Here is a 43,293-nt window from a genome sequence, read left to right on the forward strand (position 1 = left end):
CGCTGAACCCAGCTGACCGTGAAGGTGGCGTTCACAGGCCGTTCGGTTTTCCGCGCCCGCGATGAGCGGCCTCGATCAAGTTGGGTGGGGCCGGAGCCGAGTCAGCGGGCGGAAGCGGCCGGCTTAGGGAAAGTAGTGGGGCGGCGGCACCGAAAGGCTCCGGTCAACATCATCACGCCCACGGGGTGCAGTAGATTCCTGTAGCTCGGGCAGAACGCGGGGTCGTCCGCGCTCGCGCTCGAGGACAGCGACACCCGCATGGGCCGACTCGGCCGCGCCGAACTGGGTCTCGGCGAGATCTACACCCTCGACGCGTCGCTCGCGCGCTTCGAGGCGGTGACCGCCGACCAGATCTGCGAGGCCGCAGACCGTCGTCGCGGTCGGCGACGTCGAGAAGAGCGCGCTCCGGGCGAGTTGACGATGTGCGGTGTGAGCCCGGCCGGGGAGCTGCGTCACCCCGCAACGCTCCCCGGCCACCTGATCGCCAAGACATGCTTTCCCAAGCTGCTATCCGAGCGGCGATGCGCCAAGGTAGCCGATACGGCGCGATACTATGAGGGATCGCCGGGGATCGGCACGCTCGCAAGCGGCTGCAGGGGAAGCGCGGCCCGGTCGACGACCTCTCCGGCCTTCACCACGGTGGTGACGTCGAGCAGCGCAGTGATGTCGTCCAGCGGGTCGGATCCCAGCACCAGTACGTCTCCGAACTTGCCGACCTCGAGCGTGCCGATATCGGCGCTCTTGCCGTATGCCTCTGCCGGGATTCGGGTGGAGGACTCGATCACCTGGAGGTGGGACATGCCCTTCTCGATGAGTGCCTGGCCCCACGCGACGTGGTCGGTTCCCAGCGTCCAGGGACGGTTGAGGTCTCCGTGCCCGTGCTGATCGGTCAGCACGTCGTGGGAGGTGCATCCGGCGTCGGTGCCGAGCATGATCGAGGCTCCGGCCGCGATAAGACGCTGCTCATTCTCGATATGCACGCCGCCGCCGTACAGGGTAAAGGGGTGCTGGATTTGCTCGAGAAGCGACTGATAGGCGGCGTTCACGGACTGCACTCCGCAGTAGATACCCTTCTCGAGGATCTTGTCGATCGTGGCCTGGGGAATCGCCACCTGCCCGGTCAAAGTGGAGTGAATGATCACGTCGAAGCCGAGCTCGACTGAGATCTCTAGCGCCTCAACCGACTGGATGTGGGCCAGCGTCGGTACGCCGGCGGCGCGTCCCTCCTCGAGCATGACCTTGAGTGCCCGCTCCGAGAACGTCAGGTAGCCGCGGGTGGCTCCAAGCGTTGGAAGGAGGTGGTCGCTCACCGCGATCTTCAGCATGTCGACACCGCGAGCAAGGTAGTTGCGAATGATGGGTCGGATGTCTTCCGCTGCAAGCATGCTCAGGTCTTCCGCCCCGACTCCGGTAGAGAACAGCTCGTCCAAGCGGTTCGCGAATGTCGTGCTGATCACCTGTCGTGCGCGCAAGTTGAAGTCGGCGCTGAAGGGGCCTCCCATGCCCACGATGTTGCCGGCCGCGAAGATTCGGGCTCCCGGCACTTCGCCCGACGCGATGCGATCCCGGGAGGCGAGCACGGGTCCGGTCGCGTTCCAAGTGTCGAACACGGTGGTCTGTCCCGCTGCGAGCGCGATCTGCGCCGCCTCCTCGATCACGCTGGTGAGGTTGCCCTCATAACGCGCAAGATACTCGACCCCGCCGACGCCCATCATCATGATGCCGTCGAGCAGGTGAATGTTGCCATTCACAATGCCGGGGAGCACCCACTGCCCTTCGGCGTCGATCACCTGAACGCCGGCGGGAATCTCCGCGGCGTCGACCGATGTGATGCGCCCGTTCTCGATCAGTATCGTGCCGTTGAGCCGCGGGCCCGACCCCGTGCCATCGATCAGGGTTCCGTTGGTAATAGCTATGGTTGCTGTCATCGCCGCCTCCTCGCGGATTCTCCCGGGCGCGTTACCCGCGGTGCATCCGAGAGTAGGAGGCTGGTCATACTGCGGCCTAGATTCGGGATGACCCATTCAGGGGCTCGCGATGGACACTTTGCACAACGCGGTGGCTCATGTCTCGCCGTGCGCCGACCTGTCTCGCCGTCCGTCTCCTCCCGGGCGATCAGGGTGAAGATCTCAGCCGTCGAGGTATTGCTTCAGTCGTAGTGCGACGTGTACCTCGAAGGGGCGGTGTGCGAGGTGGTCGGCCAGCAAAGCGCGGGCGCGGTCCAGCCGGTGGTAAATGGTGTTCCGGTGCACGTCGAGATTGCGCGATGCGTCCGCAATGCTCCCGTTGACTGCCAGATACGCGAGGAGGGTCTGCCGCAGCTCCTCGTGTTCCGGCCTCGCGAGGGCCTTGAGGTGGAAGTCGACGAACCGCGTGGCGAGGCGGCGATCGCTCAGCAGCAGGGCCGGAAGCGCAACATCGTCGAAGGATGCGACCGCGCGTCGCATATCGTGTTGCCCGGCGAAGCGTCGCACCACCTCGGCGTCGCGGAACACCTCGCGAAACCCCTCTCGGCCGGCTTCGCCTTCGCTGAGTGCGGCGGCGAGTTCGGACTCCTGCGCGAGGCACAATTCGATTTCGTCCTTCAGGGTTGTCGCCGTCCGTGGATCGGGCGCGGCGGCCCATATCGTCAGCCGTTCCTTGTCCGGCCGGAACGTGAGCGAGTGATATCCGTGAGTGATCGAGGTGATCATTGCTGAGATGCGATCGTACTCCTCTTGAGTGAGGTCCCCGCCCTTCAGCTTCCACACGGCGACGAGGAGGTGCCACGCCTGCAGTGGGTATGCACCGATCCTCTCGGCAGTCGAGTCGCCGTCGAGCACCGCGAGGATCTCGCGCTCTATCTCAACCGCACGAGTGCCGATCTCGCGCGTCCGTTGCTTGTACGAGTGGATGGATGCTTCCACCTGTTCCAGGTAGGCGGCCATCAGTTGATACGCCGCCGTGGATCGCTCGACCTGCTGGTCCTGTGCCAGGCAGGTTTGCAGGATGAGGGGTTGAATGTGCTGACCCCAGAGGATCGATTGGCCCACGTAATACACCAGGGTGATGGCGCGATCCGGTAGGTGGGCTTCGGCGATGGCGTTGACCACCCGGAGCGCTGCAAGCGGCGTGCCCACTGCATGCCCGATTTCGAATGTGTCGGCGATGCCGAGCAGATTCGCTCGGAGGCTCTCAAATCCGAGTTCGCCCATTGCTGTGGGGATCAGTCTTCGGTCATCGAGCGCGATGCTGACGCTCGCGGCAATCTCGTCCGCTTCGCGCCGGATCGCGGCGGCGACCTCCGCGAGCCAGTACACGCTGCCCCCAGCTGCAGTCGATTCCAGATCAGGGATCGAGACCATTGGGCAGCTCCTCATTCATCCTTGCCGAAGCATCCGCGGCAAGATGCACTGCAGTTCATCCGCTCTTGGTCGCAGGTGTCTTTCAGGTAGGTTATCCGATCGGCTGCTCGAAGCATTTGCTCCGGGTACGCTGGAGAGATGAGTGTGACAGATACAGTGGTGGGAGCGAGGGGGGGGGCTCGGCTCGGCTCGCTCGTCTGCGAGGTTGTCGAGGCCCATCACGCGGCCAAGCTGGGGGCCCAGCTCTCGAGCTCCTCCGATCCCGAAGCAGGCGCGGAGGATGCGATCCTGGTCGACGTCAGCCATCCCGAGGCGTCGCAGGCCATCGTGGAGCGCGCGGTCCGACGAGGCCAGCGCGTGGTGGTGTGCACGAGCGGCTGGTCGGCCGAGCGGATCGAGCGCCTGCGCGGTCTCGACGAGGTGACCCCCGGAGCGGCCGTGCTCATCGTGCCCAACTTCTCGCTCGGTTCGGTGCTCGGCACCGTGCTGGCGCAGATCGCGGCCCCCTGCTTCGACAGCGTCGAGATCGTCGAGGCCCATCACGCGGCCAAGGTCGATTCGCCGAGTGGAACCGCGGTGCGCACCGCCGAGCTGATCGCGGCGGCCCGCGAGGCCGAGGGCCGGCCGTCCATCGATGCGCCGTTCGTCGAGCAGAGCGCTCGCGGGCAGCTCGTCGCGGGAGTCCCGGTGCACAGCCTGCGGCTGCAGGGCGTCATCGCCCGGCAGGAGGTCCGCTTCGGCGGCGCCGGCGAGGTGCTCACGGTCACGCACGACACGCATTCCCAGGATTCCTACCGGGCCGGCATCCGGGCGGCGCTCGAGGCGATCGCCGCCGACGGCCTCGAGGGGGTCATGGTCGGGCTCGACCGCATCCTGGGCATCCGGTGATGGGGTCGGCGCGGACGCGGACCCTCGTCGGCGTGGTCGTCATGGCCGCGCTGCTGATCCTCTATTTCGTCTTCGCGGGCGTGGATGCGCCTCGGCATCATCTACAATGTCTGCGGCGACCACACACGGGCTCGGGCTGCAATTCAATCAGCAACTTCGCTTGAACGCAACGAATTTCGTCGTGATTCTCCTAAATATTAGGTTATTTGTCCACTATTTGGCCCACTAGATTCCTAACGGCACCCTGATCGGGCAGTTCACGAGCACCGTTGCGACAGGGGTTCGGGCCCGGTTTCGGCTCCGGCCGGAGGTCACCAGAAACGAGAGAAGCCCTGACAAGAAATGGCTTCTCATCAGGGCTTTTTCGTCGGGATGACAGGATTTGAACCTGCGACCCCCTGACCCCCAGGCAAGAAGCTGACCCATTTACCCCATTTGACCGGGGTCTTTCCCGTTCTCACGTTGCAGAGCGTGTCATAGATTTCATGCTTTGCAGGAAGTTGACCACTAGATTGGCCCACTAACTTCGCGACCCAAGGGACTGCAATAACGAGGTTTCTGGTGAGTTTATGGCAGCTAACTGGAGTTGCCTTCAGTCTCCTCTGCCTACCCGCGCAGGCAGACGATCGAGCACCCGGGCCCCGTTCGACCTGCGCCTCGGGGCCGCATGCGTTGCACAACGCGTCAAAGATTCCACCTGCTGTAGGGTGTTGGCAACTAGATCGACCCAATTGATTCAGGTGCCTCAGACCAGCTGCGAATCGATCGGCTCGGCGCCTGAGTCTTCTGGAGATGCCACATCGTCCGGCAGCATTTCGGCGTACTCGGCGCGGATGAAGTCGAGGCCTTCTGCCAGCGAGGGGTCGAACTCAAGCGATTCGGTCACGAAGTCGAGGCGTCGTTTGTTCTCATCGATGAGATCTCGCCAGCGACGAACGTAGGCCCGCACCGTCGGTCGCCCGGGTTTCGTGTCCGGCTCGAATACGAGCCCTCGCTCTCGATCGTCACTCTTGAAAGAGTTCTCGATCACTTCGTCATAGTCCGTGACGACGAGGACAAAGTCCCAGCTTGCCCGCTCGCTCGCAAATGCTGGAGCCGTGACCACGACGTTCACGTAGTCCTCGATCTGGTCGCGCTCTGTTCGTCCAGCCACGATGTCGGGCGCTTTGAGTTCGACGACGAGGTGCCGCACACGGTCATGCTGTTGGGACTTCGCGGCTACGTGCAGATCCACGCGTCCGCTCTTCCCGTCCCAGCGTTTAACTGGTTCGACCTTACTTGCGGGAAGCCCTTCGAGCTTGAGATGGGTTCGTAGCATCTGGGTGAGTCCACGTTCGCTGTTCATGAAGTGGTACTCCTCGCCGAAGATCCATAACTCGTGTTCGAGCATCTTGTGAAGGTGGTCTCGTTCTCCCACCTTCTGGGAGTCTTCGGGGTCAAACAGCAGATGCTCCAGTCCCGCGAGGAACTTGCTTCGGCTGGTTACGAGGTTGGCACTCCGGATCACACCCGCGAGCGTCGTTTCGCTGAGAAGCTTCGTGAGCGCATGGCGATCTTGTTCGCTGAGGGCAACGAACTCGCTAACCAGCACGGCCAGGTTCTCCGGGTCGGTCTTCAGCGCATCGCGCAGAAGGTTGAGTGTGAGTTGCGCCCCATCCTTGCGCTTCGGGATCTGTGGCACGAGAGCGCTCGAGACAATGTCGAAGACTGCGCGCTCCGCTTTCTCCGCCTCGGTACTAGGAGCTTTCTCGTATGGGTACACACCCTTCGATTTCCAGTCCTCGATCTGGTCACGTCGACGCGCGCGACGACGAGACGCGAAGTGGTCTTTCACCGCCGAGCGCGTAGCGCGCCAGACGGCTCCCGCTGGGTCCGGGGCCATGTCGGTGAGTCCGAGCACAGCGAGCGAATCAGGGTCGAACCCAGGCCAGGTGACGTAGGCGGAAAACGCAGCCTGTGGCTCAAGCTCAGCACCGGAAGTCTCTACGACGAAACGTTCGGAGTCTTCTCCGAAGTACACAGCACGATGTTTCCCAGTTCTCCACTCGATGATCCGGATCAACACAGTCGTGTCGGGGATCGTGTCTAGGGGCACCACCAGTGTCGTGTCGTCAAGGATCTCATCAGCCGGATTCAGCTTGACGCCATCGAATACGATCGTGACCGCATCATCGTTAAGAAGAATCGGCGCGAAGTGCGAGGTGAGAGTGGATACCGTGGCATCGCTCATCAGCGAGTTCAAGCTTCGATCCTGCTCGTTGACTGCAGTAACGAGTGTTCCAGTCTTCGTTGCGTTAGACGGAGAAGCCTCCCAACTGAACGGTTCGGAACGTTCTTTCGCGCCCTCGATGACAACATGCTCACGCTCGCCAGCAGCGTTGACGCTCTCGCTAGCCCAGGTCACACGTGAACCCAGCGCAAAGGCTCGCAGGCGGCCCTCGCCAAGCTTGCCGTGCAGCCCACGCTTGTCATTCTTCGTCTTGGTGGCTAGCGCCTTCCACGAGCCACCAATCCGACCAAATGTTGAGGCGACTTCGTCCGAGGTAATCCCATGCCCGTCGTCCTCAACGGAAACGCTCTCGACTGCGTCCATCGCGGAGCATTCGAGAACCACACGGACGTTATCTGCTTCAGCATCGAGCGCATTCCAGATCAGCTCGACAACGGCGCGCACCGGGTCACGCTCTCGCGCGAGACGCGTTACCAGATCGACTCCGGCAGAAAGTGGAAGGTCCCTCACGAGACTCACTGTAGTAGTCATATCAGTTTCACCCGCTCGCCTCGTCAGTGAATCTCAATGCAACGCCCCGACCGTGGTGCGCAACTCCGCCACACACAGATGGTGCTCTCCACCACTGACATTCCTGTCCCAAGGCAGCCGGAATCGGAATCAGACCCCATCTGGCCGGAGCTTTCTCTGCTCAAACGTTCCTGTCTGCGCCTCGCATCGCTGCTCTGACGTTGGCCGCTCTTGTGGTCTATTTTGTTCTCGGGAGCGCCGACCTTTCACTCCCATTGTGGTGAGCGCAAGGATGGTGACCTCACCTCTGGGAAGCTCGGCTCGTTTCCTGCACTGTCATCGCGGTCGATTTGCATGCACTCGCTGTCCTCGCAGAAGGGGGCTGCCGGTAAGTTGGAACCGTGGTGATTCGTTGGAATGAGATCAACCCGAGCAAGGGTGCCAAACTTACGCGACCTCGCGAGATCTACGCCTCTCTTCAGGGGCGCAAATGGCCTCGCCTTCGACCAGAGCAGAATGAAGTTCTCGAGAAATGGTACGAACGGCGCCACCATTCTGATCTTGTCCTAAAGCAGAACACTGGCGGCGGGAAGACGCTCACTGGGCTTCTGATCGCCCAATCCAGCCTGCATGAAGGTGTTGGTCCCGCAGTATTCCTGGTTCCTGACAGCTTCCTCATCCGACAGGTCGTGAGCGAGGCAAACGAGGCACAGATCCCGGTCACGACCGATATGGATGACGAGTCGTTCCGGTCCTCGCAGTCAATACTCGTAACCACCTTCCATAAGCTCCTCAACGGTCGAAGCGCGTTCGGGGTTCGTGGGGTCAAGCTTGTCATCCCCTTGGGCATTGTCGTCATTGATGACGCTCATGCGGCCCTGGCCGCCACAACTGACTTGTTCACCGCATTCATCCCACGATCAAGCGGAGCATTCGATCAGTTGCTCAAGTTATTCGCAGCAGACCTGCGTGAGCAAAGCCCAAAGTCGTTCGCCGAAATCGAGGCGAATGACTTTGGTGCCCCGATGCGAGTCCCACCGAAGGCCGTGGCCGATCGCGCCGACGAAATGATGAGGATCGTTCAACCGATTGCCAACGACTCCGAAATCCCCTCGCTATTCTTCTCGTGGCCATACGTGGCCGATCTTCTCAAGCTCGCAATCGTCACTGTGGCCAACAAAGGCATCGAGATCAAGACCCCATGCCCTGATGTGTCGATAATCCCAGCCTTCAGCCAGGCGCAGCGCCGCGTATATCTGACCGCGACCCTCGCAGACGAGGGGGTGCTCGTCACTGAACTCGATGCCAATCCGAAGACAGTCCGCGAGCCAATCACACCGAATCAAGCCTCCGACCTCGGCGACAGGCTGATTCTTGCGCCGTTGTCGATCAATCCTCGTTTGTCGGTTGATGCCATACGTGACCTTGCAAGGAACTTCGCCGATGGTGATCGCGATGGAGATGGCGTTGCGGAATGCGAAGCCGTGAATGTCGTCGTACTTGTACCGAGCGACTACGCGGCGAAGCAGTGGTCCGGTATCGCCGACCTAATCCTCCATGTGAAAAACATGCGGCCTTACATCGAAAGAATGAAGAGTGGTGAGCAGCTGGGTGTTGTCGTGCTGGTCAACAAGTATGACGGCGTCGATCTCCCTGGGGATGCCTGCCGGCTCTTGATCATCGATGGCGTCCCCACGCCATTGTCTCCCCACGAGCAGAGGGCTGCAGCGGCCTTGACTGGCTCCATGTCGTTCAAATCTCGGGAGGTGCAGCGGGTCGAACAAGGCATGGGCAGAGGAATCCGTGATGTCGAGGACTACTGCGCAGTATTGGTCTTGACCCGTGAAGTCGCTCTCACGCTGCGCGACACCAGTCTGCGCCAGTTCTACTCTCCGGCGACACGCGCTCAGATTGAACTCAGCCTCCAGATTGCTGACCAGATTCAGGGTGAGGGAATCACGGTGATGACCGATCTGCTGAACATGTTCCTTGGACGTGATCCGCAATGGGTCGCTAAGAGCCTCGAAGCGACTGCGGATGTGACCTACGAACCTGGCGGCAAGGTGACTGAACTCGCAATCGGGCGCCGTACAGCCTTCAACCTGGCGATTTCAGGAGATACCGCGGCAGGAGTCAAGATGCTCCGAGACGCAATCGATTCTGTCGATGATGATTTCGAGAAGGGGTGGTATCTGGAAGAGCTCGCTGGCTATCAACATTTCGTCAACCCCACGGAGTCACAACGTACGCTCTCAGCAGCAAAGAAGCTCAACTGGGGTGTGCTCAAGCCTGCTGTCCCTCCCAAGTATAAGCAGCTGACGCCCCCTGTGGTCCAGGGTAGATCCGCCACTTCACATCTGAGCAGGTACACCGATGCACGACAAATGGAGCTGTCGGTATCTGCGATCTTCGACAACATCATCTGGGGTGTCGAACAAGCAGCAGATCGCGCCGAGGAACAGTTCAGGCTCTTGGGTCTCCACCTGGGGTTCGGATCAAGCCGGCCTGAGAAGGAAATGAATGATGGAGGACCGGACAATCTTTGGGCCCTAACCCCTGGTCACTACGCGGTAATCGAACTTAAGACCGGCACCAGTCGTCCCGATCCGAAAATCATCAAGGACGACGCCGAACAGATCACGCACTCCTCTATGACCTGGTTCCAAGACCGTTACATGGATGAGAACAAAGCGACTCCCGTACTGGTGCATCCATCAATGGAGCTTGATCCCCAAGCCCACGTTCCCTCGGGGACGCGCGTCATCACAGAGAGTCATCTCTCCTCTCTACGCAACGACGTGGAGGCCTTCATACGGGAGCTCAGCGATACTGCTTCGTGGAGAGACGAGGACGCGGTGACCTCGGCACTCTCCCGCCATCGCCTCACTGCGGAACAGGTGATTGCGAGCCATAGCAAGTTGATCCGCAAGTAGCCCTTACGGATTTCAACCAGAGCCTCTCGCGGGCACTGACCCCTCTAGCAGCGGTGTGGTTCATCAGCTGATCTGGACCGCTCGCTCTACGTTTCTAGCAACGAACTCTCTGGCTTGAACCTGCTGATCCGCGTCTAGTGCGTCCCAGACGCGGTCATTCTTCTTACCGACGTATTCAGCGATCTCGCGAACCCGCGCAAGTAGTTCGTCGACGTCGAATCCGATTCTCTGAGCCAGTATTCTCCAGTGGGCTGGGGTCACCTCCTGAGACCGGCGCGCACCTCCAATCTTCATCGCGAGTTCTTGCTCGACCTCCGGGTAGAGGAATAGTGGCACGACATCGTAGATCGGGGCAAACGAGATGGCGTCGGGCCGCAGGAGCAATGAGTAGTTCTTGGCATGCGCATCGGCATTGCCGACGAGCACATTGAGGATCAGCTGACTCAGAAACACACGTTGGAGCTTTCCCGAAGGATCGATCGGCTTTAGGAGAGAGATAACCTTGCCCGCCGACACGTCATATTTCTTCTCCGGCGGCAGACCGAGACTCTGCGCAATGTCCTCCGCATGCAGTCGTCGCGCAAGCTGATCTGGCTCCTCTGTACGGTCGAATCGGGTCACGACATAGGCGGTCTGGTCCCCAAAGCTCATAACCTCGGATTCTGGCGCGAGGATGTCGGCATAGTAGGCGAGATCGATCGCAGCTACTTCGGCCGCCTCGATGCCGCGGTACTTCGGGTTGCCGGGCTTCACGATATGAGTGGATGGCACTGTCTCATTCGACCAGTACCAATCGCCATCCACCCAGGCAAGCGCGAACTTGCCCTGGGCACCGGCAAGCGAAAAGCGAGCCGCTACATCTCTCGGCGTTGTGTCCGAAGAGTCACGTTTGATTGCCGAGATTCGGTCCGCGATGTCGCGTTTGAGCGCCGGGCTCAACTCGGATAGGCGATCCTGCAGTGATTCTCCTTCTGGCAGAAGTACCAATCCTCCGGCAAGATCACCACCGGCTGCATTCAGGAGGTCAAACGCTCCGGCGCTCTTCGCTCCATATGCATTCGCCATTCGTGCTCTGGTCTGCTCATGCTCGGGCAACAGATTCTCGAGAAAGTTCCTCGCCGCTTTCCGCACTGCCGGCCGATCCCGCGGCAAGGAGAGAGAAATCGGAGTTGGAGGTGCGTCCTCGTCGTAGACGAAGGTCACGTCTCCCTCGTCGAACACGAACTGCCCGACATGGCGTCCTTCTAGCCATACCTCAATGCGTTCGCTCATTTCAGCGCCATGCTGGGAAGCGCCGTCGGTTTGACCTCGAGGGTGCGCAAAACTCGTCGCACTTGCCCAGGAGAAGCCAGTGGCCGGCCCGACTCAATGTCACGCACCAGACCCTCAGATACTCCTGCTGCTGCCGCTAGCCTCCGTCGACTCTCGCCGCGAATGGCGCGCTCGGACGACACAATCTGCGCCAACTCTTGGCTGCTGCGCAGGTACTCGGCAGGCCTGCCTAGTGCGCGTTTCAGATAGGAATCATCGTTGCGCTCGGCATGTGCCACGAGACTGTCCAGGAACACGTCGCGAGGCGCGTTTGAAGGTTGCCAGTCGGTCAACAGCCTCGAAGGGTGGTCAGAAGTACGCAGTTGTTTGATGCGGGCCGCTGTCCGTGCTCGTTCCTGACCAGAGAGCCCTTCGAGACTGCGCTGTTTCAACGCCTTCGCGAGGTGCTGCCAGGAACGCGCAGAGAGCGCTCGGCGCCCCTTCGGAGAGGCGAGACCTTCGATCACCCATGCCGAGCCTTCTCTGCGCGCGGGGATACGCCCTTCGGCGGCCATCGCGCGCACCCTGCGTGGCGAAACGCCCATCTGGGTGGCAGCTTCCGTGACCTTCATGACACAACTATACCGCAGGGCATACGATGACCATAGTCCTTACCAACTGGAGTCCTTCGGAGCAGTCGCCAGAGCCGCGCCTTCACCTGTGAACGCGATGGGAGTTGAGCCTCGTGGAAGCTGGTGCTGGACGGCCACCGTGTGGCTCGCGGGGCCGTCACCGCCCGAATCGGTTCTCGAGCATCGATGCGGTGGCTGGATCGACAAGATCATCGCGGACTATGTAGTGCTGCTCGGTGATCCTCGAATCTGTGTGCCCGAGTAGACCGGCAGCGAGGTCGATTCCGCCTGCTTCATAGATCGCTGTCGCGCCTGTCCGGCGAAAACGGTGCGGTGTGACCTTCTTGAGTCCGGCCTTGTCCATGATCGTGCGGAGCTGTCTGCGGACGTTGTTCGTGGTGAGCGGGCCGCCCTTGCGGTTGCAGAAGAGCAGTGCGTTGGGGTCGATGGAGAGCCGATTCCGCAGTCGTTCTCGGATGGCTCGCACCGCAAACAGTGGGAGGACGATGGTGCGGACCGAGCGTGAGGTCTTGGGGTGGTTCTGTCGGTGCGTGGGTTCGCCTTTTCTGCTGATGATGGTGCCGCAGATGTGCAGGGTGGGCTGTGCGCCGCGAAGATCGATGTCTCGGATTCGGATGGCGAGCACTTCCCCGATGCGCACGGAGGTTCCGAGGAGCACTTCGACGATCTGGCCGAGCTGCCCGTCTGGTCTCGGGCCGCTCGCCATGGGTCGTTCTTCCCATTCGCGGATGGCGTCTCGGATCTGCCAGATTTCGGAGTCCTCGAAGACGTCGGGGCATCTGGCGGGGCGTTGCAGCCGAGAGATGTGATCCATCGGATTGCGCGGGATGATCTCGTGGCGGACGGCGAGTCCTAGTGCGAGGCGGAGTACGACTCGGGCTTGCCGGGCGCGACTGTAGCTCTGCCTGGCGAGCTGCTTGATGAAGTAGTCGCAGCGGGCGACCCCGATCTCTCTGAGCGTGAGCTCGGCGAACGCGGACGCGACGAGGGTTCGCATGTTTCGTTCGTAGAGAAGCCGGGTCGTGCGAGAGAGCCGGTCTTCGATCTCCATGTCTTCGAGCCAGTAGTGGACGAGCGCGGAGAAGCTGCTGTCGGCGGTGATTCCGATGAACGTGGGTTGGAAGAGGGATCGTTCGGAGAGCTTTCGTTTGAGCGCGAGTTCGGCTGCGGCGGAGGTCGGCCCGGTGCATTGAACCGCTCGGAGCTTACCGTCCCAGTCGCGGTACCGAGTTCGCGCTTGGCAGGTCCCTGGGCCGAGCCGTCTGTGGCTGATCTTTCCGAAGGTGCCGATCGGTGTCCTGGGTCTAGCCATGTCGGGACCCCGTCCGTGCGGAGAGTCTTGCGGTGTGCCGCCAAGGCGGGGTGTTCGGATGCTGTGCGTGGCGTGTAGGCATCAGATCAGTTTGGCGTGTGATCCGACGCTCTGTTCGCACGGAGCAGCGGCTCCGTGCCGAGCCGGGTGTCGGGGGTTGCTGGAAGAATGGAGACACCTTCAATCACGAGGAGCGGGAATGGGCGTCAGCGTTACCACACGGAAGACTCTGTGGGGTCGCGCTCACAATGAGTGTGCATTCCCCACCTGCTTGCAGGAACTCACGTTTGATAGCGAGACATCCGATACGGCCGCCGCGGGAGTGAGGATCATTGGCGAGGAAGCGCATATCCGCGCACAGCGGGCAGGCGGCCCTCGCTACGATGCCGGCTATGCCGATGTTGACGGGTACGACAACCTGATGCTGATGTGTCCGACGCATCATGCAATGATCGACGCAAACAATGGCGCCGATTACTCGGTCAAGTCGCTTGAGAAGATGAAGGCCGAACATGAGCGTAAGCAGAAGCGACGGGGTGAGCTGCAGGGGGCGCTGCGCGCGTATCTCGGCGACCGATTTGCTGCGGAGAACACGGTGCAGTTCCAGCAGGCTGAGCTGCGGGGGCCTTCAGTGGAGGCGATGTTCGTAGATGTCCCCGTCGGAGGGCGGCGAGATGGCTCGGCGCTTGCGGATCTCCTTGCACATATTTCCGCAGAGGCGCCCGGTGATACGGAGGAACTTGAACGATCTTCGGGTCTTCTGATCACCGGTGCGACGCAGGCGCTTCTTCATCCGAATTGGACGGGCAACGCGATTCTGGTGGGTGGACCTGGTCAGGGCAAGTCCACCGTATTGCAGTATGTGTGTCAGTTCCATCGTGCTCGTCGACTCGGTGAAGAAGGGTACAGTGCTGGGCAGTCTGAGCTGACTCGTGCGGAATCGCCGGCGCGCTTCCCTATCCGGATTGATCTTCGTCGGTATGCGCAGTGGGCCGAGCAGCCTCGGTTGAAATCGGGGAAACGTCAGAAGAAGCAGCGACAGTCGCCTCAGGAAGAGGACCGCTGGTCGAGTCTTGAGGAGTACGTGGTCGACCACATTCGTCGCAACATCGGCATGCACAAGTTCGCTCCGGAGGACCTTGCGCTGCTCCTCGCGACCGAGCCGGTGCTCTTCGCTCTGGATGGCCTGGACGAGGTTGCGAACCTCGCGACACGATCCCGCGTGGTCGAGGAGATCAGTCGCATGCGCGGACGCCTGAGAGCAGATGCTGCTGATCTGGTGATCTTGGTAGCGACTCGCCCGGGTGCTGCTCTCCGCCCGCTGACTGCTTCGGGAGCGTTCCCGGTTCTCCATTTGCAGCGTCTGACACAAGGACTCCGGCTGCAGTATCTGAGGCAGTGGGTGGAGGTACTGCAGCTCTCCGAAGAGTCCGCCGAGAAGCTGCAGTCCACATTCATGGATAGTCAGCATGTGCCGCATGTGAGCGAACTCGCCTCGTATCCGATGCAGCTGGCGATCCTTCTGCATTTGCTTCATCGTCGCCAGTTGTTGCCGCAGCAGCGCACGGAGCTCTATGCGGAGTATCTCAAGACGTTCCTGGATCGTGAGCAGACCGAGGACAAGGAGCCCCTGCTCAAAGACCAGCGGCGCGTGGTCGAGGATACGCACGCCTATTTGGGATGGTATCTCCAGACCAAGGCGGAAGAAGAGGGAAGCGCGGGGTCGATCACTCGAGATGAGCTTCGTGCCCTTCTGCGGGCCTATCTTGCCGGGCAGCCGGAAGAACAGCAGCTGGCGGACGACCTATACTCTGCGATTACCGACCGGGTGCTGTGTCTGGTTGAGCGCGAGGATGCATTCGAGTTCGAGGTGCAGTCTCTGCGCGAGTATTTCGCGGCGTTGCATCTCTATGAGAACCTGACGCCGAAGGGCATCGGTAACTCTCGTGATGACGGGCTGAACGCGCTACTGGAGCGCCCCTACTGGGCGAACACGTGCCGATTCTTCATCGGGATGCTCGCCAAGGGGGAACTTCGCGCCCTGATCGGGAACTTCTTCACGGTCGAGAAGAAGGTCACGCCCCGGCCCCTGGTGCGATCGATGGCAGTTACGCTGCTGAACGATCGCGTCTACGACGGTCTGACTAGCGACGAGATCCAGGGTGTCGTCGACTTCGTTCTCTCTGGCCCTGGGCTGCTTCTTGCTGAGGACGGCGTGCTGGACGCCGCGGGCAACCCTCTCCGATTCGGGGAACGTGCAGGCCGCGCCCAGGCGATTGCCCATCTCAAGACGCGCCTTGAGCAGGACCCCGATGCTGAGGCACGTCAGGCCGCAGCGACAAGCCTTCTCGCCCACTCTCTGCCTACCGACGATCTCGCCGCCTGGTGGTGGGAGCAGTTCACTCCGACCCCCCTTTGGGTGGAGACTGCCGCGCGTCTCAGAGTGTTTGCTCCGCTCAGTGTGCAGCAAGAGGCTCGGTTGCATACGGTGCTCTCGTCGTACAACGAGCCAGGCCAGTGGCGTGCAGATCTGCTGCGGCAGGGCGGGTATTCAGGGCACAGCACAGACGCGGTCCAGTTGGTGTGGGAAGACCTCAACGCCGGATGCGACACCGACCCAGACGGCCCGAGTCGCGATCTGAATGCTCTCATCGCGTGCGCGAGTTCAATCCTGGCCGGGAGCCAGACTGTTCCCTTGATTGCTTCCGAGGAGAACTCGCAGGCGCAGTCCCCGCTTGCGGTTCGCGTATGCGAAGCCGCCCGTTCCCTGCGACCGGTGTCGACGGCCTCCGCTGCGGTGGAGTGGGATCAGTACTTGTCCGTCGTCGCGGAGGCTTGGGGTCCGGGATGGGTGCTTGGTCGGGCCGTTGCTCGGGTTCCAGAAACGATCGATGTCTCGCTCATGTCAGCTCGGGCCGGATCTCCTGCGCTCACGGCCGCGGCCAGGATCGAGGCTGACTATCGTGGGCATCGATCAGACCCTGATTGGTGGCGAGATCGACTCTCGTCGGTTGGGGACGGGTATGACCTCATGCTGGCGGTGATCGCGCTTGTGGAGCAGGCGCGGACCGCGACGATTGTTGCGGTGGCGGCCGAGCTTGACGCGGCCGTGCGGAGGCTCGATCTCAAGCAGTTCCGTGCTGTGGAGCGCGCTCTTCAGCAGGATGCCGCTTCATATCGGGTGCAGCCCCTCGACCTGCACGAGCCGTTGCGTCTGCACCGTGTGAGCCTCTCGGGTCGGGTGCTCTGGCTGATCTGGCAGCTTGCGACAGAGTCCACTCGCGAGAGAATCCCAACCTACCTCGAGAAGGAGTTGGCCGACGTGTTCCTTGCGGGGCCGACAGATGGACGTCCAGTGGTGGCGGCGGCCCGGACATCTCGGAAGGTGAAGCTCGACTGCTTCCGGCATGCGCGGCCTTCGCTTCCGGGCGGTGGGTGGGCCGATCCCACGCAGTTGGCGACGATAACGATCGGGCTTGCGAAGGAAGTCCTTGAGACGCCGGGGGCTTGGCCCATGGAGTTGGTGCAGATCGCGATCGATCGCCTGAACGCGCAAGCTGCTTCGCGCGTGACACCGCTGTCCGATGTCGCGTCGGCAAATCACTGGTTTGGCAGCCCATGATCCGTTCCCCGGGGAACTCGGGGTGCAGCCGTTCTGGCGGTGAGGCAGCTACTCGGATGTGGGCGGGGCGAAGCTCACGTGGATGCGGTTCCGGTTGAAAACATCCCAGTCGACGTGCAGGACAAAAGACTGCTGGGGATGCGCCCGCTCGATGTCGATTGAGGTGGAGAAGTCCCCTTCGTCGGTGAGTACTTTGACGGCGCTGCGCACATCCTCCGGGTCACTCTCAAGTTCCTTCGCGAGCTGATCAAGGCTCACCAGGATGTGATCGACTTCCTGCTCGTCGGTGCGGAAGAACCGAATAATCGCCTGCGCGGTGCGCTCGTGAAGCCTCTCCCAGCGGATCTTGTCTTGCCGCGCTGCTTCTCGCGCATCGAGCGGGAGCACCTCCGCAGGAAGTGGTGCGTGCGGATTGAGGAAGAGCCCGCCTGCCTCGTTCGCGCTGAGGACGTTGCAGGAGACGAGGAGGTCGACCAAGGCCCCGAAAGTGTGCGAGACAGGGAGGTTCTTCGAGGCGAGGTAGCGTGCAAAATCTGCTTGGTCTAGTTCTCGTTGGGCCTTGTCCTGGGCGTTCAGTTCGTCCGCGGTGCGGGACTCATCGGGTTCGCCGAAGTCCTCATCGAGCTCGGCGAGCTTCTCCTCTGTCCACGGCTCCAGGGGTTCCCAAACTGAGGAGTCGAGACCATCCGGAGTGTGTGGGTTCTCTGCGCGGAGCATGGAGTCGAGCGCGGTCCGCGTGATGGGGCCGGCGCTGGCGAGTTCACCGAAAAGGATTACGACGGCGGGCGGCAGAGTACTGCTCCACCCTCTGCCGAACAAGATGTCGGTGACCGTCTGCATCGGGTGTGGCTCTTCGCTCATGCATCGATTATCTCGTGTGCGGATGCGGTGGAGAATCTATGCTTCGCGATGCCCTGAGCAGCAGGCTGTTCGGTCCCATGAGCATGAAGGCTCCGCGAAGGATTCACGTCTTACTTCCTTCGGGCAACGACCTCCCGAGTGCGCGCGATTGCCAGAAGAACAAGACTGGCAGGCCCCATCGCCAGGAAGACGAGACCCATGACGAGGCACCAGAGCATCGGGATGCTGAGCCACGGTTCGCCGCCGCCCTCGATGAGTTCCTTGAAGATGTTCGCCACGAGGAAGTAGGGAGCCGCGATGAGCATGGCGGGCACGCCCCACTTGTGGCTGTCGCGGCGGTGGATGATCCGCATGATGAGCCGGAGGCTCGGCAGGTACCTGGCCAGGAAGCCGAAGGCTTTGATCACTCCCGCGGTGATACCGCTGAACATGGTGAGTTCCTCTCGTTAGCGCAGAGCTATTCAGAAGCGGCGCTAGGAGAGTTGCCCGAAGGCCTGCCCGGAGGCGGAAATGTTGATCACAGGGGTGACCGCTCTGCTTCTACTGTACGTCGAGGCGGCGCGACCGGGAACCCTCGCGTCAGAGAGTGCGTCCTCGTTCCCTCGCGGACGCTCGCCCACCCGCCTGCGGCCGAGCACGTTCAGCCGCGAGCGCATGGGCGCGCTGGATCGCCTGCGCAGCGCGGGCGTGGTCGATCTTCTGCGCCACCCCGTCCGGCTCCGGGCCGAGCGCGTCGGCGCTGGTGATCGTGTAGCGGTCGCGGTAGGCGGCGACCGTGCACGCGTATCGTGACCACGCCTCCCGCTTGCGCGGTTCGTCGGGGCGACTCCCTAGCGCCTGAGCCCACGCGGTGCCATCGGCGATCGCCTGTTCGGCGAGGGTGGCGGCTCGGTTCTCGATGAGCTGGTGCCGCTCTGCGAGCGCCTGCTTCATATCGGGGTCGGTGATCCCGACCGCGACGGGGATGAGGCCGGCGATGAGTTGCGATGCCCGGCGGGTGCGTCCGGTGCTGGCCGGTTGGGCGGTGGCGTTTGCGACGCGCCAGTGCAGCACGGAGGCGATGTCACCGGCGTCATCGAAGCCGCGCGCTTTGACGAGGCGCGGGAAGATCCGGTCAACGTCGTGGTGGTTCGCCTCGGCACGGCGAAGCTCCGCAGCGAGGGCACCGAAAGCGTCGGAATCGAGCACCGCATCCGCTTGTACGGGGCTGAGGCCGGATGCATGGATGAGGGTGGCCCAGCGGTCGTGTTGTGCTTCGGTGGCGATGGTCTCGTACTCGGCGGCGAGCTGCAGGATCGATCCCCACCGTTCCTGCTCCGCCTGGATCGTCTCGTGCACGGAAAGCTCAGCCCCGGAATGATGCAGCACCCCGTAGAGCACCCGCCGGGCTGCCTCTTCCATGTCTTCGACCTCGTGCGAGTGCGCGTGCGCGTCGTCCGGGGTGTCGGTGGCGACGTACGCGAGGTTCGCATCCTTGCCACGGGTCAAGGCGACGTACAGGTTCTCGCGGGTCATCGACGGGTCGACCAGCACATGCGAGGTGTCCACCGTCACGCCTTGCGCGCGGTACGCGGTCACGGCGTAACCCAGGTCGAGGTGCTGGGCGACGTAGTCGGCGGGGAGCACGATCGACTCGCCACGGCCTGGGCTGGCGGGGCGCACGGTCACTGATCCGTCGCGGCGCACGTTCGTGATCGTCCACCTGTTCCCGTTCTGCACCCACGAGAACCGGGTGCGCAGCTTCCGCTCGTTCTTCCGCGTGATCACCGTGTCACCGACAGACGCTTGGACGCCGCCGTCCAGGGTGACCTCGCCTCGGAGCGGGTTCACGACATCGGCGAGGATGAGCTCGGTGCGGGCGCGCAGGTTCAGCGCCGTAACCGCGTCGTCGGAGTCGGAGACGAGGATCGACGCGATCCCGGCGGCTCGGTCTGCGCGCCATGCTTCGTAGGCTCGTGCGGTCATGTCGTCGGTGGTGCCGCCGATGATCCGGTCGGCGTCCTCGTAGACTCCGATCACGTCGGGTTCCCCGAGCCGAAGCCGGAGCGATGCTCGTTTCTCCCACTCGTGCGTGAAGCGGTGGATCGTGGAGAGTTCCGGGGTGTCGTGGCGGTCGCCGGCGAGGAGCCCGAACGCGCCGGCCGCTGCTGGGGATTGGAGTTGTCCGTAGTCGCCGACGAGGAGAATCTTTGCGCCGGCTTTCGCGGCGGCCCCGGTGATGCGGTCGAGGGCGAGGGTGCCGGCGAGGCTCGCCTCGTCAACGATCACGAGCTGACCGGCTTGGAAGGTTCTGCCGGTCGTCATGTGCAGCGTCCACCATCTCGCGGTGTTCTCGGTCTTGATCCTGAGATCCCCGGCGAGCACTTCCGCAGCGACCGCCGATGGGGCCAGCCCGACCACGGACCCGGCGCCGTGTTGCTGTTCCCAGGCGGTGCGGAGCGCGAGCATCGCGGTCGTCTTCCCAGTGCCAGCCGGGCCGACGAGGAGATCAAGCTGACGGCCAGAGACCGCGATCCGGGTGAGTGCGTCGGCCTGGTCGGGGCCGAGCATCCGCCCCTCCCGATCCGGCCGCCTCGTGACCCTCTCGATGAGGGCGAGCGGGAGCTCGGGCCCGGTCAGGGTGCGCGAGCGTTCGAGGAGCCGCTTCTCCGCATCGAGCAGCGCCTCGGACGAGTACAAGGTGCCGTGGCGGGGGCGGAACGCGCTCGACCCATCCGGCCGCTGAAACCTGGCCGGCGTGGACGCGAGCTCCGGCGGCGTCAGTCGCAGCGAGGCGCGCTCGGCGGCATCGACGACCATGCCGGTGACGGCCTCCCGATCCCGCGCCGTCGCGAAACGGTACTCCATCGTCTGCCGTGCGGCCTCGGCGGTCAGGTTCCAGCGATGCCAGGTCGACCGCTTCTCACCCACCGTCTCCATGACCTTGCGGCCGATCTTCTCGATCTCCTCCAAAGGAAGGTCATCGGCACGCAACACCCGCACGGGTGCTACCGGGATCGCCTCTCGCACCCATTCCGACGCCTCCCGCCCCAGCCGCGCTGTGGCGCGCTTGCGCCATTCGGTGGTGAGGTCGGCAAGGGAGCGCACCTGCTTCTCAGGCCGGGTAGACAAGGTGGCTTGAGCGCGGAGCTTGATGATCGTCGCCGCGGACGGTTGCCGGCCGTGCTTCTGAACATACTCGGCGATGAGGCGGTCTTTCTCGGCATCGATCAGGCGGGCGCGAGTGGAGAACTCGAGCACGAGCTCTTCCGGCACCGTCCTGACAGCCCAGGCGGGGTTACGGTCACGGCCACGATCCCGCGCCTCCCATGCCACGCTGAGTAGCCGGGTGAGGTGGTCGGCGATGATCGCCTCGTGCAGTTCGGAGAGCGCGACGGTCGCGGCGTGCATCGGCCGCCCATCCAGCGACCGCCACCGCCCATCCAGCACGGTCTTCACCTTGTTCGACACGACGACATGGGTGTGCAGATGCGGATCACTGCTGCGGGAGTCGTAGTGGTCGTAGGCCGTTGCGGCAAGCCCGAAGGTATCGACCTGCGCGACCGCGCCGCCGTCCGCGCCGATCATGCCGACGCGGGTCGCGGCGACCTCTCGTTCCATGAAATCGATCACCTCGGCAATCGCCGCGTGATGCGCTTCGGCGATGAGCGCCTGGGTGCCAGCATCGGCGACCGCCCAGAGCACCGACGCCGACTTCGGAAGCGAGAACGTGTAGTCGTATCCGGCGACGGCCTTCCGAGTGCCGCGTGCGTGTTCTTCGGCTTCGATCTCCGCGACCGCTTCCGCACGCGACGCCGGGCCGAGATTCGGGTCGAGGGCTTCGACGCGCTCGGCGATGTGCTCGGCCGGGGTCTTGTACACCGGGTAGGCGCGGCCGAGCGGGTCGCCTGTCACCGGGTCGCAGCCCATCCCGATGAGGAGCTGGAGCTGCTGCTCCGATACCTCCTCGCCGGGAGTGATGCGGCCTCCGCCGAACTGGGTGAGGCCAGAGCCGAGCCACCGGCCGGGAGGGTTCCCGGCCTCGGCATAGTAACGAGTCAACGGCGTCGACAGGCTCCGGTCACCATCGCCCGCGACCACGGAGCGCAGGAGGTATTTGTAGCCGTCGCCGGCGCTCATCACCCGCATCGAGACAGTCATGCCAATAAGGTGAACCCGACATCGTCAGCGTTTCCGAAGACATGTCACTTGTCCCCATGTCTTCGTCGCTTGCCTCGTGTGCGTAATAAGGGCGATGCCAGAGATTCGACGCTTTGTGTATGAGGAGCATTCGACAGACTTCGAGTGTCTGACGGAAAGAAAGTGAACTTTCGGTAGCGGTGGTGAAGTCGTGGCCCATGGTGCACGAGCCATGCCTCATGCTGGGAGGGAAATGTCATCGCTTGAGCATCGGCCCCCATTGCCCTCAGGGTCATCCCTCGGTGTGTTCTTGGTTTTTCTTCGCCTGGGGCTGACATCGTTCGGTGGCCCCGTGGCGCACCTCGGGTACTTTCGTACCGAGTTCGTGGAACGGCGCAGGTGGCTCAGTGATCGTGCCTATGCGGACCTTGTCGCGCTGTGCCAGTTCCTGCCGGGCCCGGCGTCGAGCCAGGTCGGTATGGCTATCGGGCTGCAGCGTGCCGGAGTGCTTGGAATGGCAGCGGCCTGGGCGGGTTTCACCTTGCCCTCTGCCGTGCTGCTGCTCGCGTTCGCGTTCGGGGTCTCTGCGCTCGGCGATCTGTCTCAGGCCGGGTGGGTGCTCGGATTGAAGGCTGCTGCGGTCGCGGTCGTCGCCCATGCGGTGCTGGGCATGGCGAAGTCTTTGACGCCTGACGCTCGCCGCGCGACGATCGCCGTCGCAGTTATGGCTTCCGTCGTGCTCGTTCCCGGCTCCCTGACCATGCTCGGCGCCCTGTTCATGGCGGGCATCTTGGGGCTCCTCGTCTGCCGCCCTCAGCACGACCCCGCAGAAAGCGGAGACACTTTTCCGGTGCGGATACGACCTGCCGTGGCGGCGATCAGCCTGGCCGTGTTTGGGCTGCTACTGGGAGGCCTGCCGATCCTCACCATGCTCACCGGGAATGCGACGGTGGGCCTATTCGATATCTTCTATCGCACAGGGTCGCTCGTGTTCGGTGGCGGTCATGTCGTCCTGCCGCTGCTGGAAGCCGAGACGGTGCAGACGGGGCTTGTGGAGTCCGGCACCTTTCTTGCTGGCTACGGTGCCGCTCAGGCGGTGCCGGGGCCGTTGTTCACGTTCGCCGCATTCCTCGGTGCGGTCACCACGAGCGGCCCAGGCGGGATGGCAGGAGCGTCAATCGCCCTGATCGCGATCTTCTTGCCATCCGCGCTGCTCGTGCTGGGGGTACTGCCGTTCTGGGAGCGACTGCGCCGCATAGTCGGGGTGCAGCGTGCTCTGATGGGCGTGAATGCCGGGGTCGTGGGTTTACTCGCCGCAGCACTTTACGATCCCGTGTTCGTCGAGGGTGTTACGGGTGTCGTTTCGTTCCTCGTGGCGGTGCTCTCCTTCGTGGCACTGGCCTCGTGGAAAGCGCCGGCATGGGCGGTGGTGTTCGCCACCGCCGGACTAGGTATCGTGCTGCTGTGAACAGTCCAGATTCCAGCCGTCACTGATGTAGGTGAGGCTGGCCTGCGGTGCGGGGGCAGCGCCCGCCTGCGAAAATGAGTAGCATGAGCCGATTTCTCGCCGCAGTCAGGGCGTATCCGCTCGTCTTCGCAACCCTGCTGGTCGCGACGATTGGGCTCCTGCTCCTCGCGACGCCAGCGAGCGGCGTGGCACGGTGGATCGTGGGCGGGTACGCGCTCGCGATCGCGGCGTGGGAGGCAGTCGGGATGATCCGGCAGCTCCTACGGAAGCATGCGGGGCTCGACATTCTCGCGGTAACCGCGATCACTGCGGCCGTGCTCGTCGGGGAGCCGTGGGCGGCGCTCGTGGTGGTGCTGATGCTCACCGGAGGTGCGGCGCTCGAAGACTACGCCGAGCACCGTTCCAAGAGAGAACTCACCGCGCTGCTGCGCAAGGCCCCGCAGCAGGCCACGAAGATCCTCGACACCGAAACCTCGGCGCACACGGCGGATACAGCCACCGAGGAGGTGCCAGTCGATGCGGTCGCGGTCGGTGACCTGCTGCTCGTGCGCCCGGGCGCACTGGTGCCGGTGGACGCGATCCTCGTCTCCGAGCACGCCGTGTTCGATGAGTCGTCGCTCACGGGCGAGAGCCTGCCGGTCGAACGTCAGGCCGGGGAGAAGGTGTCGAGTGGTGCGGTGAACGGCCAGGCCGCGGTGACGATGCGCGCGGCAGCGCCGGCTTCGAAGAGCGAGTACCAGCAGATCGTGCGGCTCGTCGAGCAGGCCGCGAGCAGTAAGGCGAAGGTCGTGCGGCTCGCGGATCGCTACGCGGTGCCGTTCACGATCCTCTCCCTGGTCATCGCCGGTGTCGCGTGGGCCGTGAGCGGTGACCCGGTCAGGTTCGCCGAGGTGCTGGTGGTCGCGACCCCGTGCCCGCTGCTGATCGCGGCCCCGGTCGCGTTCCTCGGCGGAATGAGTCGGGCGGCGCGTTTCGGACTGATTGTGAAGGGCGGCGGCACCCTCGAACAGCTCTCCCGCGCCCGCTCGGCCGCATTCGACAAGACCGGCACCATCACCACCGGGAAACCCACCCTCGAACGCATCGTGGCTGCGCCGGGGTTCGACGCAGACGAAGTGCTACGCTTTGCGGCCTCAACCGAGGTCTACTCCTCGCACGTGCTCGCCAGCGCCGTCGTCGGAGCGGCGAAGCAGCGTCAGATTCCGCTCCTCGAAGCATCCAAGGCCGAGGAGTTCGCCACCAACGGTGTCGCCGCAACCCTCCGCACGCCTGAGACACCGAACACAGTGCTCGCGCGGGTCGGCAAGCCCTCCTGGGTAGGCGAATATGCGCCAATGCTTTCCGTGGCTGACCTTGCGCCAGGCGAGCTTGCGATCTACGTTGCGGCGGATGACCGCTTCGCGGGTGCGATCATCATGCGCGATCAGGTCCGCGAGGAGGCAGAGGCCGCCCTCCGTGAACTCACGACACTCGGCATCGAGCGCACCCTGATGGTCACCGGAGACGTAACCGTCACCGCTCAGCCGATCGCGGAAAAACTCGGAATCAGCGAGGTGCATGCGGAGTGCCGCCCCGCAGACAAGGTGCGCATCGTGAGCGAGGTGCGGCCGCGCCCCCTCATCATGGTCGGCGATGGCCTGAATGATGCACCGGTGCTCGCGGCCGCCGACATCGGATTCGCGATGGGTGCTCGCGGCGCGACCGCTGCGAGCGAATCGGCGGCCGTCGTCAACCGCTACGACACGCTCTCCTCGCTGCCGCGCGCGGTGCGGATCGGCCAGGATACCGTGCGGATCGCGCTGCAGAGCATCTGGCTGGGCATCATCATTAGCGTCGCCCTGATGCTCATCGCCGCGTTCGGATTCTTACCGGCACTCCTGGGCGCGTGGATGCAGGAGCTGGTCGATCTCGTTGCGATCCTCGGTGCACTCCGCGCGGTCGGCCCACGATCCGAACGCCTTGCAAGCGCCGGGCCGCACAAGACAACTACCCCCGTTCAGGTAGCACACACTCCACAAAGGAACTGATCCATGACTCCTCACTCATCTGACACGCACCATCCCGGTGAAGCTCACCTCCAGGACATCGGCCAGCGCCTGAACTGGCTTCGCGCCGGAGTGCTCGGTGCGAACGACGGCATCGTGTCGACGGCGGGCGTCGTGATCGGTGTCGCCGCAGCCGCCCCAAACAACGTGCTCGCGATCGCCACTGCCGGTATCGCCGCGATCGTCGCAGGCGCGTTCTCGATGGCTGGCGGAGAGTACGTCTCGGTCAGTACGCAGCGCGACACCGAGCAGGCGCTAATCGCCAAGGAAAAGCGGGAACTCGAGACAATGCCCGACGAAGAACTCGAAGAGCTCGCTGGCCTCTACCGGCAGCGAGGCCTCTCCGGCGAGCTCGCGCATCAGGTCGCCGTCGAACTCACCGCGAATGATGCGCTCGCCGCCCACGCGGAGGTCGAACTCGGTATCGACCACGAAGAGTTCACCAGCCCCTGGGCAGCCGCGCTATCGTCGTTCGTTGCGTTCGCGGCCGGCGCGCTGATCCCCCTTGTGATGATCCTGCTGCCCCTCGGGGAACACCGGATCTGGGTCGCGGCAGTCGCCGTCGTGCTCGGCCTGTTCCTCACGGGATGGATCAGTGCTGCTCTCGGTGGTGCTCCGCGCGGCAGGGCGATCCTGCGTAACGTGGTCATGGGCTCGGCCACAATGATCGCAACCTACCTCATCGGGCTGCTCTTCGGCGTCGCGGTCGCGTAGCACTAGTACGAGCCCAGGCAGGCGAGACACTACCGGCAACCCGATTCCCGTTTTCGTCCCTCGTCGCAGCCGTGCAACCGGGGGTTGCGTCAGGGATTGCAGCGCGCAACATCGCGCAACCCCGGCGGTGGGTCAGAAGAGCGTCAGGCCGTCGCGCTTGCTCGCCGGGGGTCGCTGCCGCGTGGGTGCCGGCAACCGTCTGGCCGATGCCTGCAACTCTTGGGGTTGCAGTCGCTCGGCGAGTACCCGCTTCACGTCGCTCCACAGATCTGGGCGGTCGAGGTGCGCGTCTTTTTCGCAGTCGCGGCGCAGCTCGTTCAGGAAGCTCGCTCGTCGTTCCGGGGTGGATAGTTGCGCGTCGTAAAAGCCGTCGAGGTCGTAGTGCGCGATGAACCCGAAATAGCCGTGGGCCGAGAGCCCCTGGTAGAGCGATCGAGTGAAGCGTTCGCGCGGGCAATCCGCCGCGATGAACCGGAGCAAGGCGTTCACGAACCTCGCCTTGTGCTCCGGAGTGCCGGAATCCCACCCCGAAGCCTCGAACTGGGCCGGCTGGTATGTCGTTCTCGCGCTCATCGGTGGTCGTCCTTCCTGAACGCTCGGTCGCGTTCGGGAAGGAGGTGCGCGCGGGTGGCTCTGCGTGTACTCACGGGCTCTGAAACCTCATCTGCAAGACGCGTGGAGGCTCGGGAGGGAGGAGGCGAAGAGGTAGCTGAGGACGCGGTGGCGGTGAGGGCTGCGGAGGCGAGGAGCCGGGCGCGGGAGCGGGGGCCGGGTCTGCGGGAGAGATGTCGGGGGTGAGCAGGGCGCGGGTATCGCGGCGTGCACCTGTGAGGTGATCAGCTCGGCGCGCTGGAACCTCGGTAGAGGGGTGCCGCCGGGATCGCAGACCGGCAGGAACCCCGATGCTCACACCTCCCGAAACGCTCGACCCCGAACCGCTCAAGGTTGGGTCGCTGTTTTCCGGCTACGGTGGCCTCGACCTCGCCGTCGAGCACGTCTTCGGAGCACGCACCGCCTGGTTCTCCGAGATCAACGAACCCGTCGCCCACGTGTTCTCCCATCACTGGCCGGATGCACCCAACCTTGGCGACATCACCATGATCGACTGGCGCACCGTCGAGCCGGTGGACATCCTCTGCGGCGGGTTCCCCTGTCAGGACGTCTCCACCGTGGGGAAGATGGCCGGCCTCGCGCCCGGCACGCGCTCCGGGCTCTGGGCGAACATGGCCGACGCCGTCGACCAGCTTCGGCCTGAGTGGGTCGTGATCGAGAACGTGCGCGGCCTGCTCTCAGCCTCGGCGATCCGCGCAACCCCCGAAGATGCAACCCTTCAAGGAGACGAACGTGCAACCCCTGACCCCGCAACCCTTCGCCATCTGGAACCCGGCCTGTGGGGTCTGGGAAACCAGCCAGCTCGACCTCTCCGGGCGCTCGGCGCCGTACTCGGAGACCTGGCCGACCTCGGGTATGACGCACGATGGATCGGCCTACCCGCTTCCCTCGTCGGCGCTCCGCATCCCCGGTTCCGCGTCTTCATCCTCGCCCGTGCCACTCTTCCGAACCCCGCTCGCCTCCGACGCGGCACGGGGCGGGGAGAACCTGGATCAAGTGCGGGCACGACGGGGAACGATCGCGCTCTCGCACCAGGTGATCGACCTCGCCCTGAACGGACCCAATGGCTCACCGAAATGGAGAGCCAAATCAGAGACACTGTGGAACCTGATCGACGGCATCTTCACCGCTGGGGAAGATATGCTGCGGCCATCGCCAGATGGGAGCACATCACCGGACGAGCTGCGCCCGCACCTGCGCTCCTGAACGACTCGGCTGGGCCTCGCCCAGCGTCCGCATTCGTGGAATGGCTCATGGGCCTTCCTTCTGGTTGGGTCACTCACTCGCTCCCTGCGCTCACCTTGAATCAACAGCTTGCAGCGCTAGGCAACGGCGTTCTGCCTCTCCAAGCAACCTTGGCACTAACCCGACTTCTCTCTCTCCTCAAACCGACCAGGAACTGACCCTCGAGCACCGAGCACTTCTTTCATTCTCGAAGAGTCGTCGCGAGACTGGCCCTGAACCAAATCTAAAATGGAGAATGCAGCGTTTTGTACCAGTGCTGGCTCAGACAAGGGTCCTGTCCAAACCTTTTAAGTCCAAGAGCTGCACTTGTGTCAGATACATCTTTGTTCGTTCTGGGTCTGCGATTGTGAGTAGCGACAAAGGCGACAGATCGCTTCTTCCCGGCGATCTCATGATCCTTGGCCCCAACCTGTCGTGCGAGAAGATTCCTAACAGCACCGTAACCCTGACAACCGTTTACGCGGATTTCGAGTATCTCGCGGACCAACTGCTTTGGGAGATGTCAACGATCTTCATTGATCGCTCGCAGGTTCTAAGCTACCTGGGCAAGACCTTCCCTGAACAAGAGGTCTTGCTGCGCCTAAATGCTGAAGATCACAAACGTCTCTCCGAACAGCTGAACCTATTGGTTTCGGTGAGCAAGATGAGTCAAAACTTCTATCAGATTCAGTCTGCATTTGGAGAAGTTTTGCAAATCCTGAATCAGCGGCTGCTACCTGTTGAGCTACTGCAAAACAGAGGGCTGGGCACTCCAACAGTCAGGCGGACCGGGGTGAATAGTTTCAAGATCGTTTCAAGAGAGGCGGCTGCAATTCGGGGGCTGATTGAGCGGGAGCCGTCGCGGCGCTGGACGTTAGCGGAGCTCGCGCAGATCGTTCATCTTTCCCCATCTCAGTCATACAGACAGTTTGTAGCCGCTTACGGCACAAGTCCCCTCGGTTACCAAACGATTCAACGAGTTCGATTCATGGCACATTGCCTGCGAACAACTCGCACTCCGGTGAAAGAGATAGCCCGCGAGGCTGGATGGCGAGATGCGGGCCATGCTGCCGAAATCTTTCTTCGGCATTTCGGGCAGACACCAACTGGTTATCGTTCTTTCTTCGGGGATCAAAGCATGACTTCGGCCGAACTAAGCCTGTTGGTCGATACTCTCATCCCAGGCCAACCTTCCTTCCGCTAAACATATTCGGACTCGCTGGGTTCAATGAAGAAGCTATCGGTTACCTGCCCGCTTAGGATCCACATCCTCTGCGGAGTTCTCGGCGTACCTCAAGGTGACTGGGTCGCGTGTGTTGCGCGTCTCGTCGAGAGGAGCCGGGGATCATGGCGGGAAGAAGGAGCAGCGAGGAGCTTCGGGCTGTGCGCGAGGCGCAGGTCGAGGAGCTGCAGGAGACGCTAAATGCGTCGGTTGAGGCGTTGGTCACGGGCGAGGACTGGAAGCGAGCGCTGACGTTCGTGGCGCAGTTCCGTAAGCGCAGCGTGAACAATGTGCTGCTGATCTTCGCGCAGCACGAGGCCGCGTTCGCTGGCGGCCTGGTGCCTGATCCGTACCCGACGTATGTGGCTGGGATGAAGCAGTGGCAGTCGCTCGGGCGTGAGGTGATCGACGGGCAGAAACCGTATGGCATCCTCGCGCCATTCAAAGCGCGGTTCGCGTCAGCGACGCCGAGCAACCCGGATTCGTGGCGGAGGCTCAAGCCACGCGAGCGGCCGAGGCCGGGCGAGTCGGTGCGGGAGCGGATGATCGGCGTCACGCCCGCCCGAGTGTTCGACATCTCCCAGACCGAGGGTGCGGAGGTACCGCTCCCACCGCGTCCGAAGCTCCTGGAAGGCGAGGCACCTGCCGGACTGCGAGAGGGCCTGATCGGACAGATCTCGGCGGCGGGGTACGAGTTCCGGCAGGTGCCGCATGAGCAAGAGATTCGCGGCGCGAACGGGCTCACACATTGGAACGAGAAATGGGTCGCGGTGCGCACGAACATGGACGATGCCGCGCAGGCGAAGACCCTCGCGCACGAGCTCGCCCACATCCGCCTGCATGACCCCGACGACGAGGACGCGACCCGGCATCGCGGGATCGCGGAGGTCGAGGCGGAGTCGGTGGCGCTGATGATCGGTGCCGCGCACGGCATGGATACCGCCGCTTACACGATCCCGTATGTGTCGGGGTGGGCGGCGACCGTGGACGGGAAGGACCCGGTGACGGTCGTGAAGCACACTGCCGAGCGGGTGCGGCAGATCGCCGTCTCGATCCTCGACCAGCTCGATACCGTGCAGCTTGGCACCGGGGAGCCTCCCGGCCTCGTCCGCGAGCCTCCTGCTCGTGCTGCGTCGAAGCAGCCGGCACGCACCGGCCGCACCTCCACTGCGAGGTCGCGCCCCGCACGGGCAGCCGAACCGGCGCGCAAGCCAGTCGACGCGCGAGGGCTGTCATGAGCGCCGGCCAGCTCCTCACCCCGGTCGCGGGCATGACGCTTGCTGAGGCCGCCCAGCACTATGCGAGCCAGGGCGTGCCGGTGTTCCCCTGCGTGCCCGGCGAGAAGCGGCCGCTCGTCGCGCACGGCTTTCACGATGCGACCGCCGACCCCGGGCAGGTCGCGGCGTGGTGGCAGAGATGGCCGGAGGCGAATATTGGCATCCCGACCGGTCCCGCGTCGGGGGTCGAGGTCGTCGATGTCGATGTGAAGGGCGATCCTCCGCGCGGCCCCGAGTCCTGGCAGCGCGCCACCCGGACCGGCCTCCTCGACGGCTGGGTCGCGCACGTCGTCACCCCGTCGGGCGGGCTGCACGCCTACTATCCAGTGGCGGAGGCCGAGCAGCGGTCGTGGGCGTCCGGCACCGCGCAGCTCGACTTCCGCGGCACCGCCGGCTACATTATCGCCCCGCCCTCCCGCGCGCTTGTTGGCGGTGAAGTGGCGGCGTATCAGCTTCTCGAACTCTCGCCTGATCCTGCTCGGCCGGTGGATGCGGGCGCGTTGCGGGAGTTCCTGGACCCGCGGCCGCCGCGTGCGTCGTGGCAATCGCCGTCGTTTCGCGGGAGTCTCGAAGAGCGCACCGCGCATATCGCGGCATGGCTGAGCGGGCGGAGCGAGGACCGGAACGTTGGCCTGTACTGGGCGTCCTGCCGTCTCGCCGAGAACGGGGCCACGCTCGCGGAGGCGTTCGATGCGCTCGGGCCAGTTGCCGAGGACATCGGCCTGCCACCGAGGGAGATCGAGCGGACGATCCGCTCCGCCTACCGCGCCCCTGCGCAGCCGGCCCCTGCGCAGGGCAATGCGCGGCAGTCGCAGGCGCGGCGGGAGCCAGCCAGTCGAGGGCGGGTGCTCGCATGACGACGACGGTGGTGCGAGGAGGTGGCCGGCTTGCGGTCGTGACGGCGGTGGCGGGCACGGTGCTGATTGCGGCGGGCGCATTCTGGCTCTCCTTTACCTCGCTCGCGGACCTGGCGCGCCGTTCCGGGATCGATGTCGGGCAGGCGTGGGCGTGGCCGTTGATCGTGGACGGGATCATCGTCGTCGCAACGGTCGCGGTCGTTGCGCTCGCGGGCACCCGGCAGGCGTGGTATCCGTGGCTGCTGCTGATCTGCGGGGCGGGTCTGTCTGTGACGGCAAACTCCATCCATGCGCTCGTCGCCGCCGATGCCGATGTGCCCGGTGTGCTCGCGGCGTCGGTCGCGGCGGTACCGCCGGTGGTGTTGCTGTCGATCACGCACCTCACCGTCATCCTCACCCGCCACCACAACACTGCCCCCGCGAACCCGGAAGAGACCTTCACGACGGCCGAGGAAGGGGCGGCGTTGCCGGTTTCGTCTGCGGTGGTCTCGGCGACGTTCCCGCTGCCCTCGATCATCGACGCCCGCCCGGCCGTCGCGGAGGCTCCCCGAGCGGTGCCGGGTGGTCGGGGTGTTGCGGAGGCGTTGCGCGCGGAGGGGTGGTCGAACAAGAAGATCGCCCGGCACCTCGGCGTCCATGCCTCGACCGTCGGCCGCTGGTTCGTCCCCGATCAGCACACCGTCGCCGGACAGACACCTGAGCCAGCCGAAGACGATCTCGAACCTGAACTTGACCCTGCATCCGTTCTTGACGAGGAGGAGGAACCCTCATGAATCCCGACGATCAGACCCCAGAGTTGGGGCCGCCGGAGGCCGCGCGCTCGCGGCTGCATCCGGCGCTTGCGGCGGCGATGGCCGCCGAACGCGCCCGGCCGGCCGAGGAGGCTGCGGCGGAGCGGTCGATGCTCGCCACGCACCGCGACCCCTCACTCACGCGGCAAGACACCGCTCCTACGCGCACTGGAACTGCCGAGGCCGAGACACCGGAGCCGGAGGGGTGGCAGCGCACGCAGGTGCGGTGGGTGCGCCCGGCGGAGCTGATCGCCGGCGGCGGTGCTCGAGTGACCGGGTGGGGCGTGGACCTCAGAGCCGAGCTGCTGCGTCGCGCCCGCGAATCCGTGCACGAGCGCCGCGCCGTCCGGGCGGAGCGTCCTGAGCGGAGCGAGCGTGCGAAGCGGCTGCCTGATCTGTCGATCGGCGGGCGCCGGAGAACCCCCGCACGCCGCGAGGCCGAGCGCGCGGGGATGGGGCTGAGGTGAGCTGCCATGTCCGCACGCATCGACTTGCTCGCGCAGGACCTTCCCGCCCCCATGCAGCGCTGGCGCACCACTCCGGTAGGAGGTGCCATCATCATGACCAGCCATCGCAAGACCAGAACCCCCGCGACCGCGCCCAGAACTCCGGGCAGGGCGCGGGGGTTCGAGCATCCCGAAGGACTCCGCGCCCTGCTGATACGCCTGCAAGGGCAAGGCCAGTGGGCGTGGCAGCACGACCCCGAAGTGACCGCACTCATGCGGCACGCCGCCGACCGCTACGCCGCGCTCGCCCGCCGGCACGGCTTGGACCCGTGGGAGGCCGCCGCGGCGGCGTTCGATGCGATGCGGACCGGGGCGGTGCGCCGCGCCGACGATCCCTGGGCGGTCGTCACCCGTGCCGTGCAGGTGACCTGCATCGCCGAGGAGCGCGCGAACGGGCTCTTGTGTTCGGTGCATCAGGCGCGCAGGCCGAAGTTCTCCGCGCACCACGACGCCGAACGCTTCTCCGACCGGGAGAACCCGCTCACCGACTACCATCCCAGCTTCCGCGCCCCCGACCCCTTCGCCGAGGTCGCCGAAGCTGAGGCGGATGAAGCCGCCGGGCGGGTCGCCCCGGCGATCGAGGATTGCGTCGCGTTGTTTCACTTCCTTGGCTGGCCGGAAGAGGCGGCACGTTCCGGGATCGAGTACATCGTGACGCGGCTCGCCGAGTGCCCGTCGCGTGCCTCGGCGTTCGAATCGCTGCGCCGCGACTACCACGCCCGCGCCCTCCTCGACCTTCCGGCCGGGTCGTGGCTGTCGATGCTGCGGGTCGTGCTCGGCAACCCCGACCCGAACCTCGCCCACACTTCCGCAGCACGCGGCGTGCTCCATCGGCTCGTGAACGAAGAACCCCTCCGCTCGCTCCTCACGGATGAGGCCGTGCTGTCGGAGGTGGTGCTCTCCGCTCCGGGAGGGGGCGGGTGCCGTGGCTGCGAGTAGCCCTGGGCATATCGAGCTGGAACGCGCCCTCGACTCCATCGTCGTCGGCACGCGGCATCGCACCGATCTCGGCGACATCGACGCCCTCGTGGAGTCGATCAGCCGTGTCGGCCTGTTGCAGCCGATCACCCTCACCCCGGACGGGGTGCTCGTGTGCGGGTGGCGCCGCTACCACGCGCTACGCCGGCTCGGGCATCGCACGACGAACGTGTGGATCAGGTCCGGGCTCACGGACCGGCTCAGCCAGCTCCTCGCCGAGCAGGACGACAGCGCCATGCACAAACCTTTGTCGCTGATCGAGGCGGAGTCGCTGTACCGGGAGCTGAAAGCCGTGATGGCCGAGGACGCTGCGCGCCGGCAGGAGGCATCACGCTTCGGCAGCACCACCAGGGAATGCGGAGATGATGCGGAAGCCGGCGATATTGCGGGAGTCTCCGGTGCCGTCGAATCGACGGCACCGCGCTCCGCCGGGGAAGCACGGGTGCAGGCCGCCCGCATGGTGACCGGGCGCGGCTCGCAGACGATGCTCGAACAGATCGGCCGCCTCAAGGACCTCGCGTGCGACGACACCCGCCCTGAGCACATCCGCGCCCAGGCCGTCGAGGAGCTGGCGCGGATCGAGGCCGGCGGGAAGGTGCATGGCTCGCACCTGCGCATGAACGCCGCGCTCTCGCTCGATGAGCTCGACCGCCTTGTCACCGACCCCGGCACGCCGGAGATGGTGCGGGCGCAGGCCGCGACCTCCGCCGCCGAGGTGCGAGCCGCAGGGCACGAGGCGCGCACGGCGGAGCTTGCGCAGCTCGCCGCCGACGCAGTGGCCCGGATCACCGCGGCGAAGCGCGCCGGGAAGAAGAAGGGGAAGCCCGAGGCGCGACCGCGGCTGGCGCTCGTGATGCTGCCGCCGCGCGCGTTCCTCGCCTTGTGGGCGGACCTGGACGGGTGGACGACCCGCTACGAGGCCGCCGAGATCGCACAGGCGCTCACCCCCTCAGAGTGGGAGCGGGTCGAGCGGGTGCTCGCCGAGACCATCGCCTTCCTTACGATCATCCGCGACCTCCGCACCGAAGCTGCCAAAGCCGCCAACGATGCCGCCGCTGAGCCGCGGCGGGGCGGGGTGCGGGCGGGCTGACCCAGGGCGCGGGGTGCGCACCTCCTGAGCATCGACTTCCAGGAGGTTCCGCATGGACCCGAACGCTGACCGCCCGCCCCGCAGGCTCTTCATCGCCGCAGCAGCCGGCGCGGCCGTGCTCCTGCTGCTGATCGGCGTCGGCGTCTACGGTCTCCTCCGCGGCCCCGCCACCCCGCACACGCTGGCGACGCCTGCGAGCCCCGCCGAGGAAACGCGGCAGCCGAGCTTCACACCGCGCCCGGTGCCCGAGACCTCGAACGGAGAGGCGTTCGCGCGGTCAGTGGCGGAGCGGCTGTTCGGGTGGGATACCGGCCTCGAGTACGGGCCGGCCGACTACATGCAGCGCCTCGTCGATGTCGCCGACCCCGCAGAAGCGCCGGGCCTGGCCGCGGATGTGCGCGGCTACTTCCCGGAGGCGAGCGCCTGGGGGGAGCTGCGGCAGTACCAGACCCGGCAGTGGATCGAGGTCGAGAGCATCGTCGTGCCTGCGGATTGGGCGGCGGCGAAGGCCCAGGCCGGTGCCGGGCAGCTCCCGCCCGGCGCGATCGCCTACACGATCACCGGCACCCGCCACCGCACGGGCGTGTGGGATGGGCGGGAGACCTCGGATGCGCGCCCGGTCGCGTTCACGATCTTCGCCGCCTGCACCAGCGGCGATGGGTGCCGGCTGCTCCGGTTCTCCGCCGTTGACCAGCCACTCCGGTAGCCCAGGGCTCTGCTGATGGTGAAGAAGCTGTTGATCCTCGGCCTGGTGCTCTTCTGCCTGGGTCCGTCGGTCGCGATCGTGAGCGTCGGCGCGCTTCTCGGCCCGGTGCTGTGCATCACGGGATCGCTCACGGTCGGGCCGATCCCGGATTCTCTCACCGCGACCACCGCGGACGGCACACCGGTCACGCTCGACCGGACGCAGCTCACCCATGCGGCGACCGTGATCACGACCGGGGCGGGCATCCCCGGCGTCGGACAGCCCGGCGTTCGGGTCGCGCTCACAGCCGGGCTCACGGAGTCGCGGTTGCGGATGCTCGCGAACACTGGCGCCTACCCCGAGTCGGGGTCGTTCCCGAACGACGGCGACGCCTCAGACCATGACTCGCTCGGCATCTTCCAGATGCGCCCGCAGGCTGGGTGGGGCACGGTCGCGGAGCTCATGGATCCCGTGTATCAGTCCCGAGCGTTCTACGGTGGCCCCGACGGGCCGAACTATCCGTCACCCAAGGGGCTGCTCGATATTCCCGGCTGGCAGCAGATAGACCCAGGAGCTGCGGCCCAGGCGGTCGAAGTGTCCGCCTATCCGGACAGGTACCGGAACTGGGTGCCCGTCGCGGATGCGATCCTCACCGCGCTCACGAAACCCGCCAATAGTGGTGGAGGGGGCACGAGCGGGCCGGATCCGGTGCCGGAGACTTCGCGCATCGTGTTCCCACTCCCAGAAGGCACCTACACCAGCACCGATTCATTCGGGTGGCGTTCGGATCCGTTCACCGGGGAGCGCGAGTTTCACTCTGGCAGCGACCTCGCAGCGGCTGACGGGACCCCGATCTCGGCGATCGGGGACGGGCGGGTGACGGTCGCCGAGTTCTCCGCCGGGTGGGGTGGCCTCATCATCGTGGAGCACACCGTCGGAGGCGAGCGGGTCGCGTCGTACTACGCGCATATGTGGCAGGACGGCATCTACGTCACCGCCGGAGAAACCGTGACCGCGGGGCAGCACATCGGCGATGTGGGCTCATCGGGCCGCTCCACCGGCGCGCACCTGCACATCGAGATCCGCCCGGGCGGGCAAGGACAGCCACCCGTGGACGCGGTCGAATGGCTCTCCCAGCACGGGGCCGTCGCCACAGGCGACCACGGACCTCGGCAGGGCGGCTGCCAGATCGGGGCCGGCGCATGAACGTGTTTCCCGACTTCGGCGCAGTCACTGGCGCGGACGGGCTGACCGAGGCGGTCGCGGCGATGTTCACGATCGTGCTCATCGCCTCAGTTTTGACGCTCCTGATCTCCGCGATCGCGTGGGCGATCTCCTCCTCGACCGGGAACCCCTACACGGCACAGAAAGCCCGCGTCGGCGTGTTCGTCGCCCTCGGCGCTGCCGCTCTCGCCGGGGCCGCCGTCGCGTGGACGAATTTCCTCATCACCGTTGGCGACACCCTCTGATCTCGCTCTGACCTGCCACGTTCTGCCGGATCGCCGGGGCGCACCTGCCTGCTGGTGGACGAGTCGCGTCCCCGCATCGACAGGAGGACCACCCGTGATTGACATCAACCCGAACAGCGACGGGCTCCCCGGGATCGCGCAGCTGCGCGAGATCGTGGGCGCGGTCATGACGGCAGGGCTCATCCTTGCCGTGCTGGCGCTGATCGTCTCGGCGATCATCTGGGGCTTTGGAGCGAACAGCAGCAACCCACACTTGGCGTCCAGGGGAAAAACCGGGGTGCTCGTGTCCTGCGGGGCTGCGATCCTGTGCGGTGCGGCGGTCACGCTGATCAACTTCTTCTGGACTGTCGGCCAGGCCGTCAACTAGCTGGGGTCGGTGAGTCACGGTGAGTATCTGCGACGTCCCGATCATCTCCACCGTCTGCACCGCCGTCGGCGAGGGCCCTGCTGGGCTATTCTTCGGTTGGGTCGCGGACGCGATGGGGCTGGCCGTCTCCACACTGTTCCAGGGCATGTGGGAAGTGTTCTCCACCACGACCGCCGTGGACATCACCTCGGACGGATACATCCGCGTCTACAACGTTCTCTTCGGGATCGCAGTCGTCGTGACCCTCCTGCTGTTCTGCTTCCAGCTCATCGCAGGGCTCGCCCGACGCGACCCCTCAGCATTGACGCGCGCCGGTATCGGAGTCGCGAAATCGGTGCTGGGGTCGTTCGTGCTGATCACTCTCACCGCGCTGCTCCTACAGGTCACCGATCTGCTGTCGGTCGGAATCATGCAGGCCGCCGGCGAAACCATCGAGAGCATGGGCGGCCGGCTTGCGCTCCTCACCGCCGGCCTCACCGTCGTCGGAGCAACCAGCGGGGCCGGGGCACTGCTGATGATCTTCCTCGCCGGCCTCATGATCGCCGCAATCTTCATCCTCTGGTTCTCGCTCCTGATCCGCAAAGCGCTGCTGCTGGTCGCGATCGTGCTCGGCCCCATCGCCCTCGCCGGTCTCACCTGGGAAGGGTCGCGCGGATGGTTCGGCAAGTGGGCGACCTTCGTGGTCGCCCTGATCGCCTCGAAACTCGTCGTGACCGTCATCTTCCTTGTCGCACTCACCCAGGTTGCGACCCCGATCACTTTGGATCTTGCCGTCCTGTCGGAACCCATTGCCGGAATCGTGCTGCTGTTCATCGCGGCCTTCGCCCCCTACATGGTCTACAAGTTCCTTTCGTTCGTGGGCTTCGACATGTATCAGGCGGCGTCGATGGAGCAGGAAGCGAAGTCGGCGCTCAACCGCCCCCTCCCGATCCCGTCCAAACCGAACGCTGGTCAGGCGAAGCAGGTGCTCGACGGTGCCGGGTCGAAAGGCAAGCCAGCCGCGCCCGAACCCGCCCCTGCATCATCTGTGACTCCCGCCGCCCCCGCGGAGGGAGCCGCGGCCGGAGGCAGCACGGGCGGTGCCGGAGCGGGCGCGGGCGGCGGTGCGGCTGCGGGAGGAGGCGCGGCGGCTGCCGGGCCGATCGTCGCTGGTGCCGTGATCGTGAAGGAAGCCGTCGAAACGGCCGCGACCGCAGGTCCCGCGCTCGGCGGGGCGATCGGGGAAGTCGCCGACGGACACGCGGCATCGGCTGGCGAGAGTTCCGCCCCGCCGCCTGCGACCTCGCAGGCGCAACAGCCGCCGACGGTGCTCCCGCCACCGAGTTCGCGGCCATCCGATGCCGGATCGGAGGGGTGAGCGGTCATGTCCAGCACCAGCACCCCGTTCGAGCTGCAGACGATCCAGTTCTCAAGGCTCACCCGCCGCGGCATCCTGCTCGGCTTGTCGCTGTCGCAGTTGATCGTGCTCGCCTGCGCGCTCCTCGTAGTCGTCGTCGCGCTGTACACGAGCGGCGGTGCGGGGCTTGCCTGGTCGTCGCCCGCGTGGCTGACGCTCGCGGCGATCGCGTGGGTGCCCGTCAGTGGGCGCAAGCTAATCGAGTGGGCGCCGATCATCAGCCGATGGCTGCTCCGCACCCGTGCGAAGCAGACACGCTATCGCCGCCGCATGATCCGGCCCCGCCCGGCCGGCACCCTCGCCCTGCCCGGCGACCTCGCAGCCCTGCGCGAGTGGCACGATCCCGAGACGGGGGCGGCGATGATCCACGACCCGCACGCGCAAACCTTGACGGCGATGTTGCGGGTGCAGCATCCGGCGTTCGTGCTCCTTGACCCGGCCGAGCAGCAGCGCCGCGTCACCGGCTGGGGTCGCGTTCTCGCCGCCGCGTGCCGGTCCGGCAGGATCGCCCGCATCCAGGTCATGGAGCGCACCCTGCCCGATTCGGGGTCGGGGCTTGCCGAGTGGTGGCGGCAGCATGGCACCGATGACGGCTCCTGGGCGGCCACCACTTACCGGGAACTCATCGAGCGTGCCGGCCCCGCCGGCGAACGCCACCAGACGACCATCTCGCTCGCGCTCGACATGCGCGCCGCCACCCGGCAGATCAGGAGCGCGGGCGGCGGGATGGGCGGGGCGGCGGTGGTACTCAGGCAGGAGATGCAGTCGTTGCAGACCGCGCTGCGCAGCGCGGAACTCGCGTTCGCGGGGTGGCTCACTCCGGGCGATGTCGCCCTGATCCTCCGTACCGCCTACGACCCCGCCGCAGGCCCCGCCCTCGAACGCCACGGCGCCCTCGGCCGTGATCTTGCCACGGCCGGCCCGGTCGCGGTGAACGAGGCGTGGGATCGGCTGCGCTCCGACAGCGGCCACCACGCGGTGCTGTGGATCAGCGAATGGCCCAGAGCGCAAACCTTCCCAGGCTTCCTCGCCCCCTTGGTACTCACCGGCGGCGTGCTCCGCTCCCTGTCGCTCCACTATCTCCCGGTGCGCGCCGACCAGGCGGCGCGCGACCTGCGGAAGAAGAAGACCGAGATGATCGCCGACGCCGCACAGCGCCGGAAGATCGGGCAAGTCGAAGACACCCAAGCCAGTGCGGAGTTCCAGGACGTGCTGCAACAGGAGAGTGAGCTGACCGCGGGGCACGGCATCCTCCGGGTGATCGGACTCATCTCCGTCTCCGCACCGACCCCGGGTGAGCTCGATGCGGCGGTCGCGCAGATCGAGCAAGCCGCGATCCAGTCCTCCTGCGAAACCCGCAGGCTCGTCGGCCAGCAAGCACAGGCATTCACCGCAGCCGCGCTCCCGCTCTGCCGTCCGCTCTGATCCTGCCTGCGGGTATCCCGGAAGGCCCTGGCGCACCTGGCAGAAGACACCACTCCCCGGAAGGAGCCGATCATGCCCACCCTCCTCGAAGACGCGCAGGACGTCTCTGCTGCTATGCGGAACTTCGCAGATTCGCTTCGCGACGCCGCCGAGCCCGGCGACATCTACCCGATGCTCGGGGAACTCCTCGGCACTTCCCGTTCGCTCACAGCGGTGTTCAACAGGATCTCGGTCGCACTCGCAGACTATCGCCCGCAAGCGACCGACGACCAAGGCAACCCGGAAGCCGGGGCGAATGCCGTGCAGCACACGCTGATCCGGCTGCGGGAGGCCAGGAGTCTCACCGTTCAGTTGGAAGCCGCACTCGATCAAGCCTCGCAATCGGCGGGCACCATCGCCTGGCGCGCGCCGGCCCCCGCTCCTGCTCCGGCACCGCAGCCGCCCCGCTACGTCAACATCGTGTTCTTCCAAGGAGAGGAGGCCGACCGGATCATCGAGACGATCACCATGCACGGCCTGGATGCCGCGTTCGAGCAACTTACCGGGCACGATCACGGCGACGAGACCTTGGACGCTGCCCTCGAGAACGGGTACCTCTACGACCAGCCCCCGACGGGACAGCTCGACCAGGTCGCGACCCGCGACGTGTACACGATGGTCTATAACCCCTTCATGGGGCATGTCGGCCTCTACCGGGAATACGACGCCCTCCCCGATCCCACACTCCTCGGTATCGAAGACCCGCCCGCACACGCCGCTGCCGCAGTGGCGCAGGTGCGGAAGGTATCGCGGGCGGATCGCCTCGGCACCCCGCGAGTGGTCCGGGCCGCCTATCCGACGCGGGCGAGCCTGCGTGGGCGGGGTGCGTGACCGGCCGCCACGCCTCCGATCAGGGGCGACTGCATACCTCGGTGCTCGTCGGCCCGGAAGGCGAACACCGCGCTCAACGCCGGGCACGCCGCGAGGCCGCCGCCCGGCTCCATGCTGAAGCCCGTTCCGCCCAGGCCGCATCGGCGCGGGCGGAACGGGAAGCGCAGCGGGAGGAACGGCGTGCGACCAGCTACCTGCCCCGAGCCGGAGAAGCCGGGGCGGCGTCGCTTCGCACGCCGGGCAGGTTCCGGCTCCCGCGCCACCAGGACACCTCGGCGACCCTCGCCGGGCACTACCCGTTTCTCGCGGAAGGTGGCCTCGGCTCGGCCGGCACCTTTGTCGGGCAGGACCTCTACTCGGGTGGCTCGTTCGTGTACGACCCGTGGGAACTGTACCGGCAGGGCGTCATCACCGCCCCGAACATGATCCTCGCCGGCATCGTCGGCAGCGGGAAGAGCTCTCTCGCAAAAGCGCTGTACACGCGGGGGCTGCCGTTCGGGCGGCGCGTCTACGTCCCCGGAGACCCGAAAGGCGAACACACCTCCGTCGCTCGCGCCGTCGGCGGGCGCGCGATCCTCCTCGGACCCTCGCTGCCCGCACGCCTGAACCCCCTCGATGCCGGATACCGGGCCGCAGGGATCGCGGACGAGGATTGGAAAGCGCAGGTCGCCGCCCGCCGCCGCGATCTCATCGGCGCACTGTCAGAGACGGTGCTCGACCGTCGCCTCTCGCCGGTCGAGCACACCGCGATCGACGTGGCGCTCGCTGACGCCGTGCGCTCTGCTGAGGTGCCGATCCTGCCGATGGTCGTCGAGCGCATCCTCGAACCCTCACCCGACGACGACCCCGACGGCAGGCTCGCGGAAGACGGCCGCATGGTCGGACACGCACTCCGCCGCCTCGTCGCCGGCGACCTGTCCGGCATGTTCGACGGGCCATCCACGGAGACCTTCGACCCGACGCTGCCGATGCTCTCCCTCGACCTCTCCCGCGTCGCCGAGAACAGCGCCCTGCTCGCAGTACTCATGACGTGCAGCTCGGCCTGGATGGAGGCCGCCCTCCAAGACCCGAACGGCGGCCGGCGTCTCGTCGTCTACGACGAGGCCTGGCGGCTCATGTCCTATCCGAGCCTCCTTGCCCGGATGGATGCGCAGTGGCGGCTGGCTCGTCATTTCGGGATCAGCAACCAGCTCATCTTCCACAAGCTGACCGATCTGGAGAACGTCGGAGATAGCGGGTCGCGGATGCGCGCCCTCGCCTCTTCGCTGCTCGCGAACGCGGAAGTGCGGGTGGTGTACCGGCAGGCGAGCGACCAGCTCGGCGCGACCTCGGAAACCCTCGGACTCACCGGCACCGAACGCTCCCTCCTCCCGACCCTCGGCATCGGCCAAGGCCTGTGGAAGATCAAGGACCGCAGCTTCGTCGTACAACACCAGCTCCACCCAGCAGAATTTGAGCTCTTCGATACTCGCGGCCGGATGCTCTAAGACTCCCGTAAGTTCACGATTCGTGAACCCTGAAATGGTGGGAACTCACGGGTCCAGGTGCTGTTTCAGCGTATCTGGACCCGTGAGTTCGTGCGGGTCAGGCTGGGGTCGCGGCGAGGCGGTTTTGCGCTTCCCATGCCTGGGTCGCGACCTGGACGGCGTCCCATGGGGAGCCGAGGGGTGGGGTGTAGGAGAGGTCGAGTTCGGTGATCTGCTCGATGGTGAGCCCGGCGTAGAGGGCGGTGGCGTAGGTGTCGACGCGTTTGGCGACCTCGGTGCCGCGCCTGCCGACGAGTTGCGCGCCGAGCAATCGGCCATCGCGGGTGTTGCCGGTGATGCGGAAGTGGATGGGGTGCGCGCCGGGGTAGTACCGCTTGTGATCGTCGGCCGCCGCCGCGATCGTCGAGGGCGTGTATCCGGCGGCGATCGCCTCGTGATCGCGCAGGCCGGTGCGGGCGGCGACGAGGTCGAAGACTTTGACGACCTGGGTGCCGACGGAGCCTTGGAAGGCCCGGTTGCCGCCGAGCGCGTTCTCTCCGGCGATGCGGCCCTGCTTGTGGCTCGTGGTACCCAAGGGCAGGTACGTCTGGCCCAGGAGGCGGTGGTGGGTGATGATGCCGTCGCCGGCGGCCCATACGTGCGGGAGCCCGGTGCGCATGTGCTCGTCGACGACCACGGCGCGTCCCGCGCCGAGGCGTGCCCCGGCCCGTTCGAGCAGTTCGGTGTTCGGCCGGACACCGACGACGACGAGGACGAGGTCCGTGGTCTGCGTGAATGGCTGGCCGGCGCGGGTGCCGGTGACGGTGAGGCCGGCCGGGGTCTTCTCGATGCCGGTGACGGTCGTGCCGGTGACGACCTCGACCCCATGCGTGGTGAGCTCGTCGTGGACGAGGGTGCCGAGTTCGGGGTCGAGGGTGGAGAGCACTTCGGGGCCGCGTTGAAGCTGGGTGACCGTCATGTCGCGGGTGATGAAGGCTTCGGCCATCTCAAGGCCGACGTAGCCGGCGCCGACGATGATCGCGGACTGCGGCTGCCGCGCGGTGAGGTCGTGGTCGAGGGCGAAGGTGTCGCCCATCGAGTGGATGAC

At 65.3% G+C, this 43,293-nt stretch carries 33 protein-coding genes; 22 read left to right on the forward strand and 11 right to left on the reverse strand.

Features of this window, described 5'->3' with window-relative positions; translation table 11 throughout:
* Positions 1–551: 551 nt before the first annotated feature.
* Positions 552–2,024 (reverse strand): amidohydrolase family protein, encoded by a 1,473-nt coding sequence (locus D1J51_RS16685; protein ID WP_081611576.1) that lies wholly within the window; start codon positions 2,022–2,024, stop codon positions 552–554.
* A gap of 105 nt (positions 2,025–2,129) precedes the next feature.
* Positions 2,130–3,344: a PucR family transcriptional regulator gene (locus D1J51_RS16690; protein WP_017882805.1), complete on the reverse strand. Its 1,215-nt coding sequence runs from the start codon at positions 3,342–3,344 to the stop codon at positions 2,130–2,132.
* 138 nt (positions 3,345–3,482) lie between these two features.
* Between D1J51_RS16690 and dapB the strand changes: the two genes are divergently transcribed.
* Positions 3,483–4,232, forward strand: coding sequence for a 4-hydroxy-tetrahydrodipicolinate reductase (dapB, locus tag D1J51_RS16695; RefSeq protein ID WP_031289562.1), 750 nt, complete (start codon positions 3,483–3,485; stop codon positions 4,230–4,232).
* Positions 4,233–4,977: 745 nt separating this feature from the next.
* On the opposite strand, the gene D1J51_RS16700 is transcribed toward dapB, so the two are convergent.
* Complete coding sequence (locus D1J51_RS16700; protein WP_031289561.1) at positions 4,978–6,972, reverse strand: ATP-binding protein; 1,995 nt, start codon at positions 6,970–6,972, stop codon at positions 4,978–4,980.
* A 401-nt stretch (positions 6,973–7,373) separates the two neighbouring features.
* Between D1J51_RS16700 and D1J51_RS16705 the strand changes: the two genes are divergently transcribed.
* A complete protein-coding gene (locus D1J51_RS16705; RefSeq protein ID WP_051066121.1) occupies positions 7,374–9,905 on the forward strand; it encodes a DEAD/DEAH box helicase family protein in 2,532 nt (843 codons plus the stop codon).
* A 63-nt stretch (positions 9,906–9,968) separates the two neighbouring features.
* On the opposite strand, the gene D1J51_RS16710 is transcribed toward D1J51_RS16705, so the two are convergent.
* The 3 genes from D1J51_RS16710 to D1J51_RS16720 form a co-directional block, all read right to left on the reverse strand.
* The gene (locus D1J51_RS16710; protein WP_081611573.1) at positions 9,969–11,177 is read right to left on the reverse strand and encodes a HipA domain-containing protein; all 1,209 of its coding nucleotides are present in this window, start codon (positions 11,175–11,177) and stop codon (positions 9,969–9,971) included.
* Positions 11,174–11,788, reverse strand: coding sequence for a helix-turn-helix domain-containing protein (locus D1J51_RS18090; protein WP_162903906.1), 615 nt, complete (start codon positions 11,786–11,788; stop codon positions 11,174–11,176). Before D1J51_RS18090 ends, D1J51_RS16710 begins: the two co-directional genes overlap by 4 nt.
* A gap of 157 nt (positions 11,789–11,945) precedes the next feature.
* The gene (locus D1J51_RS16720) at positions 11,946–12,860 is read right to left on the reverse strand and encodes a tyrosine-type recombinase/integrase (protein WP_017882800.1); all 915 of its coding nucleotides are present in this window, start codon (positions 12,858–12,860) and stop codon (positions 11,946–11,948) included.
* 532 nt (positions 12,861–13,392) lie between these two features.
* On the opposite strand from D1J51_RS16720, the gene D1J51_RS16725 reads away from it, so the two are divergent.
* Positions 13,393–16,743, forward strand: a complete 3,351-nt coding sequence (locus tag D1J51_RS16725) for an NACHT domain-containing protein (RefSeq protein WP_240423409.1) — start codon at positions 13,393–13,395, stop codon at positions 16,741–16,743.
* A 48-nt stretch (positions 16,744–16,791) separates the two neighbouring features.
* Here D1J51_RS16725 and D1J51_RS16730 read toward each other — a convergent pair whose 3' ends face one another.
* The 3 genes from D1J51_RS16730 to mobF all read right to left on the reverse strand — a co-directional run bounded on the left by D1J51_RS16730 (position 16,792) and on the right by mobF (position 21,744).
* On the reverse strand, positions 16,792–17,604 hold the full coding sequence (locus D1J51_RS16730) for a DUF6042 family protein (RefSeq protein ID WP_119077064.1): 813 nt from the start codon (positions 17,602–17,604) through the stop codon (positions 16,792–16,794).
* 110 nt (positions 17,605–17,714) lie between these two features.
* A complete protein-coding gene (locus D1J51_RS16735; RefSeq protein ID WP_017882797.1) occupies positions 17,715–18,035 on the reverse strand; it encodes a hypothetical protein in 321 nt (106 codons plus the stop codon).
* Between the two features lie 148 nt (positions 18,036–18,183).
* The gene (gene mobF, locus D1J51_RS16740; protein ID WP_119077065.1) at positions 18,184–21,744 is read right to left on the reverse strand and encodes a MobF family relaxase; all 3,561 of its coding nucleotides are present in this window, start codon (positions 21,742–21,744) and stop codon (positions 18,184–18,186) included.
* Positions 21,745–21,976: 232 nt separating this feature from the next.
* Between mobF and chrA the strand changes: the two genes are divergently transcribed.
* From chrA to D1J51_RS16755, 3 genes are all read left to right on the forward strand, one after another.
* A complete protein-coding gene (gene chrA / locus D1J51_RS16745; RefSeq protein ID WP_031289556.1) occupies positions 21,977–23,191 on the forward strand; it encodes a chromate efflux transporter in 1,215 nt (404 codons plus the stop codon).
* 83 nt (positions 23,192–23,274) lie between these two features.
* Positions 23,275–25,218: a heavy metal translocating P-type ATPase gene (locus D1J51_RS16750; protein WP_017882794.1), complete on the forward strand. Its 1,944-nt coding sequence runs from the start codon at positions 23,275–23,277 to the stop codon at positions 25,216–25,218.
* A 3-nt stretch (positions 25,219–25,221) separates the two neighbouring features.
* Positions 25,222–25,950 (forward strand): VIT1/CCC1 transporter family protein, encoded by a 729-nt coding sequence (locus tag D1J51_RS16755; protein ID WP_017882793.1) that lies wholly within the window; start codon positions 25,222–25,224, stop codon positions 25,948–25,950.
* 132 nt (positions 25,951–26,082) lie between these two features.
* Here D1J51_RS16755 and D1J51_RS16760 read toward each other — a convergent pair whose 3' ends face one another.
* The gene (locus D1J51_RS16760) at positions 26,083–26,523 is read right to left on the reverse strand and encodes a hypothetical protein (protein ID WP_017882792.1); all 441 of its coding nucleotides are present in this window, start codon (positions 26,521–26,523) and stop codon (positions 26,083–26,085) included.
* Between the two features lie 329 nt (positions 26,524–26,852).
* Between D1J51_RS16760 and D1J51_RS16765 the strand changes: the two genes are divergently transcribed.
* From D1J51_RS16765 to D1J51_RS16840, 16 genes are all read left to right on the forward strand, one after another.
* Positions 26,853–27,965: a DNA cytosine methyltransferase gene (locus D1J51_RS16765; RefSeq protein ID WP_119077067.1), complete on the forward strand. Its 1,113-nt coding sequence runs from the start codon at positions 26,853–26,855 to the stop codon at positions 27,963–27,965.
* A gap of 77 nt (positions 27,966–28,042) precedes the next feature.
* Positions 28,043–28,990 (forward strand): helix-turn-helix domain-containing protein, encoded by a 948-nt coding sequence (locus D1J51_RS16770; RefSeq protein WP_081611572.1) that lies wholly within the window; start codon positions 28,043–28,045, stop codon positions 28,988–28,990.
* Between the two features lie 143 nt (positions 28,991–29,133).
* Positions 29,134–30,246, forward strand: a complete 1,113-nt coding sequence (locus tag D1J51_RS16775; protein ID WP_017882790.1) for an ImmA/IrrE family metallo-endopeptidase — start codon at positions 29,134–29,136, stop codon at positions 30,244–30,246.
* The gene (locus D1J51_RS16780; protein WP_119077068.1) at positions 30,243–31,142 is read left to right on the forward strand and encodes a bifunctional DNA primase/polymerase; all 900 of its coding nucleotides are present in this window, start codon (positions 30,243–30,245) and stop codon (positions 31,140–31,142) included. Before D1J51_RS16775 ends, D1J51_RS16780 begins: the two co-directional genes overlap by 4 nt.
* The gene (locus D1J51_RS16785) at positions 31,139–31,915 is read left to right on the forward strand and encodes a DUF2637 domain-containing protein (RefSeq protein WP_017882788.1); all 777 of its coding nucleotides are present in this window, start codon (positions 31,139–31,141) and stop codon (positions 31,913–31,915) included. The genes D1J51_RS16780 and D1J51_RS16785 overlap by 4 nt, the downstream gene beginning before the upstream one ends.
* Entirely contained in the window at positions 31,912–32,400 is a 489-nt protein-coding gene (locus D1J51_RS16790; protein WP_017882787.1) for a hypothetical protein, read from the forward strand. The genes D1J51_RS16785 and D1J51_RS16790 overlap by 4 nt, the downstream gene beginning before the upstream one ends.
* A 6-nt stretch (positions 32,401–32,406) precedes the next feature.
* Complete coding sequence (locus tag D1J51_RS16795; RefSeq protein ID WP_238560281.1) at positions 32,407–33,378, forward strand: hypothetical protein; 972 nt, start codon at positions 32,407–32,409, stop codon at positions 33,376–33,378.
* Positions 33,365–34,507, forward strand: coding sequence for a ParB N-terminal domain-containing protein (locus D1J51_RS16800; RefSeq protein ID WP_017882785.1), 1,143 nt, complete (start codon positions 33,365–33,367; stop codon positions 34,505–34,507). Before D1J51_RS16795 ends, D1J51_RS16800 begins: the two co-directional genes overlap by 14 nt.
* 52 nt (positions 34,508–34,559) lie before the next feature.
* On the forward strand, positions 34,560–35,213 hold the full coding sequence (locus tag D1J51_RS16805; RefSeq protein ID WP_017882784.1) for a hypothetical protein: 654 nt from the start codon (positions 34,560–34,562) through the stop codon (positions 35,211–35,213).
* A 15-nt stretch (positions 35,214–35,228) separates the two neighbouring features.
* Positions 35,229–36,398: a M23 family metallopeptidase gene (locus tag D1J51_RS16810; protein WP_017882783.1), complete on the forward strand. Its 1,170-nt coding sequence runs from the start codon at positions 35,229–35,231 to the stop codon at positions 36,396–36,398.
* Positions 36,395–36,661, forward strand: a complete 267-nt coding sequence (locus tag D1J51_RS16815) for a DUF6112 family protein (RefSeq protein WP_017882782.1) — start codon at positions 36,395–36,397, stop codon at positions 36,659–36,661. The genes D1J51_RS16810 and D1J51_RS16815 overlap by 4 nt, the downstream gene beginning before the upstream one ends.
* A gap of 94 nt (positions 36,662–36,755) precedes the next feature.
* Complete coding sequence (locus D1J51_RS16820; RefSeq protein ID WP_017882781.1) at positions 36,756–37,028, forward strand: DUF6112 family protein; 273 nt, start codon at positions 36,756–36,758, stop codon at positions 37,026–37,028.
* 19 nt (positions 37,029–37,047) lie between these two features.
* The gene (locus D1J51_RS16825) at positions 37,048–38,385 is read left to right on the forward strand and encodes a TrbL/VirB6 family protein (RefSeq protein WP_017882780.1); all 1,338 of its coding nucleotides are present in this window, start codon (positions 37,048–37,050) and stop codon (positions 38,383–38,385) included.
* A gap of 6 nt (positions 38,386–38,391) precedes the next feature.
* Positions 38,392–39,849 carry an SCO6880 family protein gene (locus D1J51_RS16830; RefSeq protein WP_017882779.1) on the forward strand — a complete coding sequence of 486 codons (1,458 nt, stop codon included), beginning with the start codon at positions 38,392–38,394 and terminating at the stop codon, positions 39,847–39,849.
* A 72-nt stretch (positions 39,850–39,921) separates the two neighbouring features.
* A complete protein-coding gene (locus D1J51_RS16835; RefSeq protein ID WP_017882778.1) occupies positions 39,922–40,719 on the forward strand; it encodes a hypothetical protein in 798 nt (265 codons plus the stop codon).
* A complete protein-coding gene (locus tag D1J51_RS16840) occupies positions 40,716–42,206 on the forward strand; it encodes an ATP-binding protein (protein ID WP_119077070.1) in 1,491 nt (496 codons plus the stop codon). Before D1J51_RS16835 ends, D1J51_RS16840 begins: the two co-directional genes overlap by 4 nt.
* A gap of 97 nt (positions 42,207–42,303) precedes the next feature.
* Here the strand turns inward: D1J51_RS16840 and D1J51_RS16845 are convergent.
* Positions 42,304–43,293, reverse strand: a 990-nt coding sequence (locus tag D1J51_RS16845) for an FAD-dependent oxidoreductase (RefSeq protein ID WP_119077075.1), incomplete at its 5' end; no start/stop codon positions are given.

Source organism: Leucobacter sp. wl10 (genome assembly GCF_003569785.1).
GTDB lineage: Bacteria > Actinomycetota > Actinomycetes > Actinomycetales > Microbacteriaceae > Leucobacter.

Bases quoted from the DNA above. Each gene is read 5' to 3' on its own strand.
- D1J51_RS16685 (WP_081611576.1), bottom strand. From the start codon at position 2,024: ATGGGTCATCCCGAATCTAGGCCGCAGTATGACCAGCCTCCTACTCTC.
- D1J51_RS16690 (WP_017882805.1), bottom strand. From the start codon at position 3,344: ATGGTCTCGATCCCTGATCTGGAATCGACTGCAGCTGGGGGCAGCGTG.
- dapB (WP_031289562.1), top strand. From the start codon at position 3,483: ATGAGTGTGACAGATACAGTGGTGGGAGCGAGGGGGGGGGCTCGGCTC.
- D1J51_RS16710 (WP_081611573.1), bottom strand. From the start codon at position 11,177: ATGAGCGAACGCATTGAGGTATGGCTAGAAGGACGCCATGTCGGGCAG.
- D1J51_RS18090 (WP_162903906.1), bottom strand. From the start codon at position 11,788: ATGAAGGTCACGGAAGCTGCCACCCAGATGGGCGTTTCGCCACGCAGG.
- D1J51_RS16720 (WP_017882800.1), bottom strand. From the start codon at position 12,860: ATGGAGATCGAAGACCGGCTCTCTCGCACGACCCGGCTTCTCTACGAA.
- D1J51_RS16730 (WP_119077064.1), bottom strand. From the start codon at position 17,604: ATGAGCGAAGAGCCACACCCGATGCAGACGGTCACCGACATCTTGTTC.
- D1J51_RS16735 (WP_017882797.1), bottom strand. From the start codon at position 18,035: ATGTTCAGCGGTATCACCGCGGGAGTGATCAAAGCCTTCGGCTTCCTG.
- mobF (WP_119077065.1), bottom strand. From the start codon at position 21,744: ATGACTGTCTCGATGCGGGTGATGAGCGCCGGCGACGGCTACAAATAC.
- chrA (WP_031289556.1), top strand. From the start codon at position 21,977: ATGTCATCGCTTGAGCATCGGCCCCCATTGCCCTCAGGGTCATCCCTC.
- D1J51_RS16750 (WP_017882794.1), top strand. From the start codon at position 23,275: ATGAGCCGATTTCTCGCCGCAGTCAGGGCGTATCCGCTCGTCTTCGCA.
- D1J51_RS16755 (WP_017882793.1), top strand. From the start codon at position 25,222: ATGACTCCTCACTCATCTGACACGCACCATCCCGGTGAAGCTCACCTC.
- D1J51_RS16760 (WP_017882792.1), bottom strand. From the start codon at position 26,523: ATGAGCGCGAGAACGACATACCAGCCGGCCCAGTTCGAGGCTTCGGGG.
- D1J51_RS16765 (WP_119077067.1), top strand. From the start codon at position 26,853: ATGCTCACACCTCCCGAAACGCTCGACCCCGAACCGCTCAAGGTTGGG.
- D1J51_RS16770 (WP_081611572.1), top strand. From the start codon at position 28,043: ATGCAGCGTTTTGTACCAGTGCTGGCTCAGACAAGGGTCCTGTCCAAA.
- D1J51_RS16775 (WP_017882790.1), top strand. From the start codon at position 29,134: ATGGCGGGAAGAAGGAGCAGCGAGGAGCTTCGGGCTGTGCGCGAGGCG.
- D1J51_RS16780 (WP_119077068.1), top strand. From the start codon at position 30,243: ATGAGCGCCGGCCAGCTCCTCACCCCGGTCGCGGGCATGACGCTTGCT.
- D1J51_RS16785 (WP_017882788.1), top strand. From the start codon at position 31,139: ATGACGACGACGGTGGTGCGAGGAGGTGGCCGGCTTGCGGTCGTGACG.
- D1J51_RS16790 (WP_017882787.1), top strand. From the start codon at position 31,912: ATGAATCCCGACGATCAGACCCCAGAGTTGGGGCCGCCGGAGGCCGCG.
- D1J51_RS16795 (WP_238560281.1), top strand. From the start codon at position 32,407: ATGTCCGCACGCATCGACTTGCTCGCGCAGGACCTTCCCGCCCCCATG.
- D1J51_RS16805 (WP_017882784.1), top strand. From the start codon at position 34,560: ATGGACCCGAACGCTGACCGCCCGCCCCGCAGGCTCTTCATCGCCGCA.
- D1J51_RS16810 (WP_017882783.1), top strand. From the start codon at position 35,229: ATGGTGAAGAAGCTGTTGATCCTCGGCCTGGTGCTCTTCTGCCTGGGT.
- D1J51_RS16815 (WP_017882782.1), top strand. From the start codon at position 36,395: ATGAACGTGTTTCCCGACTTCGGCGCAGTCACTGGCGCGGACGGGCTG.
- D1J51_RS16830 (WP_017882779.1), top strand. From the start codon at position 38,392: ATGTCCAGCACCAGCACCCCGTTCGAGCTGCAGACGATCCAGTTCTCA.
- D1J51_RS16835 (WP_017882778.1), top strand. From the start codon at position 39,922: ATGCCCACCCTCCTCGAAGACGCGCAGGACGTCTCTGCTGCTATGCGG.